The sequence below is a fragment of the Herbaspirillum sp. BH-1 genome, from assembly GCF_002870055.1.
GTDB classification, from domain to species: domain Bacteria; phylum Pseudomonadota; class Gammaproteobacteria; order Burkholderiales; family Burkholderiaceae_D; genus Herbaspirillum; species Herbaspirillum frisingense.
In genome coordinates this window covers 57,672-115,342 of record NZ_PKOI01000005.1, presented here as the reverse complement: position 1 = coordinate 115,342, position 57,671 = coordinate 57,672, and the positions used below count along the sequence as shown (strand labels likewise).

Here is a 57,671-nt window from a genome sequence, read left to right as displayed (position 1 = left end):
GCCCAGCAATGCCCGCCGCCCCAGAGCTTTCTGGGTCACACCATGCAAGAGGCCAGGACGCTGATGGACAAGAATTTTCCGGGGAAATGGAGCAACAACGGCCCGCTATGTTCCGGCAACTACTTCAATCTGATGACCGAAGTGGCAGGCGAGAACGCGGCGCCGATCTGTGGCACGCCGCAGTTCCCCGTGCAAAGGCTCATCCTGGCGGGTTTCGATGACGCCAGTCAGGTCATGGGCGCGCTCTATGACTTGTCCGGCGCGGTCGATCTCGACGCCCTGCCGGCCCAGATCGCGCTCGCGCTGAAGGTGGAACTGAAACCGGCCCAGCGCTCGCCCAGCGGCCTGCTGAACCGGTCTCTCGGAAAGACGATCACCACCGCCAGGAATTTTCTGTCCACGGACGGCCGCTATTTCGTCATCGTCGGCCAGTCCCTGGCCCCCGGCAATGTGATGGTCCATGTCTACGACCTGCTGGCGGTCGCTGCCGACCAAGCTCCCCTGGAGACCTGCACCAAGGAATTCGGCCGCTGAGCCGGCCCCTGCACCTGTCTTGACCTGCTGCAGTGAGGCAGGTCTTGCCGCTAGACAGCGCGGTGCGCCGCAGCCTTATGTCGACGCAAAAAACGCCCGCACGCAGCGGGCGTTCTTGTTCTGCTGCAGGCAGTTGCTCAGGCGCCCACCAGCTTCTTGAAAGTCGGCAGCACTGCCTCCCCCTTGAAGGGTTTGACGATCCAGCCCTTGATGCCGGCGGCCTTGCCGCGTTCCTTCATGATGGGCGAGTTCTCGGTGGTAAGCATGATGATGTTCACGCTGGCATTGCCCAGTTCGCTGCGGATCTTCTCGGCCATGGTCAGACCGTCCATGTTGGGCATGTTCACGTCGGACACCACCAGCTTGATGGCCGGGTCGCCCTTGAGCTTGTTCAGGCCGTCGCGGCCGTCCACGGCCAGCGCCACGTCCAGGCCGTTCTTCTTGAGGAAGTCGCCGACTTCGGCGCGCACGGTGCTCGAATCGTCCACTACCAGGATTTGTGCCATGTTGAATTCTCTTTCACTAGGGTTGCGTCAATGAGGGGTTGGGGGGCGCAGTCTTCGCCGCGGGCAGCCAGGTCAGAACAGTTCCAGCTCGCCCGATTCGAACAGTTCCTCCACCGAGGTCTGGTTCTCGCGGAAATCCTCGGGCGACCAGGACAGGTTGAAGATGAAGCGCTGCAGCAGCACCAGCGGCACGCCGTCGTCCCGGCGCAGCACGTACTTGAAGCACAGCTGCGCATCGTCCGAGCCGAAGGAGATGTAGCGATGCTGGTGGTTGATGATGATGGGCACCTGGCTCAACTGCTGGATGGGCTGACTCTGGTTGATGAAGCGGTTCTTGAACCAGCCCCAGATCAGGTTGGTCAGGTCGCCCAGGGCATTGTTGAGATGGCGGAAATCGTCAGCCGCTTCCGGTGCCAGCGCCTGCAGGGTCTTCTGCTCGGCCTGCAGCATCATGTAGCCACGGCACCAGCTGCTCTCCAGCGGGATCAAGGTAAACACTTCACCGAAGATGATGCGGTCACGCACCAGATAGGGCTGGTCGATCTCCACCTGCATACCCGGGAACTGGCTCTCCAGCACCATGCGGCTGATTTCGGCGATACCGCGCACCAGGGCATTGGGGTAGCGCTGGCTGAAGATGGAGGCCGCCACGGCGGGGGCCAGGGCTTCGATGTCGTCGATGCGGTAGACGGCGCTGAAGAGTTCGCTGTCGCGCTCGGCCAATGGCGTGTCGGCGCTTTCACGGCGGCGGCGCAGGAAGAGGGGCAACTCCGGGCGCACCTCGCGGATGCGGCGGGCCAGGCCGCGACCGCCCTCGCCCAGACCGGCCAGGCTCTCCGAGAGCATGATGCCGCCCAGGTCGACGTTGCTGCGCAAGACCGCCATGACGTGTTCTTCATGCGCCTTCAGGCCGACCAGTTGATGTCGTTCGCAAAAGGACTTGATGGTGTCGTAGCAGTCGGCGTCACGGTCCAGGACCAGGACCTTGCTGGTGATGGTGTTGTCGAGGCTGGCGCTGGCTTGCATGATGGTGTGGGTTCCCCGGATCGTTGATGGCGGTCTAGAACAGTTCGAGTTCGCCGGTGGTGTCTGCCTGCTCGTCGGCCGACACGGCAAAGTCCAGCCGGTCATAGGCCGATACGCAGAGCGAGACATGCAGCCGGGGCGACTGGTCGATGTCGATGGCGAAGTGGCGCACATGGGCGTGCCTGAGCTTGTGCAGGTAGTGCAGGCACTGGGTATCGATGACATTGGGCGTGGACATGCCCAGGTGCGGGAAGAAGCGCCCCAGCTCGCGGTTGAAGATGCCGCAGCACAGGTTGCCGCACTCGGCCAGCGCATCCATGAAGGCCTGCTCGCTCTCTGCCCCCCCTGCCCCCGTCTCAGCCGCTCCAGCACCGGTAAGCCGCACAAAGTGGCCCTTGGTGGCGGCGTCCGGCGTGAAATGGAACATCACCATCAGGCGGAACAGGTAGGAGGAAATGGTGAGCACCACCATCTTCTTTTCCGCCAGATCGTCCACCTCGACGGCGGTGATCACCGCATCGGCGCCGGAGGGGACCACGCTGCCGCGCAGGGCCTGCTGCAACAGGGTGTCGAAGCCATCGCGGGCGCTGGCGCTGATGCGCTCGTCGGCGATGCTCTGGGCCACGGCCTGCAGCTCGTCCATGTCGTTGGCGCTCATGCCGCCTCGGCCAGGGTTGCCCTGGTCTTCTTGTTGATCAGGTCCAGGCCGATGACGGCGCCCATGATCATCTTGCCGCCGGCCTGCAGGTCCTGGAAGGTGGTGGTGGTGATCAGGTCGTTCTGGTACAGGTTGGCGCGGTAGCTCTTGGAGAGTTTCTCGGCCCGTTGCGCCAGGTCGCGCACCTCCTGCGCCACCACGGCGAAGCCGCGCCCGTGCACGCCGGCACGGGCGGCCTCGATGGAAGCGTTCAGGGCCACGATGATGACCTGGTTCACGATCAGGGCGAACTCGTCGTTCATGCGGTGCATGTCGCGGTTGTGGGTGATGAGTTCGTTCATGTCGTCGTGCCAGCGCTCGAAGGTCCGCACCAGGCCCAGCAGCTTGCCGATGGTGTCCTGGGAGGCGTCGCAGTTCTGCATCACGCGCGAGAGGCTGTCGCTTTGCTGGTGGTTGAGGCGGGCCAGCATGGCCTCGCTCTCGTGACGCAACTCGGCCATGTGGCGCTCGGCGGCCAGTTGCTGCTGTTCCAGTTGCTGCTGATGGGCGGCCCACTGCTCTTGCTGTTGTGCCAGGGTCGCCAATGCCTGGTCGCGGGCCTGCTCCAGCTGGCCGGAATCGAACAGCTGCCCGGCGCGACGCTTCTGTCGCAGCCACAACCAGGTCATCGGCAGGCCGGCCAGGGCGGCGCCCAGCGCCATCAGGAGGATCGAATTGAACATGCTCATCCGTTTTTTTGCTTCCGCGTTTGCTTCTCTTGCTTGGGTGCCCGATGCGGCCTGTCTTCAGGCCACCTGGGGATTGCCGTCCTGCGGCGGCAGCGCGACCGGCGCCGTCGCCTCCTGGCCGGCCACCGGGTAAGGTACGTCGATGCCATCCACTTCCACCGCCACGCTCTCGGGCAGCATCACGATGATCTGGAAGGGGCGGAAGGCGGCACCTTCGTTGGTATCGGCAAAGCGGATCTCGATCTGCCCATGTTCGCGGGTGACGAAGTCCAGCACCGCATCCATGCCCACGCCACGACCGGAGACATCGGTCACTTCGCTGCGGGTGGAGAAGCCCGGTTGCAGGATCAGGCGGGCGATCTCGGCGTCCGACAGGGCCTGGTCCACGGTGATGAGCTGCTTTTCGATGCCGATCTGACGCACCTTTTCCAGCGCCAGGCCACGGCCGTCGTCGGATAGCGCCAGCTGGAACATGTCGTCCATCACGCCCGTCTCCAGCTTGATGGTACCGGTCTCGGGCTTGCCCTTGGCGGCCCGTTCCTGGCGCCCTTCCAGGCCGTGATCCATGGCATTGCGGATCAGGTGCATGAACACGTTCTGCAGCAGCGGCGCGGCAAAACTATGGACCACGTAACCGTTGTCCTCGATCTCCACGACCGGGGCCGCCTTGTCCAGATCGGCTGCCAGCGCCGGCAGCGAATCGGTGATCGGGGCCAGCACGTCGGCGATGGTCTCGGTGCCCAGCAGGCGCAGGGTACGGCGCACGTCGTTACGCACGGCCACCAGTTCGTGCAGGTTGGCGGTGTTGACGTTTTCCAGGCGCTGCAGGCTTTCCTGGATGTGCTTGCGGTCGATGGTCAGGACCTGGCGCTCGTAACCCGGCAGCACCTGTTCGCCAGCGCTGGCGGTGCTGCTGCCACGACCCAGGGTCACCTCATTGATGCGGGCGTAGCGGTCGATCAACTCGCGCACCTGGGCCAGTTGCTGCAGCAGTTCCTGCTGGTTCCACACGGCGCCGCTGGCCGGATGGCGCAGGTCGTCGTAGTGCTGTTCGGCGTGGTGGACCACGTTGGCCAGGTGCAGCAGGCCATAGGTGCGGCCATTGCCCTTGATGGTGTGCATGTTGCGGAACAGCTTGGCGATGGCGAAGGCGGTCGCTTCCGGGTTCTGGTGCACGATCTGCTCGTTCTCGTCCAGGAAGCGGCGCGCGCTACCGATGAACTCGGCGAACTTGGGCGCGGCCACAGCCAGGATCTCGCCGATCATTTCCAGTTCGCGCTTCTGTTCGTTGGCTTCCGCCGCCAGCTGGCGCAGCTCGGTCACGTCACGCACGCACAGCATCAGGCGGATCACCGTATCGCTCTCGTCGGTGATGGGCGACCAGGACAGGTCCAGGATCTTCTTGCTGCCGTCGGCCATGGTCTTTTCGATCTCGCCCACCATCAGGTGTTCGTTGAACTCGAAGTTCATGACGTCTTCACCGATGCAGGCGCCGCCGATGGCTTCGATCTGCGACAGCGTATCGGCGCCCAGGTTGGTATTGGCAAAGACCAGTTCCATCACGTCGCGGCCGGCGATATCGGTGGTCTCGAAGACGGTTTCGAGGAAGGCCGAGTATTCCGGGTGGACACGGTTGCCCTCGACGATGGTCAGGATGCCCTGCGGGATGTTCTGCAGCATGGCCTGCATGTCGGCGGTCTTCTGGCGCACCTGGGCCGAGGCTTCTTCGATCTTCTCGACCATGCCGTTGAAGGCGACGATGGAATGCCCCACCTCATCCATGCGCTGCACCGGCAGACGGCGGGTGAAATCCTGGCTGGTGGCGATCTCGCCCATCATCGCCGCCATGCGGCTGATGGGGCCGGTGATCTGGCGATACAGCAGGAAACCGATGCCCCCCAGCAGCAGCACGGCCATCACCGTGACCACGCTGATGGTGGTGGTGGTCTGAGCCAGCTTGCCGTTGAGCGAGGCAATGGCATTGTCCTTGAAGCGGTTCTTTTCGATGCGCAGGGTGTTGACGATGCCTTCCAGTTCGCTCTGGTACTGCATCACGCCGCCGAAGAACTGCGCCTGCGCGATCTCGTTCTTGCCGGCCAGCTTGAACTTGGCGGTGGTGTCGATGGCGCCGAAGTAGTTGTCCAGGCTTTCCCTGGCCTGCTCGATCAGGCCACGCTGGGCCACGCCTTCAGCCTGCTTGGCCTGGGCCGCCAGGGCCTGTTCCAGCACGGTCTTCTTTTCGGCCAGCTCGTCGTTTTCCTGCGCGACCAATTGGGTATCGCTCTCGGTGACCATCACCATGGCCGCCAACTGTACGTCCTTCAACTGCCCCATCAGGTCGGACGAGGCCAGCACGCTGGGCATCACGCCTTCGGTGACGGAACGGACCTCGACGGCGCTGCTGCGCGACTGGTACATCGCGTAGCCACCGATGCCGGCAATGGCGACGAAGGTAAGTATCACCAGGAGCGTGATACGCATGCAGATGGTCATGGAATTCCCCTTGAGATGGCGGTGAACCGGTGTTGTCATTTGTTTCACATTCGTCCCTGGAACATGAACAAATGAGCGACCGGTCTGGATGCGGGGCGCATTGTTGCACTGAAGTATTACTGCGACGTGACAATCCATTTGTGACAAGCGGCGCAGGAAAGAGCTCGCATTCAGGCCGCGGCCGCCGATGAGAAAGCCGGTCTCAAGCGGCAGGACGCGCGCCCACTCGACACGGGCTGAGACAGCGTCTTCCTACATCAGCTTGGGGAGCTGTCCGATGTGCCGATGGCGGGCCATGGCCTATCGTTGGCTATCGTCAGGCATTGGCATCCTGGTCCTACCCTGGTCTTCCTACCCTGGTCTTCCTGGTGGTCAGGCTGCCTGCCATCCACCATTTCTTCATTATTTCCTGCGATTTGCAAAGGAGTCCGCATGCATCCACTGAACCCTTCCCATCTGCAGCGCTTCAAGGACAAGGTCGTCATCGTCACGGGCGCGGCTTCCGGCATCGGCGAGGCCACTGCGCGGCGGTTTTCCGATGAAGGTGCCCAGGTCTTGCTGGCCGACCGCAATGCGGCGGCCCTGACCAAGGTCTTCGATTCGCTGCCGTCGGAGCGTACGGCAGCCCGCGAGACCGACGTTTCCCGCCATGAAGACGTGCGCGAGATGGTGGCCTTCGCCATCGAGCGCTTCGGCCGTCTGGATGTGCTGGTCAGCGATGCCGGCATCTTTGCCGAAGGCAACGTCACCGAAGTCAGCCCGGAAGACTGGCACCGCGTCCAGGCCACCAATGTGAACGGCGTGTTCTATGGCGCCCGTGAAGCCATGCCGCACCTGCAGAAGACGCGCGGCTGCATCGTCAACGTGGCCTCGGTCTCGGGCCTGGGTGCGGACTGGAATCTGTCGGCCTACAACACCTCCAAGGGCGCCGTGGTCAACCTGACCCGCGCCATGGCCATGGACTTCGGCCGCAAGGGCGTGCGCGTCAACTCGGTCTGCCCCAGCTTCACGCACACCGCGATGACGGCCGACATGGAAGACGACCCGGTCCTGCAGGACAAGTTTGCCGAGCGCATTCCCCTGGGCCGTGGCGCCGACGCGCAGGAGATCGCCGCCGTGATCACCTTCCTGGCCAGCCCCGATGCGGCCTTCGTGACCGGGGTCAACATGCCCGTGGATGGCGGCTTGACCGCCTCCAACGGCCAGCCACCACAGTGAACTGAACAACCGCATCCGATGATGAGGAGCCTGCCATGAGCCAAGCCATTCCCCTGCCCGAAGACACCACCCGCGCCAGCGAAGGCGCCATGGACAAGAGCAAGCCACACGCCCTGCCCCAGCAGCCGCAGCATCGGCAGGCGGGCCAGGACCAGGGCCAGGATGAGGCGCCTGCCGGCAAGCGGCCAGCCTCGACCGATGGCGAAGAGCATCCGCTCTCGGTCGGCCAGCCTTGAGCGGCAAGCCAGACCCACCCCGATCACAAGAACAAGACCGCGCACCCGGAGGCCCCCATGCCGTCGCCCACCCTGCAGGACAATCCCACTCCCGGCCTGTTGCAGCCTGGCCGCAATTGCTGGCGGCTGGAGCACGCCGACCGCTTCAAGCTGCTCATTGACGCAGCCGACTATTTCAGCGCCTTGCGGCGTGCGCTGGTCAAGGCGCGCCACAGCGTCTACATCCTGGGTTGGGATCTGGACAGCCGCACGGTGCTGGTCCCGCAGGGCAGTGACGACGGCTTGCCGGAGCAGCTGGGTGACCTGCTGCATGCGCTGGTGGAGCGGCAGCCTGCGCTGCACATCCGTGTGCTCAACTGGGACTACGCCATGCTCTATGCGCTGGAGCGCGAATGGATGATGGCGAGGAAGCCCGGCCGCCCGCGCAACAAGCGCCTGCATTTCCGCACCGACGCGCGCCATCCGGTGGGCGCCTCGCATCACCAGAAGATCGTGGTCATCGACGATCAGTTGGCCTTCGTCGGCGGTCTGGATCTGACGCGTTGCCGCTGGGATACGCCCGAGCATGCGCCCGACAATCCACTGCGGCGCGATCCGGACGACAAGCCCTACGCCCCCTTCCATGATGTCCAGGCCATGGTCGATGGCGATGTGGCGCTTGCCCTGGGCGATCTGGCGCGTCGCCGCTGGACGCTGGCAGGCTATGCCGAACGCACTGAAGATCGCTCGCCCCGGCTGGTGCCATCGCAGGCGTCTGCCAACGAGCTCTGGCCCGATGGCTTCGAGCCGGATCTGCGCGACCTGCGCATCGGCATCTCCCGTACCGAACCGGCCTATGAAGACCGACCGGGCGTGTTCGAGGTGCGGGAGCTCTATCTGGATGCGATTGCTGCCGCCCGCCAGCATCTGTTCTTCGAAAACCAGTATTTCACTTCCAACGTGCTGGCCGAGGCCATCGGCGCCCGCCTGCGCGAAACGGATGGCCCGGAAGTGGCCGTCATTTCCCCGCAGACCCAGAGCGGCTGGCTGGAACAGGCCACCATGGGCGCCCTGCGCGCGCGCATCCACCATCGCCTCAAGAATGCGCTGGAAGGCCAGCAGCCGTCGGCCGAAGCGCGCTACCAGATGTATTGCCCGCACTTGCCGGGGCTGGAAGAAAGCTGCTGCCTGAACGTACACAGCAAGGTCTTCGCCATGGATGACCGCCTGTTCTCGGTCGGCTCGGCCAATATGAGCAATCGTTCGATGGGCTTCGATACCGAATGCAATCTCACGATCGAAGTCCAGGGCGATGCGCAGCGCCAGCGCGAGATCGCCGAGGCCATCGGGCTCATGCGCAATCGCCTGCTGGCCGAACACCTGGGCGTGAGCCCGGCCGCCGTGCAACAGGCCATGGACCAGCAGACCGGCCTGCATGCGGCCATCGCACGATTGCGCCAGCCCGAGCAGCGCGAACTGCGGCCGATGGACCCGCGCCTGATTCCCGAACTGGACGCGCTGACCCAGGACAACGCCGTCTTCGACCCCGAACGCCCGATCAGCCCCGATGAGATCGTCGACGCCTACGTGCCACGCAGCGCCCGCAAGCCGGTGCCGCGCCGCATGATCGGGCTGGGCATACTCGCGGTGGCACTGGTGGTATTTGCGCTGGCCTGGCGCTTCACGCCGCTGCGCGACTGGATCAATCTGAGTTCGCTCATCGCCCTGGCGCGCAGCGTGGACAAGATGCCCTTCACACCCGCCATCGTCATTGCCGCCTTCGTGGTGGCAGGGATGCTGATGGTGCCGATCACCGTGCTGATCGCAGTGGCGGGGGTGGTCTTCGGGCCGGTCAATGGTGGCCTGTACGCCACGGCCGGGGTGGGTCTGAGCGCCCTGCTCGGCTTCGGCCTGGGTCACTGGCTGGGCCATGACGCCCTGCGCGACATGCTGGGCCCGCGCATCAACAATCTGAGCCGCCGTTTTGCCCAGCGCGGCATCGCCGCCATGGCCGTGGTGCGGCTGCTGCCGATCGCGCCCTTCACGGTGGTCAATGTGGTGGCCGGTGCTTCCCATCTGGGCTTGCGCGATTACCTGCTGGGCACCCTGATCGGCATGGTGCCGGGCATCGTGTTGACGGTGGTCTTTTCCCACAACCTGGCCGAGGCGATCCGCCATCCCAGCCTGCAGACGGTATTGGTGCTGGCGGGCGTGACGGCTGCCCTGATGCTGACGGCCTTCGGCCTGCAGAAGCTGCTCAAGCCGCGCGACAAGAAGACGAAGCCGGGCAAGCCGTCACGCAATGCAATGGGCAAGACCACCGGTGCGGTGACCACGACCGACCAGCCCGTGCGCCGCGAAGACCCGCTGCCACGCGTCCAGGCCGATCATCCGATCGAGGCGCGCCAGGCTTGATGAGGATCGACACCTTGGGGACCTCGGGCTCCGTGCATCCCCGCCAGAGAGAGCACGAAGCGAGGCAGCATGCGGACGCCGAGCTGGTGCGCACGGCCGACGTGCCGCTGCGCGATCTCAATCCCTGGCCGCTCACGGTAGCCACCTACAACGTCCATGGTGCGGTTGGCACGGATGGCGTGTTTTCGCCGCAGCGCATCGCTCAGGTCCTGCGCGAAATCGATGCCGACGTGCTGGCCCTGCAGGAAGTGCCGCTGGGCGGCACGGAGCAGGTGGATGTGCTGGCGCTGCTGCGCGAGGAAACCGGTTTCTTCGCCGTCGAAGGACCGACCATCGATACCCCGCAACGACGCTATGGCAATGCGGTGCTGAGCCGCTATCCCATCCTGGCCAAGCAGAGCCTGGACCTCTCCTTCGGCAGCCGGGAACCGCGCGGCGCGCTGGATGCCGATATCGATTGCCACGGCCACATGCTGCGGGTGGTCGCCACGCATCTGGGCTTGAAGCCGGCTGAACGGCGTGACCAGATCAAGCGCCTGCTCCAGGCTTTCGATACCGACCAGGCACCGGTGATCCTGATGGGCGATGTGAACGAATGGTTCATGTGGGGACGGACGCTGCGCTGGCTGGTGTCGCATTTCGAGGCAGCACCGGCGCCACGCACCTTTCCCTCACGCTGGCCACTGTTCGCGCTGGATCGTATCTGGATCAGCCCGCGCCAGCGCCTGCTGCAGGTGAACGTACATCGCACGCCGCTGGCACGTGTGGCCTCGGACCACCTGCCGCTGGTAGCGCATATCGATGGTTGAGAAGAGTGAACAGGGTGAAAAAGGTGAAAAGGGTGAAAAAGGTGAACAGGCAGCCAGAAGGGCTGCCTTCAGCACATGCGCCGCTTGCCGCTCCAAAGCTTGACCGCCAGCGCGATCCAGATCAGCAGGAACAGCATATTGCCCGGCAACCAGATCATCTGCGTCCACACATAGTCGCTCACCCACAGCGCCAGCACGTCACGGCAACCGCACACCCGATCGGCGTAGAACAGTTCGCCACCGCTGCGCGCCGCGGCGAACTGCAGCCAGAGAAAACCCAGTAACACCGGAATGGCCACCACGCCAGCCAGGCAACAGCGCCGCAGCTGGCGTTGTCGCCGGCAGTGTCCCTCGCGGTGCCAAGCCCCGTCTGCGCCCGCGCATTGCTGCATCGCCTCGCCGTGCATATTTCCCCCTTGCACTTGCATGTATTGTCTGCCCCTGGGTCGCCGCACCGCCGCCCGAAGGCGCCCAAATGCAGAACGGCAACCGTTATCCGGCAGCCCGCAGGGAGCCGCCGGTGATATCAGTCCGGATCAACGTAAAGGTCAGGGAGAAGCCTGGCACGGCAGGCACAGGAGAAGGAGCCACCGGTCAGGATGGTGGCTCGCATTTCCCATGAGAATTCCCCTCGCGCACGGCGACGGAGAGGACGGAGGCTGAGGCTGTTTTCTTTACAAAAAACGCGCCTTAAAACGACCAGCACTCCTGTTCTAAAAGACAAAAAGTCAGTTTCCCAGAACCAATACGATACGTTTCGTCTCGGATTCTAGGTGCAAATTATCTACTGCTCAACAAAATTTACGCTTGTTGGCTCGAAATTTTACTAGTCGCTAAAAAGGGTTGGGACAGCGCGATGCTGCCCAGGACCAGCTTCAGTTGGGACTGGATCTGGCGTTCATCGATGTCGGCACTGCCGGTCAGGAGGCGCTGCAGCAAGGGGGCATACAGCAGATCGAAGACCAGGTTCAGGTCGGCATCATCCCTGAACTCACTGCGTTGGGCGCCGCGGCGCAGGACATTGACCAGCGCCAGGCGGCGCGGCTCAAGATAGTTGTCGTTGAAGATGCGCTTGCTCTCTTCATCGAACTGGGCCAGCGCAATCATCTCGCGCACCACACGACCGGACTTGCCACGCAACAGTTGGGACAGTTGCAACATATGCAAGCCGATATCTTCCCGTGCCGAACCGCTGTCGCCGATGGCCGGCATCGGTTCCACCGCGCGCAGCAGCGCTTCCATGGCCAGGGCGCTCTTGTTGGGCCACCAGCGATAGATGGTGGCCTTGCCCACGCCAGCGCGCGCCGCCACGCCCTCCAGGGAGAGCTTGTCGAAGCCGATCTCCTCGAGCATCACATACGTGGCATCGAGGATGGCGTCATGACTGACGGCATTCCTGCGGCGACCGGTGGCCGGATCGGAGATGAAGGTGAGAGAAATGATGTGCTCCAGATGGCAATTGCATGTTTTCCGCTTCTGGTAACGGCATGCTTTTGGACAACTTGAGCAATTGACAGCAAAAAAACACAGATTTTTACGACAACAATGGAGCAGCGCCTGTTATTGCTCTTGATGATGGACGTCGACCGGATCCAGCAGGCGGCCGAAGCGGTCCAGCCGGGGCCGGTAGCCCTTGTCCGCATCCAGGGAAAAAGCGATGCGGCTGGTGCGCCCCATCAGTTCGCTGCGGGCGAAGAAGCCGAAATAGCGCGAATCCATGCTGTTGTCGCGATTGTCGCCCAGCATCATGTAATGATCCGCCGGCACCACCACCGGGCCAAAGCTGCTGTGCAGGCTGGGATGCGATTCCGACAGGCGCACCAGATGGTTCATGCCATCGATGCGTTCGTCGCGGTAGACCGCATCATCCACGCCATCGCCAGCCAGCGGCCTGACCTGGGCCTGGCCATAGCTGGCCGCCCGGCCATTGATGGTGAGCACGTTGTCGCGCAGTTCCACCACGTCACCGGGCAGGCCGACGATGCGCTTGAGCAGCAGCTCCCCGGCTTGGTGCGAATCAACGGTAACGATGTCGCCGCGCTGCGGCTCACCCAGGCGCAGCAGGCTGATATGGGTCAGCGGCAGGCGCAGGTCGTAGGCCAGCTTGTCCACCAGGATGCGGTCGCCCACCATCACGGTGGGCAGCATGGAGCCGCTGGGAACGACGTTGTAGTCGGCGATGGCACTGCGAAACACCACCATCAGGGCGATGAAGGCCAGCAGTCCCTTGTTCTGGGTCAGCAGCTTGCGGGCGGTCGAGGGCATGGTGGGTCTCCTGTGACAAGGATGCACATCCTACCTCAAGCCGCCGTACTCAGCCCCAGCGTGCCGGCGCCGAGCGCAAAGGCCCGGCCGGCAGGCGCCAGTGCATGGGCGCACCAGCCACCTGCAAGGGCGCACGCAGCCGTTGCGCCGGGCCCCAGAAGGTCTGTTCCAGGTGCGCATCCAGATCCTGCGGGCTTTCGGTAGCGAAGCCGGAATGCGCCTGCGTCACCGGATAGGCGGCCAGCAAATGCGCCGTGCGGGCCAGCGACAGGCGGTACTGGCTGCCCTGCCCGCTGGCCTGGCGCAGCGTGAGTCCGCGCACGGCAGCCGCGGCCAGCAGGTAGCCGGTGGCGTGATCGAGCGCCTGGACCGGCAGCGGGACCGGTTTGTCGCTGCCGTGCTGGCGCATGCCGGCATCGGCAATGCCGCAACTCATCTGCACCAGGCTGTCGAAGCCGCGTCGGCCGGCCCAGGGGCCGCTCCAGCCGTAGGCGTCCAGTGCCACATCCACCAGGGCCGGGTTCAGGGCGCGGCGCCGGGCCGGCCCCAGGCCCAGGTGCTCCAGGGCATCGGCGCGATAACCGTGCACCAGCACATCGGCCTGGGCCAGCAGGGTTTCCAGGGTGGCGCGGTCCTGGGGCTGGTCCAGCTCCAGATGGGCGCAGCGCTTGCCGAGGGTCATTTCCGGCACCACGCCGGGCTCATTCCAGCGGGCCGGGTCGATGCGCAGGACCTCGGCGCCGAAGCCGGCCAGGCAGCGTGTGGCGGTCGGGCCGGCCAGGACCCGCGTCAGATCCAGCACCCGCACGCCGGCCAGGGGCCGGGACGGGTCAATGGGGCGCGGCGTGGCCGGACCGGCGTCGACCAGTTGGCTCGCCACCAGCGGTTCGCCGGCCACCGCCATGCCTTGCGGATGCGCGGCCCACTGGGCCTGGCTGCGCATCTCGGCGGCACAACCGCCGTTGCCGACCACCGCCGTCTCCAGCTCGGCGCAGTGCCAGCGCGCCACCTCGCGGGCCACCTCCTCGCGATCCGCCTGCAGCGGATCCAGCCCCAGCACTGCCAGCGCCGCCGCGCGGTGGTGCGCGGCGTTGGTATGCAGGCGTATCCAGCCATCCAGAGCACGATAATCGCCGGCTACCGAGTCCCAGAGTGAAGGCCCCTGCCAGCCCTGGGGCCTGAGCGAAGACGCAAACCACATCGAGGCCAGGCGGCGGTCGCATTGCACCGGCGGCAGCGGCGCGCCACTGCTGTGGATCCACTGCGCCACCGCCATCCCGGCCGCCGCCACCGAGGCCTGGGCCAGGTCGCTGGTGGCAAAGACCGAGGGCAAGGCACCCTCAGCACTGAGGGTGACGGTCTCCAGCGCGGCCGCCGGCCCGCCCAGGGCACTCCAGATCTCGGCCAGCATGGCGTGGGCAGATGTGGTGTCAGGCTGGGTCATGGTGGGCTCCTCAAGTAAGGTCGGTGTCGGGCAAGGGGGAATGGCTGCAGCTTACTCCGCTTGAATTAATCGTCAATATTGATTAATTTAATCAACTTATCGACCGATCTGGACCCGCCGTGAGCACCTATCTTTCTTCCGCCGATGCCGCCGCCCTGCTGGGCGTGTCGCGCCAGACCCTGTATGCCTACGTCAGCCGTGGCCTGCTGCACGCCCATCCGGGGGAAGAAGCGCGGGAAAGCCGTTACCTGGCCACCGAAGTGGAGCGCCTGGCGGTCAACCGCACCCGTGGCCGCAAGCCCCGCGAAGTGGCGCGGGCGGCGCTGGACTGGGGCTTGCCGGTATTGGAGTCGGCGCTCACGCTGATCGAGGACGGGCGCCTGTACTATCGCGGCCAGGATGCGGTGGAGTTCAGCATTCGGGCCAGCGTCGAAGAGGCCGCCGCCCTGCTCTGGGACTGCACCGTGGATGAGGCCTTCGACCAGGCAGCGCCCTGCTTGCCCACAGGATTTGATGCACTGGCGGCACAGTGGCATGAACGCCGCGCCGAACAGACACTGCTGCCCTTGTTCTCCCTGGCCTGTGCCGAGGACATCGGCGCGCAATGGCAATTGCCGTCGGCCCGCCGGCTGGCCAGCGCCGGCCTGCTGGTGCGCCGCCTGGCAGCCTGCCTGCTGGGTAGCAGGCCCTCCTCTGAACCCCTGCACCTGCAGTGCGCCCGGGCCTGGCAGCTGGATGCGGCCGGTGCCGATCTGGTCCGGCGATCGCTGGTGCTGTGCGCCGACCACGAACTGAATGCCTCCGGCTTCACCGCCCGCTGCATTGCCTCCACCGGCGCCAATCTGCAGGCGTCCATCGTGGGCGGGCTGGCGGCGCTGAGCGGCCCGCTGCACGGCGGCACCACGGCCCGCGTCGAGGCGCTGCTGGACATGCTGGAGATAGCGGCCGATCCAGCCCAGGCCCTGCGCGAACGGCTGGCACGGGGTGATGACCTGCCTGGCTTCGGCCACCATCTCTATCCGCAGGGCGATGTACGGGCTCAGGCCCTGCTGGCGGGCTTTCTCGACGCCCATCCCCGCTGGCAGGTCGCCATCGCCACCGTGCGCGAACTGACCGGCCATGCTCCCTCGGTCGATTTCGCCCTGGCGGCGCTGCGCCGTCACCTGGATCTGCCAGCCGGCAGCGCCTTCGGCCTGTTTGCACTGGGCCGCTCGCTGGGCTGGATCGCCCACGCGCTGGAACAGGGGCGCGACGGCAGCCTGATCCGTCCCCGCGCCGCCTACACCGGTCCCCGCCCTGGCTGACAGAATTGTCATCTTGATGTCAGCCTGACGTCGAGGGGCAAGGCTTACATTAGCGTCCTAAGCAGGGGCCGATTACGGGCGCTGAGGGGCGCCGGGGTCGGTCTGTCCGTCATCCGCAAGCCATCTCCGTGAGCCCTATGGTCGTCCCGTTTCGCCGCGTCGCAGCCAGCGTCAGTACCCGTCATTTCACCCATCCCAATAATCGAACCCCCTTCCGCGCCAAGAAGGGAATGACGGTGCTGTTGCTGGCCGCGCTGCTGGGCGGTTGTGCAGTCGGCCCCGACTACGTGCGCCCGGCCATGGACCTGCCGCAGGCCTACAAGGAAGTCGGCCCCTGGAAGCAGGCCACGCCGCGCCAGGTCGACGACCATCAGCCCTGGTGGCAAGCCTATGGCGACCCCATCCTCAATGACCTGATCACCCAGGCCAACGCCGCCAACCAGACCATCCAGCAGGCCGCCGCCCAGTATCGCCAGGCCCAGGCCACCGCCGCCCTGGCCCGCGCCAGCCTGTGGCCGACCGTCGGTCTGCAGGCCGGCGCCGCGCGCGGGCAGACCAACAGCAACGGCGTGCAACGGCTGGCCGACACCTATACGGTGGGCCTCAATGCCTCCTGGGAGGCCGATGTCTGGGGCCGCATCCGACGCGGCGCCGAAGCCGGCGATGCCAGTGCGCAGGCCAGTGCGGCCAGCCTGGCGGCGGCGCGCCTGGCGATCCAGGCCACACTGGCCCAGGATTACCTGCAACTGCGCGTGACCGACCTGCAGAAGGATCTGTACCGCCGCACGGTGGAGGCCTATCGTCGCTCGCTACAACTGACCACCCATCAATACGAAGCCGGCACCGCCCTGCGCTCCGATGTGGCCCAGGCCGAAACCCAGTTGCGCGCCGCCCAGGCGCAGTTGATCGACCTCGACGCCACCCGCAACCAGCTGGAACATGCCATCGCCATGCTGGTCGGCAAGGCGCCGGCCGCCTTCTCGCTGGCACCGGTGGCCGCCGCCACCGCCAGCGACGATGCCATGGATGCCAATGCCCAGCGCCTGCAGGCCAGCCTGCCCCAGATTCCTGCCGGCCTGCCTTCGGACCTGCTGGAACGTCGTCCCGACATCGCCAATGCCGAGCGCCTGGCCGCTGCCGCCAATGCCAACATTGGCGTGGCGCGGGCGGCGTATTTCCCGACCCTCACGCTCTCCACCAGCGGTGGCTACAACAGCCCGGCCTTCGCGCAACTGTTCAACACCCCCGGCCGGGTCTGGTCGCTGGGTGCGGCACTGGCCGAGACCCTGTTCGACGGCGGCGCCCGCAGTGCCCGCAACGATGCGGCGACGGCCGCCTTCGATGCCGCCGTGGCGCAATACAAGCAGACCGTGCTGGGTGGCCTGCAGGAAGTGGAAGACAACCTTTCCACCCTGCGCGTGCTGGACCAGGAAAGCGGGGTCCAGGCACAGGCGGTGCAATCGGCGCAACTGGCCGAACGACTGGCGATGCGCCAATACCAGGCCGGCACCGTCACCTATCTGTCGGTGGTGACCACCCAGGCCACGTCGCTGACCAACCAGCGCAATGCCGTGACCCTGCTGGGCCGGCAACTGGTGGCCAGCGTCGCCCTGATCAAGGCCACCGGTGGTGGCTGGCAGGCAGAAGCGGCTGCAGCGGCCGGGGCCGCCGATGCTGCAACGTCGACACCTTCTGCCCCGCCGATGGCTGCCCGCTGAGCGCGGCCACGCCCCCATTTCCGAATCAACAGCGATCATTTCAGGACGAGTTTCAGGCATGACCACCTCACCCCAATCTCCCCAGCGCTCTCCCCTCGCCGTGTTCGTTGCCACGGCCCTGATCCTGGCGGCCGGCATCGGCGCCTGGTCCTATGTCGAACACGCCCGCGCGGCCGACCAGCCGGCCGCCAAGGCGCCGCCACCGGTGGCCGTCTCGCTGGCGAGCGTGCAGGAACGCGACCTCCCGCTCTACCTGGCCGGCGTGGGAACGGTCACGGCCAATGCCAGCGTGGTGGTCAAGACCCGCATCGACGGCCAGCTGGACAAGGTCGGCTTCAAGGAAGGTGAAGAGGTCAAGAAAGGCCAGTTGCTGGCCCAGATCGACCCGCGCGCCCTGCAGGCGCAACTGGCGCAGGCCGAGGCGCAACGCGCCAAGGACGCCGCCACCCTGACCAATGCACGGCTGGACCTGCAGCGCTACACCACCCTGCGCGGCCAGGACGCCGCCACCCAGCAGCAGCTGGATACGCAAAAGGCCCTGGTGGCGCAGCTGGAAGCGGCGGTCAAGACCGACGAGGCCCAGGTCGCCTATGCCAAGGTGCAATTGAGCTATACCACCATCAACGCCCCGCTCTCCGGGCGCGTGGGCGCACGTCTGGTGGACCCCGGCAACATCGTCCACGCGACCGATGCCAACGGCCTGGTGGTGATCAACCAGATCGATCCGATCACCCTGGTCTTCACCCTGCCCGAGGAGGCGGTGGTGGCCATCAACCGCGCCCAGCGCAGCAGCCAGCAGCCGCTCAAGGTCAGCGCCTATGCCCGCGACTCGCAGGAGGTACTGGCTACCGGCAAGCTGGTGCTGCTGGATAACCAGATCAACACCACCAGCGGCACGGTGCAGCTCAAGGCCCGCTTCGACAATGCTGAACACAAGCTGTGGCCGGGCCAGTACGTCAATGCCCGCCTGCAGATGAATTCCCACGGCAATGCCCTGACCGTGCCGGCCGCCGCCATCCAGCGCAACCAGCAGGGTACCTACGTCTATGCCATCGACCAGGACGACAAGGCCAACATGCAGCCGGTCAAGGTCGATCGCATCCAGGACGGCGTGGCCGTGCTGGCCGCCGACAGCGGCGTCACCGCCGGCCAGCGCGTGGTCATCGACGGCCAGTACAAGCTCAAGCCGGGCAGCCGCATCGTCGAGAGCAAGCCGCAGCCTGCCAAGGCCCAGAGCAGTTCCGCCGCTGGCACCGATGCGAAAGGAAACACCAAGTGAGCGTTTCCGCTGCCTTCATCAAGCGCCCCATCGGTACCACGCTGCTGGCGATCGCCATCCTGCTGGTGGGCATCGCAGTCTGGCCGCTGCTGCCGGTGGCACCGCTGCCGCAGGTTGACTTCCCGACCATCCAGGTCACCGCGCAACTGCCCGGGGGCAGTCCCGAGACCATGGCCTCCAACGTGGCGCAGCCGCTGGAGCGCCAGTTCTCGCTCATCGCCGGCCTCTCGCAGATGACCTCGCAGAGCACGCTGGGCACCACCCAGATCACCCTGCAGTTCGACCTGAACCGTAATATCGACGCCGCCGCACTGGATGTGCAGGCGGCCATCAACGCCTCCACCGGGCAGTTGCCGGCCAACCTGCCGAATCCGCCGACCTTCCGCAAGATCAACCCGGCCGACTCGCCCATCATGATCATGTCGGTACAGTCCGACGCACTGCCGCTGACGGTGGTCAACGACTACGCCGACAACATCCTGGCCCAGCAGATTTCGCAGATTTCCGGCGTCGGCCTGGTCAGCGTGAACGGCCAGCAGAAGCCGGCGGTGCGCATCCAGGTCGATCCGGCCAAGATCGCCACGCTGGGTCTGAGCCTGGAAGACATCCGCGGCGTCATCGCCACCACCACCGTGAACCAGCCCAAGGGCACGGTCGATGGCGCGCGCCAGGCCTTTACCGTCTATACCAATGACCAGTTGCTCAAGGCCGAGCAGTGGAACGACATGGTCCTGGCCTGGCGCAATGGCGCACCGATCCGGGTCAAGGACATCGGTATCGCCATCGACGGACCGGAGAACAACAAGATCGCCGCCTGGGCCTTCTCGGGCGCCGCCAACACGGCGGACCACACCATCACCAACGGCCGCTCCATCGTGCTGGCCATCACCAAGCAGCCCGGCGCCAACGTGATCGAGACGGTGGGCCGCATCAAGACCGCCATGCCGCGCCTGCGCGCAGCGATTCCGGCCGCCATCCATGTCAACACCCTGATCGACCGCACCCAGACCATCCGCGCCTCGGTGGAGGATGTTGAGTTCACCCTGGTGTTGACCATCGCCCTGGTGGTGATGGTGATCTTCGTGTTCCTGCGCAATGTGGCGGCCACCCTGATTCCCTCGGTGACCGTGCCGCTGGCCATCATGGGCACGGCCGGCGTGATGTACGTGGTCGGCTATAGCCTCGACAACCTGTCGCTGATGGCCTTGACCATCGCCGTGGGCTTCGTGGTGGATGACGCCATCGTCATGCTGGAAAACATCTACCGCTACGTCGAGGAAGGCATGTCGCCGCTGGAAGCGGCCTTGAAGGGCGCGGGCGAAATCGGCTTCACCATCATCTCGATCTCGGTCTCGCTGGTGGCGGTGTTCATCCCGCTGCTGTTGATGGGCGGCATCGTCGGGCGCCTGTTCCGGGAGTTTGCGGTGACGGTCACGCTGACCATCGGCGTGTCGGTGGTGATCTCGCTGACCTTGACGCCCATGCTGTGCTCGCGCTTCCTCAAGAACGAGCACGGCCAGCGCCACGGCAAGCTCTATCAATGGTTCGAACACTGCTTCGATGCCATGCTGGCCGGCTACAAGCGCGGGCTGGATGTGGTGATGAAGCACCAGTTCATCACGCTCATGAGCTTCCTGGCGACGGTGGCGCTGACGGTGGTGCTGTTCATCTTCATCCCCAAGGGTTTCTTCCCGCAGCAGGACAATGGCGTCATCGTCGGCTTTGCCGAATCCGCGCAGGACACTTCCTCGGCGGCCATGCATGAACGCCTGCTGAAGGTGGCCGACGTGGTGCGCCAGGACCCGGACGTGATCGGCTTTGCCATGAGCGCCGGTTCCACCACCTTCAACACCGGGCAGTTCTTCATCGCCCTGAAACCCAAGGACGAGGGCCGTACCACCAATGCCGACGAGATCATCGCCCGCCTGCGGCCCAAGGTGGCACGCGTGCAGGGGGTGAACCTGTTCATGCAGGCCAGCCAGGACATCAACGTCGGTGGCCGCCTTTCGCGCACCCAGTACCAGTACACCGTCACCGATACCGACCTCGATGAACTCAACGTCTGGGCGCCACGCATGCTGGAGCGTTTCCGCCAGCTGCCGCAGCTGACCGATGTGGCCTCCGACCAGCAGAACCAGGCGGCGGCGGCGGTGATCACCATCGACCGCGCCCGTGCTTCCAGCTTCGGCATCTCGCCGGCCTTGATCGACGCCACCATCTATGACGCCATCGGCCAGCGCCAGGTCGCGCAGTATTTCACGCAGATCAACAGCTATCGCGTGATCCTGGAAGTGACGCCGCAGCTGCAGAAGGACCCGGCCCTGTTCGACAAGCTCTACTTGACCTCGCCCCTGACCGGCCAGCAGGTGCCGCTGTCGACCTTCGTCAAGGTCGATACGACCAAGACCTCCTACCTCTCGATCAGCCACCAGAGCCAGTTCCCGGCGGTGACGATTTCCTTCAACCTGGCCAAGGGCGTGTCCCTGGGCGAGGCGGTGGACATCATCCAGAAGACCAAGGACGAGATGGGCGTGCCACAGACGCTGGTGGGCAATTTCCAGGGTACGGCCAAGGCCTTCGGCGATTCGCTGTCGTCCCAACCCTACCTGATCGCGGCCGCACTGATCGCGGTCTACATCGTGCTGGGCCTGCTCTACGAGAGCTACATCCACCCGCTGACGATTCTCTCCACGCTGCCCTCGGCCGGCGTGGGTGCCCTGCTGATCCTGATGATAGGCGGCTACGACCTGTCGGTGATCGCGCTGATCGGCATCATCCTGCTAATCGGTATCGTCAAGAAGAACGGCATCATGATGATCGACTTCGCCCTCACCGCCGAGCGCAGCCAGGGCATGAAGCCGGAAGAGGCGATCTACCAGGCCTGCCTGCTGCGCTTCCGCCCCATCATGATGACCACCATGTGCGCCCTGCTGTCGGGCCTGCCGCTGATGCTGGGCCATGGCGCCGGCTCCGAGCTGCGCCGGCCACTGGGCTATGCCATGGTGGGCGGTCTGGTGCTGTCGCAGGCGCTGACTCTGTTCACCACCCCGGTGGTCTATCTCTACCTGGACCGCGCGCACTACTGGTATGAACGCAAGAAGAAGGCACGCCAAGCCCGCAAGGCCGCCCGCCTGGCCCAACAGCCGCCGCAGGTGGAACATTGAAACAAGACCACACCGATAAAAAGCCGGGACGGTAGAATCCGGCATGGACTGATGCCGGGCGATCCTGCCCCGGCGCAGGCTATGGAGACCGCATGAAGATCCTGATAGTCGAAGACGAACAAAAGATGTCCGAATACCTCTGCAAGGGCTTGACCGAGCAGGGATGCGCGGTCGATCTGGCCTCCAACGGGGTGGATGGACAGCACCTGGCGATCCAGCATGACTACGACGTCATCGTGCTCGACGTCATGCTGCCGGGGCTGGACGGCTTTGCCGTGCTGCGTTCGCTGCGCACGGTCAAGCAGACCCCGGTCATCATGCTGACCGCCCGCGACAGCGTGGAAGACCGCATCAAGGGCTTGCACGACGGCGCCGACGACTACCTGATCAAGCCCTTTTCCTTCCTGGAGCTGCTGGCCCGGCTCCAGGCCCTGACCCGGCGCGGTCGCGCGCAGGAGCCGGCGCAACTGCGCATCGGCGACCTGCAGATCGACCTGCTTTCGCGCAAGGCCTTTCGCGGTGGCTTGCGCATCGACCTCACGGCCAAGGAATTCGCCCTGCTGGCGGTGATGGCGCGGCGCCAGGGTGAGATCCTGTCCAAGACCGCCATCGCCGAACTGGTCTGGGACATGAACTTCGACAGCAACACCAACGTGGTCGAAGTCGCCATCAAGCGCCTGCGCGCCAAGATCGACGCGCCCTTCGAACAGAAACTGCTGCATACCGTGCGCGGCATGGGATACGTGCTGGAGCCCCGGGCTGCGGCCGACGCCGGCGATGACTGAGCCCGATCTCCAGACCGCCCCGCCGGGGCAACCGACCCGCCGACGTCGGCTGCCGCTGCGACAATCGATCACGGCGCGCCTGGTGTTGATGTCGGCCGCCTCGGCCCTGCTGATCTTCGCCGTCGCTGGCGTCGTGCTCTACACCGTCCTCAAAGGCGAATTGCTGCGCCACGAGCGCGACGCCCTCTTCACCACCCTCAACGACATCAGCTACCAGATCGAGCGCGCCGGCAATACCGAGCGCTGGGGGCGCGTGCAGATGAAACTCTCGGCGCTGTCGCAGGCGGACCAGCACGTCTCCTTCTGGATCGCCAGCGACGACCCGCGCTTCACCTATGGCGACCTCAGCCGCCTGACCCCGAGCGCCATCACCCACGATGACGGCAAGTCGGTGGCCCGCCTGCACCTGCCGGGACGCCGCTTCCCCCTGCACATCATGACGCGCACCCTGCCGGCCTTCGAGGAGCGCCCCGAAGTGCGGGTCACGGTGGGCGTGGATGGAGAACCCTACTTCGAGATGCGCCGCACCTTCCTGCTGGCCACCACCATCTCCTCGCTGCTGGGCATCGTGTTGGCCGTCATCTCCAGCTACTGGATCGCCCGCGCCGGACTGGCACCGCTGCGCCGCATGTCGGTCCGCGCCCAGAGCTTTTCGCCGCGCAAGCTGTCGGCGCGCATGCCGGTGGAAGCGCTGCCGGAAGAACTGTCGGTCCTGGCCGACGCCTTCAATGGCGCGCTGGAACGCATCGAACAGGCCTATACCCAACTGGAAGCCTTCAATGCCGACGTCGCCCATGAACTGCGCACGCCCCTGGCCAACCTGATCGGCGAAACCCAGGTGGCGCTGGCGCGCGAACGCAGCGCGGGCGAGTTCAAGGACGTGCTGCAATCGAACCTGGAAGAACTGGACCGCATCCGCTCCATCGTCAACGACATGCTGTTCCTGGCCCGCTCCGATCAGGGCGAGGCCGCCACCGCCCGGGTGCCGGCGCGGGTGGCTGCGGAGGTGCAGAAGACTGCCGATTTCTTCGAGTTCGTGCTCGACGATGCCGGCATGGGCATCACGGTCGCCGGCGACACCCAGGCCACGGCGACCATGGAAACGGCGCTCTTCAAGCGGGCACTGACCAACCTGATCCAGAACGCCATCCAGCACTCACCACAAGGCGCAATGCTGCGCATCGATATTTCCGCAGGTGAAGAAATGGTCAGGGTGGCGGTCACCAATCCCGGCCCCGCCATCGACGAACAGCACCTGCCGCGCCTGTTCGACCGCTTCTACCGGGTCGACAGCGCCCGCCAGGACATCAACGGCAGCCATGGCCACGGCCTGGGGCTGGCCATCGTCAAGGCAGTGGCGCGCATGCATGGCGGGCGGGCCTTCGCCAGTAGCGGCGGCGGACATAACACCATCGGATTTACCATCGCCCGTCAGTAAGGGCTGGACGGTGGTCCGCTGTATGTGCGGACGCTGGCGCCATCTGTCTACGTTTGCCCGGGCGGCGTGGAATTAACATGGGGCTTCGACTTTTTCGTTCTTGTTCCGGGAAGCCAATATGATCGTTCGCCCCCAGCCCCACTGGTTCCGCATGCTCTTCGTCTGGAACGGCTCGGTGCTGCGCACCATCATGCCGCAGATGCTGATGATGACGGCCTTCTCCACCCTGGCGGTCTTGACCGACGGCAAGATCTTCGGCGACAAGCTGCCGCTGAACACCTCCACCTTCACCCTGCTGGGCGTGGCGCTGGCAATCTTCCTGGGCTTTCGCAACAGCGCCAGCTATGACCGCTACTGGGAGGGCCGCAAGATCTGGGGCGCCCTGCTGATTGCAGCGCGGGCACTGGCGTCGCAGGGATTGCGCTATGGCGTGACGGGCGAAGATGCAGCCCACAAGAAGCTGTTCATCCATCGCATCATCGCACTGGCCTATGCGCTCAAGCACCAGTTGCGCAAGACTTCGCCGCAAGAGGACATGGTGCGCCTGCTGCCGGCTGAGGCCGAGTTCGACGCCACGGCCGGCACGGTGCAATACCTCCCGGTGTACCAGATGGACCAGCTGCGCGCCATGCTGGCCCAGGCCAACCGGCAGGGAAGGCTCAGCGACACTGGCCTGTGGACCTGCGACCAGCAGCTCAACGAGATCAACCACTGCATCGGCGCCAGCGAGCGCATCGCCTCCACGCCCATCCCCTTCGCCTATGGCGTGCTGCTGCACCGGACCGTGTACATCTACTGCCTGTTGCTGCCGTTCGGGCTGGTCGATGCCATCGGTGTCGCCACACCGCTGATTTCGGTCTTCGTCTCCTACACCTTCCTGGCGCTGGAAGCCATCGCCAGCGAAATCTCCCTGCCCTTCGCCTGCTCCCCCAATGGCCTGGCGCTGGATGCCATCAGCCTGGAAATCGAGCGCTCGTTGCTGGAACTGGCGGGAGAACCGCTGCCGCCGGCGGCGGCGTGCGGGAAGGATTATCGGCTGGATTGAGGGGGATACCTTCCACCTCCGTCAGTACCCCCGCCCAATATCCACATTGGCTGGAATCTCCCCACTCTCCCGGTAATGCCGGATATTCCCCGCCACGATGGCCGAGGCCGTGGCGGCATCGGTAGGGGCGGAGCAATGCGGCAAGACCGTCACCGCGGGATGGCTCCATTGCCAGGACGACGGCGGCAGGGGCTCGGTGGCGAACACGTCCAGCACCGCATGTTTCAGCTGGCCGGCATCCAGCGCCTGGCGCAGGGCGGCATCGTCGATGATGGGGCCGCGGGCGAAGTTGATCAGTTGCGCCTGTGGTGGCAGCAAGGCCAGGCGCGCCGCATCCAGCAGGCCACGGGTGTCGCGGGTCAGGGGCAGCAGGCAGACCAGGATATCGCTGCGTGAGAGCAGTTGCGTCAGCCCCTCCATGCCGCTGAAGGTCTCCACGCCGTCCAGCTGGCGCGGACTGCGGCTCCAGCCAGCCACCGGGAAGCGCGCCTGGCGCAGCGCCACGGCGGCCGCCTCGCCCAGCGCACCCAGGCCCAGCAGGCCGATGCGACGCTGTTCCGGCAAGACGTAATCCAGCCCCTGCCAACGCTGCTCGCGCTGCTGCTGCGCGTAGCGCGGCATGTCGCGATGCAGGTAAAGCGTCCAGGCCAGCACCGCCTCGGCCATGGTCGCGGCCAGCCGGGGATCGACCAGCCGGGTGATCTGCAGGTCGGACTGACCAAGATCGGCTACCAGCCGTTCCACCCCCGCCCACACGCTATGCACCCACCGCAATTGCGGTAACTGCTTCAGCTGGGCCGGGTCCGGGTTGGCGACGATGGCCAGGCGGCACTTTGCGCGCTGGGCGTCGTCCAGATCGGCGAAGGCCACCACTTGCTCCTCCGGCATGGCATTGCGCAGGGCCTGCAGCCAGGCGGCGACCGAGGCAGCATCGCCCTGGCTGACGAAGGGGATAGTCGTGCCTTGACTCATTTGGCGTACACCTGCGCCAGGCTCCTGAATCCTTTCACCTCGATGGGGTTGCCAGAGGGGTCGAGGAAGAACATGGTCGCCTGTTCACCCGGCTCACCGGCAAAGCGGATCTGCGGCTTGAGCACGAATTCGACCTGGCCGCTGGCCGTCAGGCGATCAGCCAGTTGCTGCCACTCGGGCAGCTCCAGGATCACACCCAGGTGTGGCATGGGGACCATATGCTCACCGACCTTGCCGGTGTTGCTCACCGTGAAGGGTTGCCCAAGGTGCAAGGAGAGCTGATGGCCGAAGAAGTCGATATCGACCCAGGTATCGGTACTGCGGCCCTCTTCGCAACCGAGCAGGTCGCAATAGAAGCGGCGCGACTGGTCGAGGTCGCGCACGTGGTAGGCAAGATGGAAGATCGATGGCATGCAAGCTCCTCGCTGAGGCAATGACGCAATGTCGGATGACGGAAAGACCGCAAAGCTGACAAGGATAACCCAGCCAGCGCCACCGCACTGCAAGCGCCTATCGTTGGCGCGCCGAATTCTGCCCGCGAAGTGATGCCGGCCGCGATTGACATGTGTCAATCAGCGCCGCATTTGCGCTGGACGCCCGGGCAGGAGCGGCCTAGTCTGGATACATGGCATCCAGCCCCGGATGCCGTCCCACCTGATCTACCTGATCTACCCGATATTTCCGAGGAGTCACCATGAGCTACAAGTCCATCCTGGTCCATGTCGACCAGTCGCGTCACGCCGCCCAGCGCATCCGCATCGCCGCCGAACTGGCCCGCGCCCAGCAGGCGCACCTGATCGGCAGTGCCGTCAGCGGCATCTCCAGTTTCATCACGATGGAAGGCGCCGCCTATGTGGCCGCGCAGATGGATGGCTTCCGCGACCGCGCCCTGGCGGCCCTGGAGAACTTCGACAAGATCGCCAACAGCGTGGGCGTGCCTTCCTGCGAGAAGCGCTTCGTCGACGACGACGCCGAAGGCGGCCTGGCGCTGCAGGCCCGCTATGCCGACCTGGTGGTGGTCAGCCAGGCCGACCTGGACGATGCCGACGACAGTTTCCTCACCGACCTGCCCGAATATGTGATGTTGAACGCACCGCGCCCGGTGCTGATCATCCCCAGCGCCGGCGAATTCAAGCACGTCGGCAAGAACGCACTGATCGCCTGGGACGGCAGCATGGAATCCACCCGCGCCATCACCGCTGCCCTGCCGCTGCTACGCCAGGCCGACAACGTGACGGTGGTGATCTTCAATTCCGACAAGCGCCTGGGCACCCATGGCGAGCAACCCGGCGCCGACATCGCGCTCTATCTGGCACGTCACGGCGTAAAGGTGGAAGTGGCGCAGGAACAGACCCCGCTGGACATCGGCAACGCCCTGCTCTCGCTGGCCGCCGACAAGGGGTCTGACCTGCTGGTCATGGGCGGCTACGGCCACACCCGCTTCCGTGAAGTGCTGCTGGGTGGGGTCACGCTGACCATCCTCAAGACCATGACGCTGCCAGTCCTGATGGCGCACTGACCCGCTCACTGATCCGCTTACCGCAGTTCCGCCACCGGCCCCTCGCGGGCCGGTGTCTTTTGTGCGGCCAGCCGTTCACGCTGCTGCAGTCGTGCCTTGCGCTTGCGCACCCAGATGATCACCCCGGTCACCGACAGCATGGCCACCAGCGCCCCCAGCAAGGACACCATCACCCGCCCGGCCAGCCCCAGGATACGGCCCGAATGCAGCGGGAACTGGGCCTGCAGGAAGATATCCCCGGCACTACCCCGGCCTGGAATCTTGCCCCCCTCATAGGCGCCCGTCATGGCATCGAAATACAGCCAGGCATTGCCCAGCCCGACGTCGCCATGGTCATTGCCCGGCTGGAAGAAGCCGACCCCGTAGACGCCGAACATGCCGGAATAGAAAACCCCACCGACCGGCTCATCCAGCCCCAGCTTCTGCCCTTGCGCCCGGCCCAGCGCCACCACCTCTTCGCGCGAGATGCGCGGCTCCGGTACCTTGTCGGCGGCCAGCGGCGTGCGGGTCTCAAACGGACCGGCTGTCAGCGTGGAGACGGTCTGCAGGATCGGGCGCATCACCTGGCGCTCCAGGTTCATCGACACCGAGGTCACCGCCAGCACCAGCAGCAGGCCCCAGACCCACACGCCCCCGGAACGGTGCAGATCGAAATTGAGCTTGTGCCCGCCCTCGCGCCAGCGGAAAGCCAGGGACTTGCGCCAGCTCCGCCAGTTGGGGAAGGACAGGTAGAGCGCGATGAAGCAGTCCAGCATCCAGACGATACCGATGATGCCCATGAGCCAGATGCCGGTCTCGATGCCGCCCATATCAGGCAGATGCATCGTGTAATGCAGCTTGTAGAGGAAGGGCAGCAGGTTTTCCCGCGACAGCGAGATGGCACCCCACATGCGCCGGCCCTGGATCTCGGCGGTGACCGGATCGACGGCGATCTGGTTGTAATCCAGCGCAAATGGCTTGCCGGTCGCCGGATCCAGGCGCGGCTCGACCATCATGCCGATGGTATGGCCCGGCTCGGCCTCGGTCAGCACATAGGTCACCCGCAGGCGCGGTTCGGCCTGCTCCACCCTGCGCGCCAGCTCCAGGCCGGGCAACGGCGCCCCGGCACCGGGCTGATCGGCACTGCGGGCATGAAACAGCTGCGGATTGAGCCAGGCGTCGAGTTCGTGGTCCCAGGAGATCAGCGCCCCGGTAGCACCGGCGATGAACAGGAACACGGCAACGGCAAGGCCGAACCAACGGTGGAGGAGAACGAGCAATGCGCGCATGTACGTGATCTGGCTAGGAGCTGGATGGTAGGAGACGATATGGCCTGATGCCCACCTTCCAGCGGGCATGCAGCGGATCTGGCAGGCGCTCGTACGGCAATCCCGAAGAGCATGGAGTCAAAACTTTACCTGCACTGCCAAATCAAAATTTATGAACGATAATTATTCTTATTTATTTTATGCAATGTGAGGAAAAAAAGATAGCACCCGCCCGTAGAGCTTGGCCACGGCGAAGCTGTCCAGACCTCCAGAAAATAAAACGGCTGTCGGTTCATTGAACCCACAGCCGCAAATCTGCGCATCGATATTGAATATAGTGACAATAAGGCAGCAATCCTGCGTTCACATAGACATCAAGCCGACGCAATCTTCGTCAATATCTCCTGCAACTGATCGATATCGTATGGCTTGGGCAGCGAATGCGACGGGAAGCCCACGTTGCGTGCCACCATCGCGCCGTAGCCGGAGGCGAAGATCACCGACATCGTCGGGAACCGCTCCAGCGCGCGCTTGGCCAGTTCCACCCCCGTGATACCCGGCAGATTCACATCGGTGAAGAGCACGTCGAACGGCTGTTCTTCCAGGGCCTGCAGCGCGTCTTCGCCGCTGGCCACGCCGCGCGCCTGATGGCCCAGGGTCTCCAGCAACTCACAGACCAGCTGCTGAGAGTCGATGTTGTCTTCCACCACCAGCAGGCGTAGTCCGCTGACGGCCTGTGCGGGCTCATCGGCGCCCTGCGAAGTCACGCTGCCCGCCACGCCGACGCTGCCACCGGCAGCGAGGCCACCCGTGCCATAAGCCTCCTGGGACAGTGGCTGCTCGGTCGCATCAGCCTGGTGGTGGCGTTCGGCCACCGGCAAGACGTGGATGGTGGCCGAGGCCGTGGCGAGGTCACGCTCCCGGCTGGCCTTGGCCAGTTCGATGCGATACGCCCGGTTGGACAGCATGTGCCGGATCCGTTGCGCCAACTGGTTGATGCGGTAGGGCTTGGAGAGCAATTCCACGCCGGCATCCAGTCGTCCTTCGTGGACGATGGCATCGCGCGGATAGCCGGAGGTAAACAGGATTTCGATTTCGGGCAGCAACTGACGCGCCTGCCGCGCCAGTTCGGTGACCGGCACGCTGCCCGGCATCACCACGTCGGTGAACATCATGTCCACCGTGATGCCGCTCTGCAGGATGGCCAAGGCCCGTTCGCCGTTGTCGGCCTTGAGCACGCGATAGCCCAGGGACGAGAGCGTGTCGATGACCGTGAGCTGCAGGTTGGGATCGTCCTCGACCACCAGGATGGTCTCGTCGCCCCCTCGCACCTGCAGGTCGCGGCTGTCGTCGACGACCACCTCGTCCTCGATGCAACGCGGGAAGTAGATGCGGATGGTCGTGCCCTTGCCCGGTTCGCTGTGCAGGCTGATATGCCCCTTGCTCTGCTTGACGAAGCCATATGCCATCGACAGCCCCAGCCCGGTGCCCTCGCCTTCGCGCTTGGTGGTGAAGAAGGGTTCGAAGGCGCGCTCGCGCACCTCCGGTGACATGCCGGCACCGTTGTCGGAAATCTGCAGCTCGACGTAGTCGCCTGCGGCCAGGTCGGCCTGTGACAGGAATGCCGGATCGGTCAGTTGTACGTTATCGATCTGCAATGTCAGGCGGCCGCCATTGGGCATGGCGTCGCGCGCATTGATGGCGGTGTTGATGATCAGGTTCTCGACCTGGTTGGGGTCGAGCATGCTGTTCCACAGCTCATGCGTGACCACCGTGGAAATCTCGATGTTCTCGCCCACGGCGCGGCGCAGCAGATCGTCCATGTTCTGCACCACCCGTTCCAGGTTGATGCTGCGCGGCTGCAGCGGTTGCCGGCGGGCGAAGGCCAGCAACTGCGAGGACAGCTTGGCCCCGCGATCGACCGCGCCGATGGCGGTGCGGATGCGCTGCCGGCTGCGATCATCCTGGCGGGGGTCGCCCTGCAGCAATTGCAGGTTGCCGCCGATGATCTGCAGCACATTGTTGAAGTCGTGCGCCACCCCGCCGGTGAGTTGGCCCACGGCTTCCATCTTCTGCATCTGACGCAGGGCGGCCTCGGCGCGGGTGCGCTCGATGATCTCGGCGACCACGCGTTGCTCCAGGGTGTCGTTGAGTTCGCGCAGGGCATCTTCGGCGCGGCGGCGTTCGGTGATGTCGGTGGAGACCGCGATCATGGCCTGCGGGCGGCCCTCGCCGTCGACGATGCGGCTGATGTCGCTGGAGACCCAGAAGGTCGAACCGTCCGGACGCAGGTAGCGTTTTTCCAGGGTGAAGGAGCGGCCATCCTCGATGCAGCGGTTGAACAGGGACATGTTCATCGGCACGTCATCCGGATGGGTGACGTCGGCCAGGGTCATGTGCAGCATCTCGTCTTCAGTGCGCCCGAGCATGCGGCACAGGGCCTGGTTCACGCGCAAGTAGTTGCCGTGCAGGTCCAGCTCGGAGAAGCAGACCGAGGCCTGGTTGAAGATGGCCGTCAGGCGGCTCTCGCTCCACGACAAGGCCTGCAGGCCACGACGCCGCTCGGTCAGATCGATGAAGGTGCACAGCGCCCCTTGCAGCTTGCCGTCCTGCCACACCGGATGCGCCTGGTATTGCGCCGGGAAGCTGCTGCCATCCACGCGCAGGAAGTCCTCGTTGTCGATATGGGCCGTGATGCCTTCACGCGCCGCCTTGAGCACCGCGCATTCGGCACGGCTGACCGGCTCGTCCTGTTGCGGGACCAGAATCACTTCATGGATGGATCGTCCCAGCACGTCCTTCTCGCTGGCATAGCCCAGCATCTGCAGGAAGGCGGCATTGCACAGGGTGACCGTGCCATCGCAGTCGATGGAGAAGAAACCCTGATCGGTGGAATCGAGCAGCTGGCGCACGAAGGCGTTGTTGGCCCGCACGCTGGCCTCAGAGGCGGCCAGCGCCTGTTCCATCAGCTTGCGCGAGGTGACATCGAACACCACGCCCACATAACGCGCACCGGCGCGCGGATCGTCCTGCACCACCTCGCCCTTGCGCGCCAGCCAGCGCTGCTCGCCGTCGGGGCGGGTGATGTGGTATTCGGTGTATTCGAGCGGATTGCGCGGGCCGCTCTCACGGATACGCACCGTCCCCAGGTTGGGATGAAACTCTTCATCGATCATGTCCACCAGCTGCTGCGAGGTCACCTCGCCTTCCGGCGCGACACCCCACAGGCGGCGGAAACGGTCTGACACCGCCAGCTTGCCGGAACCAGGAAACCACTCGAAGATGCCAATCCCACCGGCGCGGTCGACGATGCGCAGCCGCTCCTCGGCGACATGGAGATCAGTGACATCATTGCCTTCGATGAAGATGCCCGCCACCCGGCCGTCACTGCCCTTGATGGGCTGGAACACGAAGTCCAGCACCGCCCCGGCGAAGCCGCCTTCCTCCGAGCGCCGCAGGAACAAGCGGGCGCCACGTTCGGTATAGGCTTGCCCGGTCTGATAGACGCGGTCCAGCAGCGCGAAGAGGTTTTCATCCAGCAGTTCGGGCAAGGCCTCGCGCGCCGGCAGCCCCAGCACCGGACGGTCGCCGAAGAGCTTGAAATAGGCGTCATTGACGCGCTCGAATACGTGCTGTGGCCCGCGCACCACGGCCTTGAAGCTGGGCGACTGCTCCATCAGGTCGCGCAGCAGGTCGGTATGGGCCAGCGCTGCATCCAGTCCACTGGCCCGGTGCAGGGAACACAGTACACCGGCCACCGGGTCGTCACCTGCTTCCCCCTTCTCATCCCATACCGGCAGGCAGGAGAAATCCCATTGGTTGCCGGTGGATATCGCCTGGTTGTCATCGTGGAACAAGGGCAGACGGCACAGCTGCTGTTGCTGGCCGGCGAACGCGGCCTCGATGGCGGATTCGCAGCGACCGCTGGCGCCGGTCCACATAGGCGAACCCGCCAGCGCAGCGCCGAACGCGGCCGGGTGGGCCGCGCCGATACAGGCGGCAAATGCATCGTTGTAGAGCATGTGACGGCCGGCACCCCACACCAGCAGACTGGGCGTGGGCGAACGCAGTGCGATATTGAGGGTGGTCCGCAGCGTGGGCGACCATTGGGTCGGCGCGCCCAGGGGGCTGGCGCTCCAATCGGTTGCTGCGACGATTTGCGCGGTCAGGCCAGTTGCGCGCAACCAAGAAATTTCTGCCATGTCGTGAAACTTACCTTTATGAGCACCGAGGTCGGTCGCGTGGATGACGGCGTTGCGCGATCACGTCGCGCCGTCCTTGCCCACGGGTCCCTTCATTGTTGTTCGCATCCGTTTCGAGCGGGGGCGCTTGCTCACAGCAATCTCGATAGTGCTGCAAGCTCGATGATGTCGATCATGCGCCCCTGCATGACGCGCACGATTATACGGGAAGCCCGCGCCCGCTCGCGCTGCCGTCTCACGCCGCGGGCAACGGCGCATGCGACCAGGAGCCACATGGCGTCTGCATTTGCGGTGAGCTTCCGTTTTTCCTACATGAAGTCGCGTCAGGCACCTACAGGGTACGGCGCCCGGCCTCAGCGTATCAGCCGGCTTTCTTCTTCAGCGCACGTTCTTCGCGTAGCAGGCGATTCAACTCGGCCAGTTCCTGAACCGCTTCCTGGGTCAGGATCACCGGCTCGTTGGGTCGGTAGGCGCGGCCGCCCAGGCGACCGTTCATGCCGATGTAGGCGCGCGCGCAACGCCGGCGATAGGCCAGGATGTCCTCCTCGCCGTGCAGCGGTTCACCCGCCGTATCCTGCTGCTGTACGTGCTGTACGGGCTCGGCAAAAGTGCTTGGGCGCTCGTCCTCGGTTTCACCGGGGTGCCCGGCCTGGGTCGAGATGTGGTTGCGATAAGCGGTCCAGTCGCCCTGCTGGATGGCGACGAGAGGATCGCAAGGATGGGTGGAATCAGACTTGTCCATGAGGCTACCCTGCTCAAAGATCCGACGCAGGCCGACTGCGCCGGGCTGGTTGCAACGTCAGCTTGCCATTGTCCGCATCGGTTCCGGCGGGTGCCAGCGGCTTGGCCGGACCGATACAGCGTTCGATTTCTTCCCGGTATGTCATCGACAGCATACTGGTTCGCTCCCTGTTGTAACCCCGGCTCAGCACACTATCGACGACTTCATTGTAGCCATGTCACGCAAAACTGGAAGAGCCTGACAGCACCTCCTGATGTGATTTGACGCATCCTCACGAAGTCTCAGCACCTGAACCGGGCAATCTTTTCCCGTGTGGCATCTTCCGGCGCCAAAGCACCGATACGCCACCGATATGCCGCGTTGTTTCTGCGAGTTTGTGCTGATCTTAAGAGCCTGCACGGATGAGTTCTATCGGACTGTTCCCGATTGCCTTGTAGGACAAAGTGGAAATTCCGGCGGCCGGCGAGACTGGGCGGATCGGGCGGTGGCTGGCCTCTGCGATTAAATTCACCTGCAGAGTGCACCAAATGCAGGACCACGCCTATAATTGGCATTTCCCGAAAACAAGGGCCGTACCGCCGCGCTGGACGACAGCTGGAACAGCGCGGAATGAAAAGGTGCGTTGCCGACTTTGGGCCGCCTCCAACTTGCGTTCGTCTCCAGATGTGCGCGACCGCAATTCGACACCCTGTTTCCACAGGCATCGGGAAAGCAGTACATGAGCAACCCGTACCACGAAAATCGCCGACGATCGGTCGACCTGAGCAACTGCGACCGGGAGCCGATCCACATCCCCGGTTCCATCCAGAGCCACGGCGCCCTGCTGTGCTTCACGCCGGATGGCCGCCTCGCTTCGCGCAGCGCCAACGCCGATGCCCTGCTTGGCGCGCTGCCCGCGCCAGGTGCGCCCCTGGGAGAACACCACCTGGATGCCGGCGCGCGCGCAGTGATCCACAGCGCGCTGGAAGACAAGCATGGCTATGTCGATTCGCGCATGATCACCCTGCCGTCCGGCGCCTTCGATCTGGTGACCCACAAGTCCGAGGGCGTGCTGATCGCCGAATTCGAGAAACGCCCGGCCGATGCGCTGTCGCTGGACGCCTTCGCCCTGGCGGCGCACCAGGCCATCCAGCGCATCCAGCGCCAGCAAGGCGTGGAAGACCTGCTGACCCTGGCCGTGGACGAAATCGCCCGCATCACCGGATTCGACCGGGTGATGGCCTACCGCTTCCTGCATGACGATAGCGGCGAGGTCGTTGCCGAGCACAAGCGCGAAGACCTCGAACCCTTCCTCGGCCAGCGCTATCCGGCCAGCGACATCCCGGCCCAGGCGCGACGCCTGTACGTGATCAACCCGATCCGCCTGATCGCCGATGTCAAGGCGCCCACGGTGGCGCTGGAGCCTGATCTCAACCCTACGACCGGGCGGCCGCAGGACCTCAGTCACAGCATGCTGCGCAGCGTCTCGCCGGTACACATCGAATACCTGAGCAACATGGGCGTGGGCGCCTCGATGAGCCTGTCCATCGTCATCGGCGACCGGCTGTGGGGGCTCATTGCCTGCCATCACATGAGCGCCCACCTGGTGCCGCACGCGGTGCGCATGTCCTGCCAGTTGCTGGCGCAGTTCGTCAGCGCCCTGGTCGAGCGCAACCTCAATGGCGAGCGCGCCCGGGCGCTGGAATACAGTACCGCCCTGCGGCGCGAGATCGTAGCCCGCATCACCGACCGCGAAGACATCGTGCTGGCCCTGGCCAGTGAACACGAGGGCTTCCTGCGCCTGATGAACAGCCATGGCGGCGCCATCTCGATGGACCGCAAGACCCAGGTCTTCGGCAAGGCGCCGTCACGCGAAGCGGTCAACGCCTTGATCAACTGGCTCAATGAGAACGAACCCGGCGACCTGTTCTACACCAGCGCGCTGGGTGCCGATGCCCCGGCGCTCAAGCAGGCGCTGGGTGACATCTGCGGTGTGCTGGCCGTGCGCTTCTACCGCGAACAGGACGGCTATGCCTTCTGGTTCCGCAGCGAACAGGTGGAAGACGTACGCTGGGGTGGCAATCCCGAAAAGAAATACAGCATCGGCCCGCTCGGCCCACGACTCACGCCACGCGGCTCCTTCGCGGTATGGAAGGAAACCGTGCGCGGCAAGAGCCTGCCCTGGGTCAAGACCGAACTGGAAGTGGCCGGCCAGCTGCGCCTGGATTTCCAGGAAGTGGCCTTGTCCAACGAAAACATGGTCAAGCGCGCCCGCGAGACCCTGCTGGCCACGCTGGGCCATGACCTGCGCGATCCGCTGCAAGCCATCATGATGGCTGCCCGCATGATCGAGGTGCGCGAGCACTCGCCCTCCAGCTCCAACCTGAGCAAGCGCATCTCGTCCTCTTCCAGCCGCATGCACCGGCTGATTTCGCAGGTACTCGACATCAGCCGCCTGCAAAGCGGCATGGGTCTGGATATCCAGCGTCGTCCGGTGGACGTGCGCAAGATGGCGATGGAAATCGTCAACGAGGCGCGCATGGCCTATCCCGACAATGAAATCATCCTGGAAGCCGAAGACTGCGGTGAGATCGGCCTCGATGGTGACCGCATCAGTCAGGTGGTCTCCAACCTGCTGTCCAACACGCGCCACCATGGCGAAATCGGCAAGCCGTCCACGCTGATCGTATTCCGCCGCGACGCGCTGCTGACCATCTCGGTCTCCAACTACGGCGCCCCGATACCGACGGCCGTGCGTGACAATCTCTTCAAGCCCTACAAGAAGGAATCGATGGGCAACCAGCGCAATGCGCGCGGCCTGGGACTGGGCCTGTACATCGTCAGCGAGATCGTCAATGGCCACGGTGGCCGCATCACCGTAGACTGCGACAACAACATCATCACCTTCACCGTCACCATTCCGGCGCCGGCAGACTGAAGAAGGCGCCGACCACCATCGGCGAGATGGCTTAAGCCGGGGTGGCCATCGGCAGCGTCAGCACAAATCGCACTGCGGGGCCAAGACCTTCCGCGTGCATGCGCCCTTCGTGTAATTCCGCCAGCTGACGGGCAATGGCCAGCGACAATCCTGACGCAACGCCGCTCTCACCCGCAAGGTCGACCTCGACATCGTCATCGCCAACACGCTCCGGCGCATTGGCCTGATCGGCGTCGATCAAGGCCTGCCCCAGCTCCAGCTCTACCTGGCCACCCGTCTGACGCAGGATCACCTGCACGCGCCCTTGCGGCGGCGTAGAGCGGATGACGTGCGTCAGCAGGTTCCCCACCACCTGCTGCAGCCGCGCAGGATCCCCCAGGATCGGCGCTGGCGTATCGACTACCGTATGAATGCGGATCTGCCTGGCATCGGCCACCGCGTGTACCGCCGCAATCGACTGGTCGACCACGCGGACCATGTCCACCGGCTGCATGTCCACGTGCAGCTTGCCGGCCATGAGGCGGCTCAGTTCCAGCAACTGCTCCACCCGCTGCGCCTGCAGGCGGGCATTGCGCTCGATGACTTCCAGCCCCTTGCGTACCTGCTGGCCATCGGTGGCATCGCGCAGCAGATACTGCGTCCAGCCGATGATGGTATTCAAGGGGGCACGGAATTCCTGCGCCAGCGTGGCCACGAATTCTTCCCGCACGTGGGCCATGCGCTCGGTCTCGGCAAGACGCTGCAGCGCCTGCTGCTGGAGCAGGCGTTCCACTGCGGCCGGCAGATAGTCCAGATAATCGCTGGTCTTGGGCAGCACGTCGGCCACCCCCGTGCGCAGCGCCTCGATGATGAGCGCATCGTCGGACACGCCCGATACCATGATGGCCGGAATGTCCAGCCCCGATGCACGCAGCTGTCGAAAAAAATCCAGACCGGTGTCGAGCGCCTGCAGGTGATAGTCGACGATGAGCAGGTCCGGTCGCTCCTGCTGCACCGCCGCCAGGGCGCTGACAGCATCGGCCGTGGCGGTCACGCGATGTCCTTGCTTGCGCAGTACCCGGGTCGCCAATGCCAGCAGCCCGTCGTCATCCTCCAGTACCAGTACGTGGGCGGGGATGGCGCTCATCGTGACCCGTTCTCGCCTCGATCCGCAACACGACCCGCCAGGGGCAGCTTGACTACCTGCAGGAAAAAGCCCAGCCGGCGCACCGCCTCGATGAAGTCGTCATATTCCACCGGCTTGGTGATGTAGACATTGCAGCCGGTCTCGTAGCAGTGGGCGATCTCGCGGGGGTCATCGGTGGTGGTGAGCATGATGACCGGGATGGCCGCGGTGGAGGCCTCCTGCTTCATCCGTCGCAGCACCTCTACGCCATTCACGCGCGGCATGTTCACGTCCAGTAGCACTACCAGCTGTTGCGATTCACCCTGCGACTGATCGTCACCATAGAAATAGTCCAGCGCCTCCTGACCATCACGCAAGCGCGTAAAACCGTTGACCAGGCCGGCGCGCCGCAGGTTCTTCTCCACCAGGAGCGCATGGCCGTCATCGTCTTCGACCAGCAGGATATTGACGCTTTGTTCCGTGTTCATGCCACTCTCCCTGTGATGTTTGCCCGCCGGCCGCGGCCCTCGTTCATGCCGCCACCGGCGGACGCGCCGGCAGGGCCACATAGAAGCAGCTGCCCTGCCCCTCCACCGATTCCACCCAGATGCGACCGCCGTGGCGCTCCACCACGCGCTTGACCAGTGCCAGGCCGATGCCTTCGCCTGGCGCGGCGTTGCCATGCAGACGCTGGAAGGCAATGAACATCTTGTCCAGATAGGCCGTTGGAATGCCCATGCCGTTGTCGCGCACGCAGTAGGTCACCAGGCTGGGCGCGGCGGCGATGTTGTCGGTACGGCGCACGTGGTCGATGGTGATATGCCCCTGGCGCGACGGATCAAGGTAATTGACGGCATTGCCCACCAGGTTGCCCAGCACCTGCTCCACCGAGGTCGGGTCGCCGAAGGCCGGCGGCAGATCGGCCGCGATCTCCACCTGCGCCCCCTTGGCGCGAATGCTGCCGCTCATGGCCGCGACGATGCGCTGTGCAATGGCGTGCATGTCCAGCATCACCGGCTGGTATTCGACCCGGCCGGCACGCGAGAGGCGCAACATGGCATCGATGATCCCGGCCGAACGCGTGACCGCGTTCTGGATGAAGCGCAGCGAGGTGTGGATGTCCTCTTCGACCAGTGCCTTGAGGCGCTGCTTGTCCGCCGCCGGCAGCGCCAGTTGTTCGACCTCGACCAGCAGCTCACGGGTGGTGTGGGTGATTTCCTTGCTGAAGCCCTGCAGGTTCACCAGCGGCGAGCGCAGGTCATGCGACACGCTGTAGATGAACATTTCATTGTCCTGGGTCTGCTGGCGCAGGTCGGCATTGACATCGGCCAGCTCGCGTGCGCGCTGTTCCAGTTCGGTGCGGTAGCCCTGGGCCTGGCGCGAGGCCTCGTTGAGACGCTCGCTACTGCGATGCAGGGCATCATCGAGCTGGCAGATCTCGTCATTGCCACCCACCCGCGCCGCCAGCGGCTGGCCGTCGGACAGGCGCTGGGCATTGTTGATGAGCACCGAGATACGGCTGCCGATGTTGCGCGTAAAAGCCAGCGAGGCCAGTCCCGCAGTGACGATGGAGCCCAGCACCGCCGCGATCAGCAACGCGGTCTGGGAATTGCGCGCCGACTGCAGTAGCGCCGTGCGCTGCTGGCCCAGGCTGCGCTCCTGCTCGACAAAGCCATCCATCCGGTTCAGGAAGTCCGAGAGCCGGTGCGGCCCTTCCTCGTCACGCAGTTCGCGGATCAGTGCATCGCGCTGCCCGCGTTGCATGCGCTCGCGGGCCGTATCGGCCCAGCTGCGATAACGCGCGATGCTATCGTGCAGCGCCCGCACGGCGGTCGTTTGTTGGGGATTGTCGGCCACCAGCCGGACCAGCTCGCCGGTCTTGACCTCCAGATCGGCCCACATCTCGGGCCGACTGATCGGCTCGGACTGGTTCAGGAGGATGGCATTGCGGATGCGGGCCGATTCCAGCAGCATCGGCTGCCGCACCTCGGCCGCCTGGTTGATCACCTGCGCCGAATGCGCGGCCCAGCGCTCGGCCTGCTCCGCATCGTCCTGTGATTTGAACAGCGCCCCCAGCAGCAGTAGCTCAAACAGGCTGGGGATGGCAACGATCAACAAGCCCTTGGTCAATAATCTCATGTGCGTTCGTCCGCTTCATGATCATTCTCACGGCGCAGCTGCCTTCCATCGCAGCGCCCCCTCTTGGCGTTTCTTATTGTTCTGTCGTACGCCCGCCCGCTGAATTTCTGGTAATCAATTATTACGCCCAATTATAGACTTATAAAGTCATAAACTCATCAACTCTCAACGGCAGTGTGCATGACCGGGATCGCACTCTGTGTCGTCAGGAAGACAAAAGGCCCGACAGCATGCTGTCGGGCCTGGCCCTGATCCTGTCGCGGCACTGCGTCAGCCGACGCCACCCTGCACCCACTGCGGTGCAATCAAAGGATCGAAGTCGATCCAGTCACCATCGCGAATCTGGCCTTCCGCGCGCTCCAGATCAGTACCCTGCAGGTCTTGCAGCACCCTCATGGCGCGTTGTTCGAGGGCGAAATCAGCGGAATCGACGACATCTGCAGATTCGTCCAGCTGCACCGCCACCAGCATGCCTGCCACGCGACGCGGCACCGGATCGTCGTCGGTGGCACTGAGACTGCCCACCAGACCGCCCAGGTGGCCACCCACCAGCCCACCCAGCACCGGTCCCAAGGGACCAGCCACGGGCGCGGCGGCCACCCCGGCAACCGCCCCGGCGCCGGCACCCGCGGCCACGCCGGCCGCCGCACCTTTATCCGTCTCTTCGGCGCCGGGCGACTTGTCCCGATCGCCGCCCACGGCGAAACGATCATGCTGCCCGGCCGGGTTGACGAAGAAACTGCTGATGCGCTCACGGGCGAAGCCGGCATCGACCAGCGCCTTGACGGCACGCGCCGCCTCGTCCTGCAATTCAAATCGTGCGGCGATGATGCTGCCCATGGTGTCTCCTCCTTGATCCCTGCGGCGCAAGCTGGCCGCTTCGCTTCATTTGGATGGATCGCTAGCGACAGTGCCGCCCTGGCAAGCGCGATAGCGCCGGATCAAGGCATTGGTGGAACTGTCGTGATGCAGCGGCTGCCCGTGATCGATCAGCTCGCGCGCCGTGCGCTTGGCCAGCTGCTTGCCCAGCTCCACACCCCATTGGTCGAAGGAATCGATATTCCAGATCACACCCTGGGTAAAGACGCTGTGTTCGTACAACGCAATCAGGCTGCCCAGGCTATAGGGTGTCAACTGCTCGATGAGCATGCTGTTGCTGGGACGGTTGCCGGGGAAGACCCGGTGCGGCACCAGTTCTTCGGGCGTGCCCTCTTCGCGCACGCGCTGCACGGTCTTGCCGAAGGCCAGCGCCTCGGCCTGGGCGAACATGTTGGCCATCAGCAGTTCCTGTTGCTGCCCCAGCGCCTGCGCGGGTTGGCAAAAGCCGATGAAGTCGCACGGCACCATCTGCGTTCCCTGATGCAGCATCTGGTAGAAGGAGTGCTGCCCATTGATGCCGTTATCGCCCCAATACACCGGCGAGGTCTGGTAATCCACCGGCTCGCCGTGCAGGGTCACCTGCTTGCCGTTGCTCTCCATGGTCAGCTGTTGCAGGTAGGCCGGCAGGCGCTTGAGATACTGGCTATACGGCAGCACTGCCTGGCTGCGGGCATCGAAGAAATTGCCATACCAGACCGTGAGCATGCCCAGGATGGCCGGCAGGTTCTGCTCCAGCGGCGCGGTGCGGAAATGTTCATCCATGGCGTGCATGCCGGCCAGCATGTCGCGGAAGTGCTGCGGTCCGATGGCGATCATGGTCGACAGGCCGATGGCGCTGCTCATCGAATAACGGCCACCGACCCAGTCCCAGAAGCCGAACATGTTGCGCTCATCGATACCGAAGCGGCTGGCTTCCTCGATATTGGTGGTCACGCCCACAAAGTGCCTGACCACTGCCGCCTCGTCGCCCAATTGCTGGACCAGCCATTGGCGCGCGGCCTGGGCATTGGTCATGGTTTCCAGGGTAGTGAAGGTCTTGGAGCAGACGATGAAAAGCGTCTCCTCCGCCGGCAAGCCGCGCACCGTTTCCAGCAGTGCCGCCGCGTCGACGTCGGAGAGGAAGTGCAGCGACAGGTCGCGCTGGCTGTAGTGGCGCAGGGCCTCGTGCGCCATCATCGGCCCCAAATCTGACCCACCGATACCGATGTTGACCACATGGCGGATCGGCCGACCGGTATGTCCGGTCCAGGCGCCGCTGCGCACCTGCTCGGCAAACACCTCCATGCGCGCCAGGACGTCCTGCACCTGCGCGATCACGTCTTCACCCTCTACCACCAGCCGCTCCGACGCCGGCTTGCGCAGGGCCGTGTGCAGTACGGCGCGCTGCTCGGTGGCATTGATGCGGTCACCCCGGAACATAGCCTCCACCCGATCCTGCAGGCCGCACTGGCGCGCCAGCTGCATCAGCAGGGTCATGGTTTCGGTGGTGACGAGATTCTTGGAATAGTCGAGATAGATACCGGCCGCTTCGGCGATCAGGGTTTCGCCGCGCCGGGGGTCGGCGGCGAATAGGCGTTCCAGGCGGAAGTGGCGGGCACTGTATTGGTGGTGCTCCTGCAGGGCGATCCAGGCGCGCTTCTCGGTCAGCGACTCGCGCTGGCTATAGGCGAACAGCGGCAGTTGAAGATCGGCGGCGGGCAACTTGGTCATGCGGACTCCTTGAGCGGGATGGCAGCGCCAGCGGACTTGCCGGACGGCATGCCGGATCGCTCGATGATAAGGGCCGACCTGTTCTGAAGGGCATAGGACGGCGGCACATTCGCTTGTAGGAAACGAGGAATCCACGCTCCTTGTTTTGCTTGGCTGCAGATTTCCTTTGATCGACGCAAAGCCAATACCGGCGCGGCTTCGCGGCGCCCATTCCGGTCAGGAAATGTCAGCCGGCGTGTAGTTTTACTAGCTAAAGTACAGCCGTCAAATCAATGGATCGGAGCGCTGCGACGATGAAGTATCGCTTGCAGTCACCCTCATTTATGAACACCACTGCCGCCACCAGCCCGCATACGACATCGACCGGAATCATCCCGCGTGTGCCCACTGCCGCCATGTCTGAAACCAAGACGATCGTGACACTGCTCAGTGCAAACGGTGGAAACGGTGCATCGGCTGGCGATGTGGCCTCCAAGGATGCGCAGTCGTTTTTCAGTCGGGAAGAGAGCCTCGGCTGGGTCGAATCGCAGGAAGGCCCGTTGGTCAAGGCAGGCTCCTCCTACGAGAGACTGCGCGACGCCGGCATCGTACCCGGCCAGTTCCTCGCCGTCGCCGCCCCTGACTGGAGCCACAACGGCCAACGGGAATTCATCCTGGTCCGCTTCCTGCAGGTGACAGCCCGACGCGACGGCTACAGCACCAGTTGCGAACTGCATTGCCGGGTCATGGGCAGCTGTCGCATCGACCCGGTCAACGGACAACTGAGCTACTTTGCCGGCCTGCCTGGCTACAGTGGACTGATGCTCTCCCCCACCTGCGGCTGCCACGTGCTGCCCGAGCCCATCCTGCGCGCCCTGCTGGCGCTCTCCGGCGAAGCCGGTGAAGCCTTCGAACTGGGCCACGTGCGCTGGGGCGAACATATCGGCCAGCATGCCTACACGGTGCCGGTGGCCATGAGCGTCAATGAAGTGGTGGGCAAGCGCACCGCCATGTTCGGCAAGACCCGGCTGGGCAAATCCAACGTCGTCAAGCTGCTCATGCAGGGCGTGCTCAATGCCACCGGCGAGAGTGGTCACGTCGGCCAGCTGGTGTTCGACGTCAACGGCGAATACGCCAACGACAATCCGCAGGACGGCAATTTTTCCATCGCCTCGGCCTACCCCGAGCGCGTCCAGGTGTACTACCTCTCGACCCAGCCCCGGGGCGACGGCGAATTCCTGCGCTACAACTTCTATGACATCCCGGACCGCGCCCTGGCGATCTTTTCCGAACTGCTCACGCCTTCGGTGCTGGAGATTCCCGAGGTACGCAACTTCCTGATGATCCGCTTTCCGGCCCTGTCAGTGCTGAAGAGCGGTCGCGCCGACGACAGTGCCGCCGCCTTCCGCAAGCTCTGTCTGTACTGGACGCTGCTGCACGAAGCCGGCTTCGAACCGGGCGAGGCCGTGTGCGCCGCCATCGCCGCCCGTGGGCTGGTCAACGTCGGTTTCACCCAGGGCTTGCGCATGGCCGCCTGGCAGGCGACCAGATCGAAGGTGCCGCCGCCGATACCCACCAGCTTCACCGAGATGACCGAAGAAATCCGCGTGCTCTCGGCCTTCGCGCTCAAGTACGAGAACGACCCCAACCTGCGCGTGGGCCGCACCGAACTGTTCGACGAAGAAGACCGCGTGATCCAGGAACTGCTCTGCCAGACCAATGGCGTGGGCCCCTATTTCCTGCGCGAGTGCCTGCAGTTCCACTCCGCCAACGCCAGCGATTTTCTGCATGACAGCCTGCGCGCCCTCGATACCGGCAAGACCGTCATCATCGATCTGGGTGCGGCCAATGAACGCATCGTGCGCTACTTCTCGCGCATCATCTCCACGGCCGTGTTCCAGCAGCAGGAACGCAAATTCATCACCAACACCCTGGCCGGGCGCTTCGTGCAGATCTACTTCGAAGAAGCGCACATGATCTTCCCCGTCGAGGCGGCCGGCAAGAACACAACCGACATCTACGCCCGCTTTGCCAAGGAAGGCGCCAAGTTCGGCATCGGCATCGTCTATTCGACCCAGTCGCCGACCTCGGTCAGCTATTCCCTGCTGACGCAGACCGAAAACTTCTTCATCGGTCATCTCTCCAGCGACATCGATGTCGATGCCCTGGCCTCGGTGCAAAGCCTGTTTGGCGCCGTCAAGGACGACATCCTGCAATTCCGCCTGCCCGGCTACATGCGGGTACTGAGCTATTCGCGCCGCTTCGTCCTGCCGATCCAGGCCAAGCGTTTCGATCCACGAGAAAGGAGATAGCCCCGTGATGAAGTAAATCGCCAAACCAAGGACAAGCACCACGACGACGTGACAGCAAGCAAGGCGCATGCGCGCAAGACTGCCCCGACACCCTGGTTGCCTGCCAGGGCGTGGCATGAAGAACGGGACAACCCCAGTCCCGGCGCGGTGTTCTTTGCCAAGAATCCATCCACTCATCGGTTAGGCCTGCCCCCTCTTTCAGTCGGCGCTAACCCTATTTCAAGGAATATAGACATGCTTTACTCCCCTCACCCGGTGCGCAAGGCGCGCACCCTGCCGCATGCGCAACGCGGCTTTACCATCGTCGAACTGTCGGTCGCCGTGGCCATTGCCGGCGTGCTGCTGGTCTCGGCGATTGCACTGGTGCAGGTGGTGCTGCGACAAACGCGTACCAATGACCTGGTGAGCAGTATCCCGCGCACGATGACGCAGATTGACAAGATGTACGCCCGGGTGGCCGAATTCACCGGCCTGAACACCCAGGTCGCCATTGGCGTAGGCGCTTTCGACGGTGCTTTCGACATTACTGGCCCGGCCAACGCCAGGGTGGCGACCCATCGATTTGGCTATCAGACCCTGGCGCGATCGACAAACGCTTTTCGCCCCGGAGCGGGGAATGGCGGCACAGCTTATTCCGTGATGTATAGCGGCATTCCGCGGGCCGCATGCGCTGATGTCGTGAGCTCTGCTGCCACCTCCGGCGTCCTTGGCCTGATCGTCGCACCAGAAGGCGTTGTCGGCACACCGGCATTTACAGAAGCCAATGCCGCAGCGCTCACCATGCCCATGTTCGACGGAACTGGCACTGCTCCGCCAGCAGGTGTCATGGTGAAAGGTACTGACAATAACAGCCGCCTGGATGTGGCTGCAATGTCCGCCGGGACTGCATGTGGCACCAATAACGACACCGTGACCATCGCCATGGTCAACTGGAAGTAAGCCGCATCTGGCGTCGATCTTTCCCGGCAGCGATGACCTGCCGGGAAAGATCGGAGTTCCCCCATGAAAAACCATCAATCCGGCTACACGCTGGTCGAACTCTCCGTGGTCATGGCCCTGGCCGGCCTGATCGTCGTGGGCAGTCTCGTGGGTGCCACCACGCTGCTCCATCAACAAACAGTCAACGGACTCGCGGCGCAGAATGCCGATGCCATCAAGCGCGTCAACGAGGCCTATGCCCAGTTGCCCAGCTATGCCGGCCTGTCCTTGCGACAGGCGGTGTCCTTCGGCGCGTTCAGCCAGTTCGTCATCACCCAGCGCGCCACCGACAACGTGACCGTGGCCCATCCATTGCGCGGCGCCGTCGGCGTGGCACCGGTCAATGGCGCGGCCCAGGCCTGGGGCTTGTATCTCAATGCCATCCCGGCGGACCTGTGCGCCGAACTGTTGTTGCAGTCGGCGCCGGTTGCGGATGCGCTCGTGGTCTATCCCGGCGGGATGGGCAACCCCAATGACTGGACCAGGAGTCTGCTCATCAATGCGAACGTACCGGCGATCACCATCGGCGCAGGTTTTGGCGCCGCCGCCCCGCGCATCGTCAAGAACATGACCGAGGACCTGACTCCTGTCGCGCTGTCCGCTGCATGCCAGAGCGCTGGCGACACCCTCGGCGTGCTGCTACTGAAATCGAAACTAAGATGAATCGCTTACCCCTATTGCGGCCGCCCTGCGCCGCGCACGTCCACGGCGCACCCGGTCACGCGCGCATGCAACACCTGCGCCAATGTGGTTTCACCCTGGTGGAGTTATCCGTCTCGATGTCCATCGCCGCCATCCTGGCGGTGGCCTCGCTGGTGGTGCTGCGCCAGCAACTGGATCAGGCGCAGGTGGCTTCGTCCTCCTATTTTCTGGAGCAGACGGTGGTGGCGTTGCAGAATTTCTTTTCCAACGACAACGGCGCCGCACCGATCAACAACAGCGCGCTGGCCAGCGGCGCCGCCGTGGCCCGGCAATACGTAGGGGGCGGTGCCGGCGCCAGTACCCAGATCAACAATCCCTGGGGCGGGCAGATGTTCGTGGGCCCGTTGATCGCCGGCAGCAACACCAACTGGGTCTTGCAGGTATCGGGACTGCCCATGCGGCTGTGTCCGGACATCGTGCAGAGCGTGGAATCCACCTTGAACACTGCCGGCCTGCGACATGCCCTGGCCGGCTCACCCACTACCGGCGCGGCAGTCACCACCTCTGCGCTGGGCGCAGTCGCGCTGGACGCCAACCGCGTGCTGACCACCGCCCTGGCCGACGTGTATCTGATCAAGACCGACCCCTATGCCCCGCTCAATCCGGCCGCCATGAGCCTCCTGTGCGAAACCGATCGACCTTACTTCAACCTCTTCCTCACGGGTAACAACCATGCTCTCTAGGCATGACATCACCATATGAAAAAAGTCACGGCTTACCTTACTGATCCCACCCGCCTCACCCGCCTGGGGCGTCAATGGCTACCCCCGCTTGTGCTGATGGCGGCCAGCCTTCCCGTCCATGCCGAGCAGGCGACGGAGCCGGCTTCCGACAGCGCGCAAGTGCAGGCAGAAGCACCAGCAGAAGCTCCCTCACCAGCAGCACCAGCCAATGCGCGTGCCTCCGCCTGGCTGCCCAAGGGCGACACGATTGCGCCCGAGCTATCCGACGGCATCGCCATGTCCGCATTGGGCCAACAGCCCGATCCGGGCGTACAGCAATGGCAGGTGCGCCGTACCGACGTCTCGGTGCGGCGCATGTTGCAACGCTGGGGCAGCGACGCCGGCTGGCAGCTGGTGTGGGATGCCCCCCGCGATTTCCCCATCGAGACCGAGCTGCAATTGTCGGGCCGTATCGAGCAGGTCGTCAGCGCCGTCATCGAGTCGCTGGCCACCACCGACTATCCGGTGCAGGCGCGCATCAACAGCGAGCTTCGCATCATCCGCATCGGCCGCTATCTGGAAGGCAAGGCCCGCTAGGTCCATCACGCACAATCATGAAAATCGAACACATCATCGCCCCCGGGCAAGCTCTTACCCGCTCCCCCGCGCCGCGCGCCCGTCGCCCCGGCCGCGCCCTTCCGCTGGTGGTCGCCACCAGCATGCTATGCAGCGCATGCAGCACCTGGCGCCAGGCCGACCAGACCCTGGACCAGGTCGTCAGCCGCACCGACAGCTCACGCGCCGAACTGATGACGGCCCAGCCGCGCCCGGCCTATGCGGTCAAGGACACGCGCCTGACAATTGCCACGCGCTCCATGCCGCTGTCCCGCGAGGCGGCCTTGCCGGATGCAATGCGTCAGGTCGCCTTCCGCTTCCCGGGACGTTATTCGGTGGCCACCATCGTCGAGCGTATCGCCAGCGAGACCGGCGTGCCCATGCTGCTCACGCCCGACGCCCTGCTGCCGGCCTCGCGCTTCACCGTCGGCAGCACAGCCGGTGCAGCAGGTGCGGCACTGGCCGCGGTGGCCCAGCCGCTTCCAGGCGCGGGGCCGCAGGGTGCGGCCAGCGAGAAAAGCGCCTTCGGTGAAAAAGGCTTGAGCGACCTCAGCTTCAGCAACCAGGCCTATGGCAACACCTACGAACTCAATTACGCCGGCTCCTTTGCGGGCCTGCTGGATTACGTGGCCGTGCGCGCGGGTTTGCAATGGAAATACGAGGACGACCGCATCCTCTTCTATCGCGTCAGCACCCGCACCTTCTTCGTCAAGACGCTGAGCTCCTCCTTCAAGTACACGGCGTCGCTGTCGGCCTCGACTGGCGGCGATGGTGGAGGCAGTGGAGGCAACGGCGGGGGCGGAGGTGGTGGTGGCGGCGGTGGCGGCAGTTCGGCCAGCATGGAGTTCGAATCCGACTTCTGGGGCGGCATCGAAAAGACCTTGGGCTCCCTGGTCTCCGGTGGTGGCAAATTCTCGGTCGACGCCAAATCCGGGGTCATCACGGTGACCGACGCCATCGAGCCGATGAAGGCCGTGGAAAGCTACGTCGAACTGGTCAACAAATCGCTGATGCGCCAGGTCAGCCTGGAAATCCAGGTCCTGTCGGTGCAGCTGAACGACGAATTCTCGGCCGGCATCGACTGGAACGTGGTCCGCAACAATTTCACTTCCTCGGCGCCCGCAGCGTTACTGCCCAGCCAGTCCGGCAGCCCCTTCACCATCGGCTACCAGAACGGCAATGGCAATACCGCGCTGATCAAGCTGCTCAAGACCTTCGGCCGGGTCTCGACCACCTATTCCGGGGTGGCCGTGACCTCCAACCGGGTCTCGGTACCCCTGATGGTGGTCAACCAGCAGGCCTACCTGAAGCAGACCCAGGCGGCGGTGGTCGCCGGCGGACAGGTGGGCAGCGTCTCCACCACCGGCCCCAGCCTGACCCCGGGCCAGATCAGCACCGGCATGTCGCTGGCCTTCCTGCCGGTGGTGCTGGACTCCAACCAGGTGCTGTTGCAGACCTACGTCAACATCTCCAGCCTGAAGGGCTTGCCCTCGTTCAGTTCGGCCGGGCAGACCATCCAGCTGCCCAACGTGAACGCCTTCACCGTCGGCCAGCGCATGGTGGTGCCCTCGGGGGAAACGCTGGTCATGCTCGGGTATGACCAGGCCCAGGCCAATTCCAGCAACGCCGGCAGCGTCGATGGCCTGGCTGCCAGCAAGACCGCTTCCAATGTCCGGCAATCCTTCGTGATCCTGATCACCCCGCGGCTGACCGATGTTTAAGACTCTACTCAACCAGAAAACGGCCCACCGAGCCAGGCCGGAGGTGGACCACAGCCGCATCTTCCAGAAGAACAAGGTGGCGCTGGTGGCCGGCCTGCGCTGGGTGCCACTGAACAAGGGCGAGCGTAGCAAGCTCTTCACCGCCGCCCGTAGCGAGGGCGAGCACAGCTATTGCCTCACGCCCGATGGCACGCAGATCGGGTTCTTCTCTTCCAACCCGGGTGGTCATGGCAAGGGGCGTGGCGCACTGGTTTCGCTGGCGCTGCTGCTGGGCGAGAACTATTCGCACGGCGGCGAGGAAGTCTTCGCCTTCCACGTCGACGCCAGGCGGTGCTGCGTGATCGTACTGCGCGACGGACAGCCGGTGCCGGGATTTGATGTCATCGGCAGCGCCGAGGTGGTCAGCGAACGCATCAACACCTTCCTGCAACTGACTGATGTGGGCTCGGTACGACGCGTGGGCGCGGTCGATCTGCTGGGCAATGTGGAAGAGATCGACTGGGACCTGGTGCTGGATGAAGTCACGGCCAAGGTACGCCTGAAGAAGATTCCCGACATCCGGCAGATCCTCGCCTTGGTGGCGGTGTCGGCCGTGGTGTTCGTGGCCGGCTTCAGCGGGGTCAGCTACAAGCTGGCCCGTGACAAGCGCATCGCCGACGAGCAGGCCCGCCTGGCCAGCGATCCCAATATCGTCTACGAGACCAAGATCGAGAGCGATCTGGCTGCCATCACCGGCACCGGCCAGACCAGCCTGCGCCGCATGGTCGGTGGGCTCAAGCAGATCCCGCTGCAGATCAATGGCTGGCGGCTGAGCAAGGTGGAATGCACTCCCGCCCTGTGCAACGCCTCATGGAACCGCAGCTACGGCAACTTTGCCGAGTTCGGACATGCGCTGCCACCCTCGGCGATGGGCCGGCCGCAATACGACGTCTTCAAGCCCGACGACCTGACCAGCGCCCGGCTGGTGACGCAGCACCGGCTGGAGGAAAGCAGCGCCGACGGCATCGTTGCGGCTGCCTCGGCGCCACTACCGAAACTCATGCGCGCGGCGCTGCCGCTGCGTAGTGCCGTGTCCTCGAAGTTCTTCAGCACGCTGCAGGACCTGTCCATGGTGGACATCAAGGTCAAGGTGGAGCCCGCAACACTGTTCGCCGGACAAGGCGATGTCAACCAGCTGGTACGCCCGGTGGTCAACGCCGCCTGGAGCATCGAGGGGCCGCTGTGGACGCTGGAAAACATCGTGCTGGAAGACTACGTCGCCCTGGACACCTTCACCGTCGAACTCGACACGGACAAGGCAGCCCCGTCCATGGAAAAGACCCATTTCAAGCTCTCTGGAAAATATTATGCAAAAGGTAAAGACTTCTAATTTGCCGCTGGTGGTTGCGCTGACGGCCCTGCTGCTGGGTACGGCGCAGGTCTCCCGCGCCCAGGGGACCGCGACGCCGGCAACAGTGGCAGCGGCAACGGCACCAGCCGCACCAGCAGCAGCCGATCCGGCCCCCGCTCACCTGGACCAGGGTGCCACCCTGGGCGACATGATCAAGCTGGCCAAGCAGGCCGGCGAGCGGGAGTTCGCCGCCCGCCTCAGACCGGCCGGCAAGAACGCCGGCAAGGAGCCTGCCGAACCCGTGGTCGAAAAGAATCCGGTACTGCTGGCCCTGTACGGGATCGACCGCAACTACAAGGCCGAACTCGACATCAACGGCCAATCCCGTGTGGTCCCCGTGCCCGGGCCGGTAAGCAAGATGGGACCGTGGAAATACATCGCGCTCATGGAAGAAGGCGTGCTCCTGACCAAGAACCCGCAGGACAGCAGCAAGGCAGGTAGCGCCAAACGCGGCGCCGCGGTGCAGGCCTGCCAGCAACAGGAGACTTGCCTGTTCCTGTCAGTGCCCAAGGGTAGCGACGATTCGCGCTCGCTGATCACGCCGGACGCCCAGGCACGTCATCTGGCCAGCCAGTTGCCGGTCGGTACTCGCACGACGGCGCTCGAATTCGGCGGCAAGCCGCAGAGCCCGGACGAGCGCATCAACATGGTCAACACGAAGCCGGCCTCGCGCTGATGGCCAGTGTCACGGACATGAGCAGCATGGCCAAGATAGGCAACGCGGGCAGCACGGGTAGCGCGGGCAGCACCAGCGCGCTCCCCGAACGCACCCCATCCACGGGCCTGGAGATGGCCCATCTCCGGCGCGCCGAGGAACTGCCGCAGTTCCGTAGCGTGATGGAGATGTGGCCGGCCGAGAAATACCGTGCCTTCAACCAGGAGCGCATCGCCGTGCTCAACATGGAAGCGGGCCTGATTGCAGTGGTCTCCACCCGCGGCGTGAACCTGTCCTCGGAGTGGTTCCACATCCTTGACCGCCTCAAGCGCGACGGCAAGACGCCGCGCATGTTCTTCACGGCCGAACCTATCGTCTTCGAGATCCTTGACTATCAGGTCGCCGCGACTCATGAGGAAGCGGCGACCAGGGCGGTATCGGGGATTGACCTGATCATCGCCGAATCCAAGCCCTTGAACTACTTCGCCGACATGGTCGGGCGCGCCATCGAGATCGGCGCCAGCGATGCCCATCTCGAGGTGCGCGGCGACCATGCCACGCTTAACGCCCGCGTGGATGGCGTGATACGCCGCATCGGCAGCTATCCGGCACAGATCGTCATCGATGCCGTCAGCGCTGCCTTTACCGTACAGGCCGAGGAATTGTCGCGTTCGGATGCCGCCTTCAATGCCCGTCTGCCGCAGCAGGCCATGATCCCGATCCGCAACAAGGAGCGGGATTTCACGCTGCGCTACCAGAGCCACCCCTCGGTGGGCGGTTTCGATGTGGTGCTGCGGATCCTGCATTCCAGCGCCAGTTCCTCCAGCAAGGTCAAGACCCTGCCGGAACTGGGCTACCTGCCCAGCCAGGTGGAGCAGCTGGACCTGGCCATGCAATCGGCCTGGGGCGGCGTGTTCGTGGCTGGCGTGACCGGGTCGGGCAAGACCACCACGCTCAATTCCATGCTGTCGATGCTGGCGGCCGGTGGCGAACGCAAGATCATTTCCATCGAAGACCCGGTCGAGTACATCGTGCCGGGCGTGACCCATCTCTCGGTGCAGCGGACCAATGCCATCGGCGCGGAAAACCCTTTCCTCAACGCCATGCGGGCCTTTCTGCGGCTGGACCCCGATATCGGCATGTTCGGCGAGGTGCGCGATCCGCTCTCCGGTGAAATCGCCCAGGCCGCCATCGAGACCGGCCACAAGATCTTCACCACCGTGCATGCCACCTCAGCACTGGGCATCGTCTCGCGCCTGACCTCCAAGATGGTGGGACTGGACCGGCATGCCGTCTGCAATCCCGAATTCCTGTCCATCCTGGTCTATCAGGCGCTGCTGCCCAGGAACTGCCCGCATTGCAAGCAGCCCGCCAGGGAACGCCTGCCGGCCGAGGAGTTGAACGCCTACGAAACCGTCTTCGGTCTCGACATCGACCAGATGATGTGCGCCAGCGACAGCGGCTGCGCCCATTGCCGCATCCCCGGCGTGGATTACAGCCAGCTGTCGCACGCCGGTACCCGCGGCGTATGCGTGGCGGCCGAGGTGATCACGCCCGACAACGACCTGCTGCGGCTCTTGCTGGCCGGGCGCGACCTGGATGCGCGTGACCACTACCACGCCACCCGTGCAGGCCCCTTCGATGCCCCGGACATGCGCGGCAAGGCCGCCTGGGGCCATGCCCTCTACAGCCTGGCCCAGGGGCAGATCGATCCCTATTACTTCAAGACTACCTTTGGTCATCCCAAAGGATTCCGCCAGATCGTGCAAAAGGGAAGCTCATGAATCTATTTGAACGCCTGCAACTGAGCATGGCCAAGCGCCAGCTGCGCGCACGCCGGGCCGAGTTCTATTTCGACCTGGCCATGTCGCTGGAAGACCGGGTGCCGCTGTTTTCCACCTTCAAGAAGTACGAGAAGCGCGCCCGCAAACGCGACCGGGGCATGGCCCTGCTGTACCGCCACATCCTCAGGAACGCCATCAACGGTTCGCTGGCCACGGCGCTGGAGGGCGTCGCGCCCACCTCGGAACTGATGATGCTCGATGCCGCCCAGACCGCTGGCGACGCCAGCGTGGCCGAGGGTCTGCGCTTCCTGTCCGGCACGGTGGAAAAGACCGAGCGCATGACCGCTGCCATCAAGGGCGCGGTGATGTATCCACTGTTCCTGATCGCGCTGTTCTACGCCATTCTGCTGGGCTTTTCGTTCTACGCCATTCCGGTGCTGGAATCGATCATGCCCGTCACCGAATGGCCGGCCTCCGGCAAGGCCCTGGCCGCCGTTGCCAACGGCGTGCGGCATTACGGGTTGCTGATGATCGGGCTCAACGTGGTCCTGTTCATCGCCTTCATGTATTCACTGGCCCACTGGGCCGGGAGAAGTCGGCGACCGTTCGACAAGCGCCTGCCCTACAGCGTCTACCGTGACTATTCGGGTGCCATGTTGATCGTCTCGCTGGCCTCGCTGATGCGTTCGGGTATTTCTCTGCGTTCGTCGCTGGAGCAGGCGGTGCGCTACTCGACCCCGTGGATGCGCTGGCATGTGCGCAGCATCCTGCGCGGTATCAGCTCGGCCAACGCCGAAAACTTCGGCGCGGCCTTCGGCACCGGCGTGCTCAACCAGGATCTGGAAGACCGCATCATGGATGCCTCCGAACGCCGCGATCCGGTGGAAGCCTTCGTCAAGATCGGCACCGGCTCCATCGACCGCATCGCCACCTCCATCGAAAAATCGTCTGCCCGTCTCAACAGCGTGATGCTCCTGCTCTGCGGTGTCGCGCTGGCCTCCATGCTGCTGGGCTTCATGGCGACCACGCAACAACTGCAGAGTGCCGTGCAAAAGAAAACGCAACAAACTTCCCAGAGGAACTGATGACTACCCTACTTCGTCGCATCTCGCAGCAGTTGCTGTGCCTGCCCCGGCGCAGCACTCCCCTTGATCCACTGCAGCGCCCCACGCGGCGCCGGCACCGTGGCTTCGCACTCGGCCAGGCGCTGGTGACCACCGCCATGCTGGGCGCGGTCGGCGCCGTCGGCACCGACTGGGCCTCGCAGCAGCGCCAGGCCGCCTTGCTGGAGGCACAGAACGCGGTCTATGCCCGCATCAACAATGGCGTAGGCACCTACATGACGCTGTACTATCCGCGCATCATCGATCGCAGCACCTACCCCGACAGCTGCGCCAAGGTGAACCACCCCGCCTCGGCCAGCCCTGACAAGGCTTGCCAGTTCGCGGCCAGCTATACCGATGCCGCCGGCGCGAGCAAGACCCATCAGGTCGCCAACATCCTGCAGCCGACGCTGGCCGACCTGCAGACCCTCGGCCTGGTGGACCGGCAGATTCCTGCCGCGCCCTTGTTGCCGGTGCGTGCCACGGTGGCCACGGTGGCCACGGGCGGCGCCACCGGCAGCGCGGCCGCCACTATCGACGGGGGCGACGGCAATGACGGCCTTTCAGGCGATGCTGGCAACGACACCCTCATCGGCGGGAACGGTGATGACAACCTCTATGGCGGTGATGGCGACGATACGCTTTCTGGCGGCAAGGGAAATGATTATCTGAATGGCGGCCTCGGCAACGACATCTATATCTTCAACAAGGGCGATGGCGTCGATACCATCAGCGACTATGACTACAATGCCGGCAATATTGACACCCTGCGACTCGGCAAAGGTATCAATGCGCCAGACACCGTCGTCGCCCGATCCGGCAATCATCTGATCCTAACTTGGGATACTGACACCATCACTATCGAAAATTTCTTCTTGAGCGGCTATTACCACATCGAGAAGATCGCCTTCGACGATGGCACGACCTGGACCTATTCCGACCTGGCCTCAAGGCTGACCCAAACGGGGACATCCGAAAATGAATACTGGATCGGTCTCAGTGACGCGAGTAATCGCATGGCTGGCATGGCGGGGGATGATTCGCTCATCGGCCGCCAACTTGCAGACACTATCGACGGGGGCGATGGCAATGACGGCCTTTCAGGCGATGCTGGCAACGACACCCTCATCGGCGGCAATGGTGATGACAACCTCTATGGCGGTGATGGCGACGATACGCTTTCTGGCGGCAAGGGAAATGATTATCTGAATGGCGGCCTCGGCAACGACATCTATGCCTTCAACAAGGGCGATGGCGTCGATACCATCAGCGACTATGACTACAACGGCGCCAACATCGACTCGCTCAAGTTCGGCGCCGGCATTACCAGTAAGCGCTTGAGCTTCAGTCATGTCGGCAATAATCTGGAGATTTCGGTGAGCGGCACTGGAGGCAAGACGATCATCGAAAACTGGTATCTCGGCAGCGCCTACCAGGTCGAACGAATCAGTACTGCCGACAATGTCACCATCCTCAATACTGATCTGGAACGACTGATTCAGCCGGTGAGCAGTGTGAGCACCCTGTCATTCAGCACGGCGGTACTAGCGGCTTAAGAAGCGCCGGCAGCAAAAAACTGGTAGCAAGATCAGTCGCTGCCCGACATGGCGCTCAGCGTGGCAGCAGCCCCGGGCAACATCGACCCGGGCCTGCTTCGAGGGGAGGCGCCTCCCGCCTTCCCTCACTCCAGATGCAACTCCAGCATCTCCACCGGCAAACTCCCCAGAATCTCCGCCACGGCGATGCTGCCACCCCGTTCGCCATCGGGCATGGCGCATTCCTCCAGCTGACCCTGGCCACTGGTGAGGACGCTACGCCAGAGTCGCATGCCTTGCCCGGCCGCATGCGACAGCGACTGCGGGAGCGCGATGCTGGTATCGCCCCAGGCCTGGGCGGAGATCAGCGGCAAGGCTTCTTCACGACGACCTTCGAAGGACAGCAGGTGACCCGCCAGTCGGGTACAGATGACGACCACCGCCTGCAGGCCCTGCGCTTCATCGCCCTGCTCCACCGGCAGCAATCTGGCAAAGGCGATGACGTGGCGCGCCAGCTTGCCATGGGCCGTGAGGGGGATGTATCCACCATCGGCGAAGAGTGGCGCATGGCGGCGCCGATACTGCAGCACCGCATGGATCAGTTGCTGCTTGGCGCCGCCGCTCTGCCATTCGCGCAGGGAGACCGGGCGACTGGTGGCTTCGTCCAGGCGACGCGCGCGCAGGGCGAAATCCACGGGTCGGCGATTGTCGGGGTCGACCATGCTCAGGTCCCAGAGCTCGCTGCCCTGGTAGAAATCCGGCACCCCTGGACTGGCCAGCTTGAGCATGGTCTGCGACAGGCTGTTGATGGCGCCCAGCGGTCCCAGGCGACGGACGAAGTCTTCCAGTTCGGTGAGGAAGGGATGATGGCGCGGGTCCAGTCCGGGGTCGCACAGCAAGGCGCGGGTGAAGCGTTCGCAGGCGTCTTCATAGTCCTGCTGGGGTGCCACCCAGTCGCTGCGCCGTTTGGCTTCGCGCAGAGCCTTGCGCTGCCATTCGATGACGCGTTCGGCCAGTTGGCCCAGGGCGCTCAAGTCGTCGTCGCCAGCACGCATGCCATCCGGCCACGCACCGACCAGCGTCTGGTAGAGCATGCTTTCGTCGACGGCGTCGATGCCGCCCTGCGGACCGGCGGTGGCCGCGACGATGGGGGCGTTGAGTTGATGCCAGTGGCGCAGTACGGTGGCCCATTCCTCGGCGATCTCGGAGAGTGCGGCCAGGCGCATGCGGGCATCTTCGCCGCGCTTGTGGTCGTGCGTACCAGTGGCCAGGAGGCTGTAGGGCGTCTGTTCGGCGCGGCGCGCGGCCAGCTGGTGGAAGTGCGCCACGGAGAGCGAGAGGTGGGCCGGTTCGGCGCCCACTTCATTGCGCGACAGCAGGCGTCCATAGCGATAGAAGGCGGTGTCTTCCATGGACTTGGCCGTCAGCGGCGGCGTCAGTTGCTGGAAGCGGGCGATGGCGCGCAGTTGCAATGCGCGACGGCGGGCGTCGCTGGTATTGAGCAACAGATCCCCACCCAGCCAGCCTTCCACCACGTGCAAGGTCGGGTGGTCGGCGGCATGCAGGGTGGCCGCTGCGGTGCGGGCGGTGCGGGCCAGCAGTTCACGGTCCAGGGCGGGCATGCCTTCGGCGTTGGCGTAGGTGCGATAGACCGGGAAATGCACCAGCAATTCGGCCACGCAGCGACGGATGGACATCAGTGTCAGGTCGCGGGTCTGCGTTGCCGTGCGGGCGAGCTGGTGCAGGCAGTGCGCAAGGG

General features: G+C 64.5%; 46 protein-coding genes (2 of these 46 cut by a window edge). 25 read left to right on the top strand and 21 right to left on the bottom strand.

The window, feature by feature from the left end; genetic code table 11:
- A protein-coding gene (locus tag HBH1_RS08820; RefSeq protein ID WP_102662432.1) for a hypothetical protein crosses the window boundary here: on the top strand, positions 1–534 show its 3' portion. The gene continues 54 nt to the left of window position 1, outside the view; the window shows 534 of its 588 coding nt (coding positions 55–588); its start codon lies beyond the left edge, outside the window; it ends in the stop codon at positions 532–534.
- Positions 535–671: 137 nt separating this feature from the next.
- Here HBH1_RS08820 and HBH1_RS08815 read toward each other — a convergent pair whose 3' ends face one another.
- The 5 genes from HBH1_RS08815 to HBH1_RS08795 form a co-directional block, all read right to left on the bottom strand.
- Positions 672–1,040 (bottom strand): response regulator, encoded by a 369-nt coding sequence (locus HBH1_RS08815; protein ID WP_006462277.1) that lies wholly within the window; start codon positions 1,038–1,040, stop codon positions 672–674.
- Positions 1,041–1,112: 72 nt separating this feature from the next.
- Positions 1,113–2,066, bottom strand: a complete 954-nt coding sequence (locus tag HBH1_RS08810; RefSeq protein ID WP_102662431.1) for a chemotaxis protein CheX — start codon at positions 2,064–2,066, stop codon at positions 1,113–1,115.
- A gap of 34 nt (positions 2,067–2,100) precedes the next feature.
- On the bottom strand, positions 2,101–2,724 hold the full coding sequence (locus HBH1_RS08805) for a hypothetical protein (RefSeq protein WP_102662430.1): 624 nt from the start codon (positions 2,722–2,724) through the stop codon (positions 2,101–2,103).
- Positions 2,721–3,446, bottom strand: a complete 726-nt coding sequence (locus HBH1_RS25635; protein ID WP_102662597.1) for a methyl-accepting chemotaxis protein — start codon at positions 3,444–3,446, stop codon at positions 2,721–2,723. The genes HBH1_RS08805 and HBH1_RS25635 overlap by 4 nt, the downstream gene beginning before the upstream one ends.
- A gap of 63 nt (positions 3,447–3,509) precedes the next feature.
- Complete coding sequence (locus tag HBH1_RS08795) at positions 3,510–5,945, bottom strand: ATP-binding protein (protein ID WP_102662429.1); 2,436 nt, start codon at positions 5,943–5,945, stop codon at positions 3,510–3,512.
- 432 nt (positions 5,946–6,377) lie between these two features.
- Between HBH1_RS08795 and HBH1_RS08790 the strand changes: the two genes are divergently transcribed.
- From HBH1_RS08790 to HBH1_RS08775, 4 genes are read left to right on the top strand one after another with little or no spacing between them, the layout of a single operon-like run.
- Complete coding sequence (locus tag HBH1_RS08790) at positions 6,378–7,163, top strand: meso-2,3-butanediol dehydrogenase (RefSeq protein WP_102662428.1); 786 nt, start codon at positions 6,378–6,380, stop codon at positions 7,161–7,163.
- 35 nt (positions 7,164–7,198) lie between these two features.
- Positions 7,199–7,399, top strand: a complete 201-nt coding sequence (locus HBH1_RS08785; protein WP_102662427.1) for a hypothetical protein — start codon at positions 7,199–7,201, stop codon at positions 7,397–7,399.
- Between the two features lie 57 nt (positions 7,400–7,456).
- On the top strand, positions 7,457–9,793 hold the full coding sequence (locus HBH1_RS08780; RefSeq protein WP_102662426.1) for a VTT domain-containing protein: 2,337 nt from the start codon (positions 7,457–7,459) through the stop codon (positions 9,791–9,793).
- Positions 9,793–10,602, top strand: coding sequence for an endonuclease/exonuclease/phosphatase family protein (locus HBH1_RS08775; protein ID WP_102662425.1), 810 nt, complete (start codon positions 9,793–9,795; stop codon positions 10,600–10,602). Before HBH1_RS08780 ends, HBH1_RS08775 begins: the two co-directional genes overlap by 1 nt.
- Before the next feature lie 68 nt (positions 10,603–10,670).
- On the opposite strand, the gene HBH1_RS08770 is transcribed toward HBH1_RS08775, so the two are convergent.
- The 4 genes from HBH1_RS08770 to HBH1_RS08755 form a co-directional block, all read right to left on the bottom strand.
- The gene (locus HBH1_RS08770; RefSeq protein WP_233207569.1) at positions 10,671–11,030 is read right to left on the bottom strand and encodes a hypothetical protein; all 360 of its coding nucleotides are present in this window, start codon (positions 11,028–11,030) and stop codon (positions 10,671–10,673) included.
- A 373-nt stretch (positions 11,031–11,403) separates the two neighbouring features.
- Complete coding sequence (locus tag HBH1_RS08765; RefSeq protein ID WP_255411879.1) at positions 11,404–11,976, bottom strand: TetR/AcrR family transcriptional regulator; 573 nt, start codon at positions 11,974–11,976, stop codon at positions 11,404–11,406.
- Between the two features lie 186 nt (positions 11,977–12,162).
- The gene (gene lepB / locus HBH1_RS08760; RefSeq protein ID WP_102662423.1) at positions 12,163–12,867 is read right to left on the bottom strand and encodes a signal peptidase I; all 705 of its coding nucleotides are present in this window, start codon (positions 12,865–12,867) and stop codon (positions 12,163–12,165) included.
- Positions 12,868–12,916: 49 nt separating this feature from the next.
- The gene (locus tag HBH1_RS08755) at positions 12,917–14,311 is read right to left on the bottom strand and encodes a CoA transferase (protein WP_102662422.1); all 1,395 of its coding nucleotides are present in this window, start codon (positions 14,309–14,311) and stop codon (positions 12,917–12,919) included.
- Positions 14,312–14,430: 119 nt separating this feature from the next.
- Between HBH1_RS08755 and HBH1_RS08750 the strand changes: the two genes are divergently transcribed.
- The 7 genes from HBH1_RS08750 to HBH1_RS08720 all read left to right on the top strand — a co-directional run bounded on the left by HBH1_RS08750 (position 14,431) and on the right by HBH1_RS08720 (position 25,044).
- Positions 14,431–15,615, top strand: coding sequence for a citrate synthase family protein (locus HBH1_RS08750; protein ID WP_102662421.1), 1,185 nt, complete (start codon positions 14,431–14,433; stop codon positions 15,613–15,615).
- A 137-nt stretch (positions 15,616–15,752) separates the two neighbouring features.
- Positions 15,753–17,333 (top strand): efflux transporter outer membrane subunit, encoded by a 1,581-nt coding sequence (locus HBH1_RS08745; protein ID WP_146012834.1) that lies wholly within the window; start codon positions 15,753–15,755, stop codon positions 17,331–17,333.
- 58 nt (positions 17,334–17,391) lie between these two features.
- Positions 17,392–18,612, top strand: a complete 1,221-nt coding sequence (locus tag HBH1_RS08740; protein ID WP_102662419.1) for an efflux RND transporter periplasmic adaptor subunit — start codon at positions 17,392–17,394, stop codon at positions 18,610–18,612.
- The gene (locus tag HBH1_RS08735; RefSeq protein ID WP_102662418.1) at positions 18,609–21,776 is read left to right on the top strand and encodes an efflux RND transporter permease subunit; all 3,168 of its coding nucleotides are present in this window, start codon (positions 18,609–18,611) and stop codon (positions 21,774–21,776) included. Before HBH1_RS08740 ends, HBH1_RS08735 begins: the two co-directional genes overlap by 4 nt.
- 92 nt (positions 21,777–21,868) lie before the next feature.
- A complete protein-coding gene (locus HBH1_RS08730) occupies positions 21,869–22,561 on the top strand; it encodes a heavy metal response regulator transcription factor (RefSeq protein ID WP_006462301.1) in 693 nt (230 codons plus the stop codon).
- The gene (locus HBH1_RS08725) at positions 22,554–23,999 is read left to right on the top strand and encodes a heavy metal sensor histidine kinase (protein WP_102662417.1); all 1,446 of its coding nucleotides are present in this window, start codon (positions 22,554–22,556) and stop codon (positions 23,997–23,999) included. Before HBH1_RS08730 ends, HBH1_RS08725 begins: the two co-directional genes overlap by 8 nt.
- A 118-nt stretch (positions 24,000–24,117) precedes the next feature.
- The gene (locus HBH1_RS08720; RefSeq protein ID WP_102662595.1) at positions 24,118–25,044 is read left to right on the top strand and encodes a bestrophin family protein; all 927 of its coding nucleotides are present in this window, start codon (positions 24,118–24,120) and stop codon (positions 25,042–25,044) included.
- 21 nt (positions 25,045–25,065) lie between these two features.
- Here the strand turns inward: HBH1_RS08720 and HBH1_RS08715 are convergent, their stop codons facing one another.
- Complete coding sequence (locus HBH1_RS08715) at positions 25,066–26,016, bottom strand: 2-hydroxyacid dehydrogenase (RefSeq protein ID WP_102662416.1); 951 nt, start codon at positions 26,014–26,016, stop codon at positions 25,066–25,068.
- The gene (locus HBH1_RS08710; protein WP_102662415.1) at positions 26,013–26,429 is read right to left on the bottom strand and encodes a VOC family protein; all 417 of its coding nucleotides are present in this window, start codon (positions 26,427–26,429) and stop codon (positions 26,013–26,015) included. The genes HBH1_RS08715 and HBH1_RS08710 overlap by 4 nt, the downstream gene beginning before the upstream one ends.
- A gap of 281 nt (positions 26,430–26,710) precedes the next feature.
- Between HBH1_RS08710 and HBH1_RS08705 the strand changes: the two genes are divergently transcribed.
- Positions 26,711–27,535 carry a universal stress protein gene (locus HBH1_RS08705; RefSeq protein ID WP_006462308.1) on the top strand — a complete coding sequence of 275 codons (825 nt, stop codon included), beginning with the start codon at positions 26,711–26,713 and terminating at the stop codon, positions 27,533–27,535.
- Positions 27,536–27,552: 17 nt separating this feature from the next.
- Here the strand turns inward: HBH1_RS08705 and HBH1_RS08700 are convergent, their stop codons facing one another.
- From HBH1_RS08700 to HBH1_RS08690, 4 genes are all read right to left on the bottom strand, one after another.
- Positions 27,553–28,803, bottom strand: coding sequence for a PepSY-associated TM helix domain-containing protein (locus HBH1_RS08700; RefSeq protein WP_102662414.1), 1,251 nt, complete (start codon positions 28,801–28,803; stop codon positions 27,553–27,555).
- Between the two features lie 353 nt (positions 28,804–29,156).
- Positions 29,157–32,984: a hybrid sensor histidine kinase/response regulator gene (locus HBH1_RS08695; RefSeq protein WP_102662413.1), complete on the bottom strand. Its 3,828-nt coding sequence runs from the start codon at positions 32,982–32,984 to the stop codon at positions 29,157–29,159.
- A gap of 131 nt (positions 32,985–33,115) precedes the next feature.
- A complete protein-coding gene (locus tag HBH1_RS25080; protein ID WP_158243285.1) occupies positions 33,116–33,259 on the bottom strand; it encodes a hypothetical protein in 144 nt (47 codons plus the stop codon).
- Positions 33,260–33,345: 86 nt separating this feature from the next.
- Positions 33,346–33,726 carry a hypothetical protein gene (locus HBH1_RS08690; RefSeq protein ID WP_102662412.1) on the bottom strand — a complete coding sequence of 127 codons (381 nt, stop codon included), beginning with the start codon at positions 33,724–33,726 and terminating at the stop codon, positions 33,346–33,348.
- 718 nt (positions 33,727–34,444) lie between these two features.
- Here HBH1_RS08690 and HBH1_RS08685 point away from each other — a divergent pair.
- Positions 34,445–36,643, top strand: coding sequence for an ATP-binding protein (locus HBH1_RS08685; protein ID WP_102662411.1), 2,199 nt, complete (start codon positions 34,445–34,447; stop codon positions 36,641–36,643).
- Positions 36,644–36,674: 31 nt separating this feature from the next.
- On the opposite strand, the gene HBH1_RS08680 is transcribed toward HBH1_RS08685, so the two are convergent.
- The 5 genes from HBH1_RS08680 to pgi form a co-directional block, all read right to left on the bottom strand.
- The gene (locus HBH1_RS08680; protein WP_102662410.1) at positions 36,675–37,769 is read right to left on the bottom strand and encodes a hybrid sensor histidine kinase/response regulator; all 1,095 of its coding nucleotides are present in this window, start codon (positions 37,767–37,769) and stop codon (positions 36,675–36,677) included.
- Complete coding sequence (locus tag HBH1_RS08675; protein ID WP_102662409.1) at positions 37,766–38,236, bottom strand: response regulator; 471 nt, start codon at positions 38,234–38,236, stop codon at positions 37,766–37,768. Before HBH1_RS08675 ends, HBH1_RS08680 begins: the two co-directional genes overlap by 4 nt.
- A gap of 43 nt (positions 38,237–38,279) precedes the next feature.
- A complete protein-coding gene (locus HBH1_RS08670) occupies positions 38,280–39,887 on the bottom strand; it encodes a sensor histidine kinase (protein WP_102662408.1) in 1,608 nt (535 codons plus the stop codon).
- Positions 39,888–40,157: 270 nt separating this feature from the next.
- Positions 40,158–40,727 carry a hypothetical protein gene (locus HBH1_RS08665; RefSeq protein WP_102662407.1) on the bottom strand — a complete coding sequence of 190 codons (570 nt, stop codon included), beginning with the start codon at positions 40,725–40,727 and terminating at the stop codon, positions 40,158–40,160.
- 45 nt (positions 40,728–40,772) lie between these two features.
- Positions 40,773–42,476: a glucose-6-phosphate isomerase gene (gene pgi / locus HBH1_RS08660; RefSeq protein ID WP_102662406.1), complete on the bottom strand. Its 1,704-nt coding sequence runs from the start codon at positions 42,474–42,476 to the stop codon at positions 40,773–40,775.
- A 323-nt stretch (positions 42,477–42,799) separates the two neighbouring features.
- Here pgi and HBH1_RS08655 point away from each other — a divergent pair, with 323 nt between their 5' ends.
- The 11 genes from HBH1_RS08655 (at position 42,800) to HBH1_RS25610 (ending at position 55,933) form a co-directional block, all read left to right on the top strand.
- Positions 42,800–44,767: an ATP-binding protein gene (locus HBH1_RS08655; RefSeq protein WP_233207567.1), complete on the top strand. Its 1,968-nt coding sequence runs from the start codon at positions 42,800–42,802 to the stop codon at positions 44,765–44,767.
- Positions 44,768–45,001: 234 nt separating this feature from the next.
- Entirely contained in the window at positions 45,002–45,706 is a 705-nt protein-coding gene (locus tag HBH1_RS08650) for a PulJ/GspJ family protein (RefSeq protein ID WP_102662404.1), read from the top strand.
- A 63-nt stretch (positions 45,707–45,769) separates the two neighbouring features.
- Positions 45,770–46,408: a type II secretion system protein gene (locus tag HBH1_RS08645; protein ID WP_102662403.1), complete on the top strand. Its 639-nt coding sequence runs from the start codon at positions 45,770–45,772 to the stop codon at positions 46,406–46,408.
- Positions 46,405–47,130, top strand: coding sequence for a type II secretion system protein (locus HBH1_RS08640; protein ID WP_199181551.1), 726 nt, complete (start codon positions 46,405–46,407; stop codon positions 47,128–47,130). Before HBH1_RS08645 ends, HBH1_RS08640 begins: the two co-directional genes overlap by 4 nt.
- Positions 47,131–47,145: 15 nt before the next feature.
- Positions 47,146–47,706 carry a toxin co-regulated pilus biosynthesis Q family protein gene (locus HBH1_RS08635; protein ID WP_102662402.1) on the top strand — a complete coding sequence of 187 codons (561 nt, stop codon included), beginning with the start codon at positions 47,146–47,148 and terminating at the stop codon, positions 47,704–47,706.
- 17 nt (positions 47,707–47,723) lie between these two features.
- On the top strand, positions 47,724–49,445 hold the full coding sequence (locus HBH1_RS24875; RefSeq protein ID WP_146012833.1) for a secretin N-terminal domain-containing protein: 1,722 nt from the start codon (positions 47,724–47,726) through the stop codon (positions 49,443–49,445).
- Positions 49,438–50,814, top strand: a complete 1,377-nt coding sequence (gene pilO2, locus HBH1_RS08615; protein ID WP_102662399.1) for a type 4b pilus protein PilO2 — start codon at positions 49,438–49,440, stop codon at positions 50,812–50,814. Before HBH1_RS24875 ends, pilO2 begins: the two co-directional genes overlap by 8 nt.
- Complete coding sequence (locus tag HBH1_RS08610; RefSeq protein WP_146012832.1) at positions 50,792–51,511, top strand: hypothetical protein; 720 nt, start codon at positions 50,792–50,794, stop codon at positions 51,509–51,511. The genes pilO2 and HBH1_RS08610 overlap by 23 nt, the downstream gene beginning before the upstream one ends.
- A gap of 26 nt (positions 51,512–51,537) precedes the next feature.
- Positions 51,538–53,274 carry a GspE/PulE family protein gene (locus tag HBH1_RS08605; RefSeq protein ID WP_158243284.1) on the top strand — a complete coding sequence of 579 codons (1,737 nt, stop codon included), beginning with the start codon at positions 51,538–51,540 and terminating at the stop codon, positions 53,272–53,274.
- Entirely contained in the window at positions 53,271–54,359 is a 1,089-nt protein-coding gene (locus HBH1_RS08600) for a type II secretion system F family protein (protein ID WP_102662396.1), read from the top strand. The genes HBH1_RS08605 and HBH1_RS08600 overlap by 4 nt, the downstream gene beginning before the upstream one ends.
- A 125-nt stretch (positions 54,360–54,484) precedes the next feature.
- Positions 54,485–55,933: a calcium-binding protein gene (locus HBH1_RS25610; protein ID WP_304441877.1), complete on the top strand. Its 1,449-nt coding sequence runs from the start codon at positions 54,485–54,487 to the stop codon at positions 55,931–55,933.
- Positions 55,934–56,058: 125 nt separating this feature from the next.
- Here the strand turns inward: HBH1_RS25610 and treY are convergent, their stop codons facing one another.
- Positions 56,059–57,671, bottom strand: partial view of a malto-oligosyltrehalose synthase gene (treY, locus tag HBH1_RS08590; protein ID WP_102662394.1) — the 3' portion only. 1,369 nt of this gene lie beyond the right edge of the window; 1,613 of the gene's 2,982 nt are visible here — the last part of the coding sequence; its start codon lies beyond the right edge, outside the window; the stop codon is at positions 56,059–56,061.

Bases quoted from the DNA above. Each gene is read 5' to 3' on its own strand.
- HBH1_RS08815 (WP_006462277.1), bottom strand. From the start codon at position 1,040: ATGGCACAAATCCTGGTAGTGGACGATTCGAGCACCGTGCGCGCCGAA.
- HBH1_RS08810 (WP_102662431.1), bottom strand. From the start codon at position 2,066: ATGCAAGCCAGCGCCAGCCTCGACAACACCATCACCAGCAAGGTCCTG.
- HBH1_RS08805 (WP_102662430.1), bottom strand. From the start codon at position 2,724: ATGAGCGCCAACGACATGGACGAGCTGCAGGCCGTGGCCCAGAGCATC.
- HBH1_RS25635 (WP_102662597.1), bottom strand. From the start codon at position 3,446: ATGTTCAATTCGATCCTCCTGATGGCGCTGGGCGCCGCCCTGGCCGGC.
- HBH1_RS08795 (WP_102662429.1), bottom strand. From the start codon at position 5,945: ATGACCATCTGCATGCGTATCACGCTCCTGGTGATACTTACCTTCGTC.
- HBH1_RS08790 (WP_102662428.1), top strand. From the start codon at position 6,378: ATGCATCCACTGAACCCTTCCCATCTGCAGCGCTTCAAGGACAAGGTC.
- HBH1_RS08785 (WP_102662427.1), top strand. From the start codon at position 7,199: ATGAGCCAAGCCATTCCCCTGCCCGAAGACACCACCCGCGCCAGCGAA.
- HBH1_RS08780 (WP_102662426.1), top strand. From the start codon at position 7,457: ATGCCGTCGCCCACCCTGCAGGACAATCCCACTCCCGGCCTGTTGCAG.
- HBH1_RS08775 (WP_102662425.1), top strand. From the start codon at position 9,793: ATGAGGATCGACACCTTGGGGACCTCGGGCTCCGTGCATCCCCGCCAG.
- HBH1_RS08770 (WP_233207569.1), bottom strand. From the start codon at position 11,030: ATGCAAGTGCAAGGGGGAAATATGCACGGCGAGGCGATGCAGCAATGC.
- lepB (WP_102662423.1), bottom strand. From the start codon at position 12,867: ATGCCCTCGACCGCCCGCAAGCTGCTGACCCAGAACAAGGGACTGCTG.
- HBH1_RS08755 (WP_102662422.1), bottom strand. From the start codon at position 14,311: ATGACCCAGCCTGACACCACATCTGCCCACGCCATGCTGGCCGAGATC.
- HBH1_RS08745 (WP_146012834.1), top strand. From the start codon at position 15,753: ATGGTCGTCCCGTTTCGCCGCGTCGCAGCCAGCGTCAGTACCCGTCAT.
- HBH1_RS08740 (WP_102662419.1), top strand. From the start codon at position 17,392: ATGACCACCTCACCCCAATCTCCCCAGCGCTCTCCCCTCGCCGTGTTC.
- HBH1_RS08730 (WP_006462301.1), top strand. From the start codon at position 21,869: ATGAAGATCCTGATAGTCGAAGACGAACAAAAGATGTCCGAATACCTC.
- HBH1_RS08725 (WP_102662417.1), top strand. From the start codon at position 22,554: ATGACTGAGCCCGATCTCCAGACCGCCCCGCCGGGGCAACCGACCCGC.
- HBH1_RS08720 (WP_102662595.1), top strand. From the start codon at position 24,118: ATGATCGTTCGCCCCCAGCCCCACTGGTTCCGCATGCTCTTCGTCTGG.
- HBH1_RS08715 (WP_102662416.1), bottom strand. From the start codon at position 26,016: ATGAGTCAAGGCACGACTATCCCCTTCGTCAGCCAGGGCGATGCTGCC.
- HBH1_RS08710 (WP_102662415.1), bottom strand. From the start codon at position 26,429: ATGCCATCGATCTTCCATCTTGCCTACCACGTGCGCGACCTCGACCAG.
- HBH1_RS08705 (WP_006462308.1), top strand. From the start codon at position 26,711: ATGAGCTACAAGTCCATCCTGGTCCATGTCGACCAGTCGCGTCACGCC.
- HBH1_RS08700 (WP_102662414.1), bottom strand. From the start codon at position 28,803: ATGCGCGCATTGCTCGTTCTCCTCCACCGTTGGTTCGGCCTTGCCGTT.
- HBH1_RS08695 (WP_102662413.1), bottom strand. From the start codon at position 32,984: ATGGCAGAAATTTCTTGGTTGCGCGCAACTGGCCTGACCGCGCAAATC.
- HBH1_RS25080 (WP_158243285.1), bottom strand. From the start codon at position 33,259: ATGTGGCTCCTGGTCGCATGCGCCGTTGCCCGCGGCGTGAGACGGCAG.
- HBH1_RS08690 (WP_102662412.1), bottom strand. From the start codon at position 33,726: ATGGACAAGTCTGATTCCACCCATCCTTGCGATCCTCTCGTCGCCATC.
- HBH1_RS08685 (WP_102662411.1), top strand. From the start codon at position 34,445: ATGAGCAACCCGTACCACGAAAATCGCCGACGATCGGTCGACCTGAGC.
- HBH1_RS08680 (WP_102662410.1), bottom strand. From the start codon at position 37,769: ATGAGCGCCATCCCCGCCCACGTACTGGTACTGGAGGATGACGACGGG.
- HBH1_RS08675 (WP_102662409.1), bottom strand. From the start codon at position 38,236: ATGAACACGGAACAAAGCGTCAATATCCTGCTGGTCGAAGACGATGAC.
- HBH1_RS08670 (WP_102662408.1), bottom strand. From the start codon at position 39,887: ATGAGATTATTGACCAAGGGCTTGTTGATCGTTGCCATCCCCAGCCTG.
- HBH1_RS08665 (WP_102662407.1), bottom strand. From the start codon at position 40,727: ATGGGCAGCATCATCGCCGCACGATTTGAATTGCAGGACGAGGCGGCG.
- pgi (WP_102662406.1), bottom strand. From the start codon at position 42,476: ATGACCAAGTTGCCCGCCGCCGATCTTCAACTGCCGCTGTTCGCCTAT.
- HBH1_RS08655 (WP_233207567.1), top strand. From the start codon at position 42,800: ATGAACACCACTGCCGCCACCAGCCCGCATACGACATCGACCGGAATC.
- HBH1_RS08650 (WP_102662404.1), top strand. From the start codon at position 45,002: ATGCTTTACTCCCCTCACCCGGTGCGCAAGGCGCGCACCCTGCCGCAT.
- HBH1_RS08645 (WP_102662403.1), top strand. From the start codon at position 45,770: ATGAAAAACCATCAATCCGGCTACACGCTGGTCGAACTCTCCGTGGTC.
- HBH1_RS08640 (WP_199181551.1), top strand. From the start codon at position 46,405: ATGAATCGCTTACCCCTATTGCGGCCGCCCTGCGCCGCGCACGTCCAC.
- HBH1_RS08635 (WP_102662402.1), top strand. From the start codon at position 47,146: ATGAAAAAAGTCACGGCTTACCTTACTGATCCCACCCGCCTCACCCGC.
- HBH1_RS24875 (WP_146012833.1), top strand. From the start codon at position 47,724: ATGAAAATCGAACACATCATCGCCCCCGGGCAAGCTCTTACCCGCTCC.
- pilO2 (WP_102662399.1), top strand. From the start codon at position 49,438: ATGTTTAAGACTCTACTCAACCAGAAAACGGCCCACCGAGCCAGGCCG.
- HBH1_RS08610 (WP_146012832.1), top strand. From the start codon at position 50,792: ATGCAAAAGGTAAAGACTTCTAATTTGCCGCTGGTGGTTGCGCTGACG.
- HBH1_RS08605 (WP_158243284.1), top strand. From the start codon at position 51,538: ATGGCCAAGATAGGCAACGCGGGCAGCACGGGTAGCGCGGGCAGCACC.
- HBH1_RS08600 (WP_102662396.1), top strand. From the start codon at position 53,271: ATGAATCTATTTGAACGCCTGCAACTGAGCATGGCCAAGCGCCAGCTG.